59 protein-coding genes and 1 pseudogene (1 of these 60 cut by a window edge) are annotated in these 54,754 nt (G+C 74.3%); 23 read left to right on the forward strand and 37 right to left on the reverse strand.

Going from position 1 to position 54,754, the window contains the following annotated elements; translation table 11 throughout:
* The 3 genes and pseudogenes from MJ876_RS15920 to sigE all read right to left on the reverse strand — a co-directional run.
* A pseudogene (locus MJ876_RS15920) lies at positions 1-275 on the reverse strand (hypothetical protein); the annotation flags it as partial.
* Entirely contained in the window at positions 272-757 is a 486-nt protein-coding gene (locus MJ876_RS15925) for a hypothetical protein (RefSeq protein WP_240237766.1), read from the reverse strand. The pseudogene MJ876_RS15920 and the gene MJ876_RS15925, both read right to left, overlap by 4 nt.
* Positions 754-1,344, reverse strand: a complete 591-nt coding sequence (sigE, locus tag MJ876_RS15930; RefSeq protein ID WP_240237767.1) for an RNA polymerase sigma factor SigE — start codon at positions 1,342-1,344, stop codon at positions 754-756. The genes MJ876_RS15925 and sigE overlap by 4 nt, the downstream gene beginning before the upstream one ends.
* A gap of 112 nt (positions 1,345-1,456) precedes the next feature.
* Between sigE and MJ876_RS15935 the strand changes: the two genes are divergently transcribed.
* Positions 1,457-2,083, forward strand: coding sequence for an O-methyltransferase (locus MJ876_RS15935; protein WP_240237768.1), 627 nt, complete (start codon positions 1,457-1,459; stop codon positions 2,081-2,083).
* Positions 2,084-2,108: 25 nt separating this feature from the next.
* Here the strand turns inward: MJ876_RS15935 and MJ876_RS15940 are convergent, their stop codons facing one another.
* Positions 2,109-3,704: a M17 family metallopeptidase gene (locus MJ876_RS15940; protein ID WP_240237770.1), complete on the reverse strand. Its 1,596-nt coding sequence runs from the start codon at positions 3,702-3,704 to the stop codon at positions 2,109-2,111.
* A gap of 3 nt (positions 3,705-3,707) precedes the next feature.
* On the reverse strand, positions 3,708-3,875 hold the full coding sequence (locus MJ876_RS15945; RefSeq protein ID WP_240237771.1) for a DUF3117 domain-containing protein: 168 nt from the start codon (positions 3,873-3,875) through the stop codon (positions 3,708-3,710).
* 110 nt (positions 3,876-3,985) lie between these two features.
* Between MJ876_RS15945 and MJ876_RS15950 the strand changes: the two genes are divergently transcribed.
* On the forward strand, positions 3,986-4,780 hold the full coding sequence (locus MJ876_RS15950; protein ID WP_240237772.1) for an enoyl-CoA hydratase/isomerase family protein: 795 nt from the start codon (positions 3,986-3,988) through the stop codon (positions 4,778-4,780).
* Here MJ876_RS15950 and MJ876_RS15955 read toward each other — a convergent pair.
* The 4 genes from MJ876_RS15955 to MJ876_RS15970 are packed head-to-tail and all read right to left on the reverse strand — an operon-like array spanning position 4,767 to position 7,587.
* Positions 4,767-5,072, reverse strand: coding sequence for a DivIVA domain-containing protein (locus tag MJ876_RS15955; RefSeq protein ID WP_240237773.1), 306 nt, complete (start codon positions 5,070-5,072; stop codon positions 4,767-4,769). The genes MJ876_RS15950 and MJ876_RS15955 overlap by 14 nt on opposite strands.
* 7 nt (positions 5,073-5,079) lie before the next feature.
* Complete coding sequence (locus MJ876_RS15960; protein WP_240237774.1) at positions 5,080-5,847, reverse strand: TIGR00730 family Rossman fold protein; 768 nt, start codon at positions 5,845-5,847, stop codon at positions 5,080-5,082.
* On the reverse strand, positions 5,832-6,899 hold the full coding sequence (gene dapE / locus MJ876_RS15965; RefSeq protein ID WP_240237775.1) for a succinyl-diaminopimelate desuccinylase: 1,068 nt from the start codon (positions 6,897-6,899) through the stop codon (positions 5,832-5,834). Before dapE ends, MJ876_RS15960 begins: the two co-directional genes overlap by 16 nt.
* Positions 6,900-6,921: 22 nt before the next feature.
* Entirely contained in the window at positions 6,922-7,587 is a 666-nt protein-coding gene (locus tag MJ876_RS15970) for a VOC family protein (protein ID WP_240237776.1), read from the reverse strand.
* Positions 7,588-7,619: 32 nt separating this feature from the next.
* Here MJ876_RS15970 and MJ876_RS15975 point away from each other — a divergent pair, with 32 nt between their 5' ends.
* Both MJ876_RS15975 and MJ876_RS15980 read left to right on the forward strand, forming a co-directional pair.
* Positions 7,620-8,549, forward strand: a complete 930-nt coding sequence (locus MJ876_RS15975; RefSeq protein ID WP_240237778.1) for an oxidoreductase — start codon at positions 7,620-7,622, stop codon at positions 8,547-8,549.
* An 8-nt stretch (positions 8,550-8,557) separates the two neighbouring features.
* A complete protein-coding gene (locus MJ876_RS15980; RefSeq protein ID WP_240237779.1) occupies positions 8,558-9,388 on the forward strand; it encodes an alpha/beta fold hydrolase in 831 nt (276 codons plus the stop codon).
* Between the two features lie 40 nt (positions 9,389-9,428).
* Here the strand turns inward: MJ876_RS15980 and MJ876_RS15985 are convergent, their stop codons facing one another.
* From MJ876_RS15985 to MJ876_RS16035, 11 genes are all read right to left on the reverse strand, one after another.
* Positions 9,429-10,532, reverse strand: coding sequence for an adenylate/guanylate cyclase domain-containing protein (locus tag MJ876_RS15985; RefSeq protein WP_240237781.1), 1,104 nt, complete (start codon positions 10,530-10,532; stop codon positions 9,429-9,431).
* 11 nt (positions 10,533-10,543) lie between these two features.
* The gene (locus MJ876_RS15990) at positions 10,544-11,995 is read right to left on the reverse strand and encodes an aldehyde dehydrogenase (RefSeq protein ID WP_240237783.1); all 1,452 of its coding nucleotides are present in this window, start codon (positions 11,993-11,995) and stop codon (positions 10,544-10,546) included.
* Positions 11,992-12,597: an isopentenyl-diphosphate Delta-isomerase gene (gene idi, locus MJ876_RS15995; protein ID WP_240237784.1), complete on the reverse strand. Its 606-nt coding sequence runs from the start codon at positions 12,595-12,597 to the stop codon at positions 11,992-11,994. The genes MJ876_RS15990 and idi overlap by 4 nt, the downstream gene beginning before the upstream one ends.
* A 28-nt stretch (positions 12,598-12,625) precedes the next feature.
* Positions 12,626-13,651, reverse strand: a complete 1,026-nt coding sequence (locus tag MJ876_RS16000; RefSeq protein ID WP_240237785.1) for an NAD(P)/FAD-dependent oxidoreductase — start codon at positions 13,649-13,651, stop codon at positions 12,626-12,628.
* The gene (locus MJ876_RS16005; protein WP_240237786.1) at positions 13,644-14,159 is read right to left on the reverse strand and encodes an isoprenylcysteine carboxyl methyltransferase family protein; all 516 of its coding nucleotides are present in this window, start codon (positions 14,157-14,159) and stop codon (positions 13,644-13,646) included. The genes MJ876_RS16000 and MJ876_RS16005 overlap by 8 nt, the downstream gene beginning before the upstream one ends.
* Positions 14,156-15,256: a type III polyketide synthase gene (locus MJ876_RS16010; protein ID WP_240237788.1), complete on the reverse strand. Its 1,101-nt coding sequence runs from the start codon at positions 15,254-15,256 to the stop codon at positions 14,156-14,158. Before MJ876_RS16010 ends, MJ876_RS16005 begins: the two co-directional genes overlap by 4 nt.
* Positions 15,253-16,407 (reverse strand): NAD(P)/FAD-dependent oxidoreductase, encoded by a 1,155-nt coding sequence (locus MJ876_RS16015; protein WP_240237789.1) that lies wholly within the window; start codon positions 16,405-16,407, stop codon positions 15,253-15,255. The genes MJ876_RS16010 and MJ876_RS16015 overlap by 4 nt, the downstream gene beginning before the upstream one ends.
* On the reverse strand, positions 16,404-17,237 hold the full coding sequence (locus MJ876_RS16020; protein ID WP_240237790.1) for a UbiA family prenyltransferase: 834 nt from the start codon (positions 17,235-17,237) through the stop codon (positions 16,404-16,406). Before MJ876_RS16020 ends, MJ876_RS16015 begins: the two co-directional genes overlap by 4 nt.
* 34 nt (positions 17,238-17,271) lie before the next feature.
* Positions 17,272-20,556 (reverse strand): isoleucine--tRNA ligase, encoded by a 3,285-nt coding sequence (gene ileS, locus MJ876_RS16025; RefSeq protein ID WP_240237791.1) that lies wholly within the window; start codon positions 20,554-20,556, stop codon positions 17,272-17,274.
* A gap of 241 nt (positions 20,557-20,797) precedes the next feature.
* Complete coding sequence (locus MJ876_RS16030; protein WP_240237793.1) at positions 20,798-21,169, reverse strand: DNA polymerase ligase N-terminal domain-containing protein; 372 nt, start codon at positions 21,167-21,169, stop codon at positions 20,798-20,800.
* Positions 21,162-21,743 carry an AAA family ATPase gene (locus tag MJ876_RS16035; protein WP_240237795.1) on the reverse strand — a complete coding sequence of 194 codons (582 nt, stop codon included), beginning with the start codon at positions 21,741-21,743 and terminating at the stop codon, positions 21,162-21,164. The genes MJ876_RS16030 and MJ876_RS16035 overlap by 8 nt, the downstream gene beginning before the upstream one ends.
* A gap of 112 nt (positions 21,744-21,855) precedes the next feature.
* Here MJ876_RS16035 and MJ876_RS16040 point away from each other — a divergent pair, with 112 nt between their 5' ends.
* The 6 genes from MJ876_RS16040 to MJ876_RS16065 all read left to right on the forward strand — a co-directional run bounded on the left by MJ876_RS16040 (position 21,856) and on the right by MJ876_RS16065 (position 28,730).
* Positions 21,856-22,530: a PepSY domain-containing protein gene (locus tag MJ876_RS16040; RefSeq protein ID WP_240237797.1), complete on the forward strand. Its 675-nt coding sequence runs from the start codon at positions 21,856-21,858 to the stop codon at positions 22,528-22,530.
* Positions 22,531-22,858: 328 nt separating this feature from the next.
* Positions 22,859-24,244: an MFS transporter gene (locus MJ876_RS16045; RefSeq protein WP_240237799.1), complete on the forward strand. Its 1,386-nt coding sequence runs from the start codon at positions 22,859-22,861 to the stop codon at positions 24,242-24,244.
* Between the two features lie 3 nt (positions 24,245-24,247).
* Positions 24,248-26,011, forward strand: coding sequence for a carboxylesterase/lipase family protein (locus MJ876_RS16050; protein ID WP_240237801.1), 1,764 nt, complete (start codon positions 24,248-24,250; stop codon positions 26,009-26,011).
* A gap of 56 nt (positions 26,012-26,067) precedes the next feature.
* Positions 26,068-26,745, forward strand: coding sequence for a TetR family transcriptional regulator (locus MJ876_RS16055; protein ID WP_240237803.1), 678 nt, complete (start codon positions 26,068-26,070; stop codon positions 26,743-26,745).
* Between the two features lie 66 nt (positions 26,746-26,811).
* Positions 26,812-27,735, forward strand: a complete 924-nt coding sequence (gene dapD, locus MJ876_RS16060) for a 2,3,4,5-tetrahydropyridine-2,6-dicarboxylate N-succinyltransferase (protein WP_240237805.1) — start codon at positions 26,812-26,814, stop codon at positions 27,733-27,735.
* Complete coding sequence (locus MJ876_RS16065; protein ID WP_240237807.1) at positions 27,735-28,730, forward strand: hypothetical protein; 996 nt, start codon at positions 27,735-27,737, stop codon at positions 28,728-28,730. The genes dapD and MJ876_RS16065 overlap by 1 nt, the downstream gene beginning before the upstream one ends.
* Before the next feature lie 54 nt (positions 28,731-28,784).
* Here MJ876_RS16065 and MJ876_RS16070 read toward each other — a convergent pair whose 3' ends face one another.
* Together MJ876_RS16070 and MJ876_RS16075 are read right to left on the reverse strand one after the other, a co-directional pair.
* On the reverse strand, positions 28,785-29,504 hold the full coding sequence (locus MJ876_RS16070; protein ID WP_240237809.1) for a response regulator: 720 nt from the start codon (positions 29,502-29,504) through the stop codon (positions 28,785-28,787).
* Positions 29,501-31,105, reverse strand: a complete 1,605-nt coding sequence (locus tag MJ876_RS16075; protein WP_240237811.1) for an ATP-binding protein — start codon at positions 31,103-31,105, stop codon at positions 29,501-29,503. Before MJ876_RS16075 ends, MJ876_RS16070 begins: the two co-directional genes overlap by 4 nt.
* 117 nt (positions 31,106-31,222) lie before the next feature.
* Between MJ876_RS16075 and MJ876_RS16080 the strand changes: the two genes are divergently transcribed.
* Genes MJ876_RS16080 through MJ876_RS16095 form a run of 4 tightly spaced genes read left to right on the forward strand, consistent with a single transcriptional unit; the run spans position 31,223 to position 34,723 of the window.
* Positions 31,223-32,245 carry a tripartite tricarboxylate transporter substrate binding protein gene (locus MJ876_RS16080; protein WP_240237812.1) on the forward strand — a complete coding sequence of 341 codons (1,023 nt, stop codon included), beginning with the start codon at positions 31,223-31,225 and terminating at the stop codon, positions 32,243-32,245.
* Positions 32,242-32,787, forward strand: a complete 546-nt coding sequence (locus MJ876_RS16085) for a tripartite tricarboxylate transporter TctB family protein (protein WP_240237814.1) — start codon at positions 32,242-32,244, stop codon at positions 32,785-32,787. The genes MJ876_RS16080 and MJ876_RS16085 overlap by 4 nt, the downstream gene beginning before the upstream one ends.
* Entirely contained in the window at positions 32,787-34,337 is a 1,551-nt protein-coding gene (locus tag MJ876_RS16090) for a tripartite tricarboxylate transporter permease (protein WP_240237816.1), read from the forward strand. The genes MJ876_RS16085 and MJ876_RS16090 overlap by 1 nt, the downstream gene beginning before the upstream one ends.
* The gene (locus MJ876_RS16095) at positions 34,334-34,723 is read left to right on the forward strand and encodes a universal stress protein (protein ID WP_240237818.1); all 390 of its coding nucleotides are present in this window, start codon (positions 34,334-34,336) and stop codon (positions 34,721-34,723) included. Before MJ876_RS16090 ends, MJ876_RS16095 begins: the two co-directional genes overlap by 4 nt.
* 78 nt (positions 34,724-34,801) lie before the next feature.
* Here the strand turns inward: MJ876_RS16095 and dapC are convergent, their stop codons facing one another.
* Together dapC and fdxA are read right to left on the reverse strand one after the other, a co-directional pair.
* Positions 34,802-35,908, reverse strand: coding sequence for a succinyldiaminopimelate transaminase (dapC, locus tag MJ876_RS16100; protein WP_240237820.1), 1,107 nt, complete (start codon positions 35,906-35,908; stop codon positions 34,802-34,804).
* Positions 35,909-35,933: 25 nt separating this feature from the next.
* Positions 35,934-36,260 (reverse strand): ferredoxin, encoded by a 327-nt coding sequence (fdxA, locus tag MJ876_RS16105; RefSeq protein WP_240237822.1) that lies wholly within the window; start codon positions 36,258-36,260, stop codon positions 35,934-35,936.
* Between the two features lie 73 nt (positions 36,261-36,333).
* Between fdxA and MJ876_RS16110 the strand changes: the two genes are divergently transcribed.
* A complete protein-coding gene (locus MJ876_RS16110) occupies positions 36,334-37,212 on the forward strand; it encodes an N-acetyltransferase (protein ID WP_240237824.1) in 879 nt (292 codons plus the stop codon).
* A 285-nt stretch (positions 37,213-37,497) separates the two neighbouring features.
* The gene (gene aspS / locus MJ876_RS16115; RefSeq protein WP_240237826.1) at positions 37,498-38,799 is read left to right on the forward strand and encodes an aspartate--tRNA(Asn) ligase; all 1,302 of its coding nucleotides are present in this window, start codon (positions 37,498-37,500) and stop codon (positions 38,797-38,799) included.
* Positions 38,800-38,892: 93 nt separating this feature from the next.
* On the opposite strand, the gene MJ876_RS16120 is transcribed toward aspS, so the two are convergent.
* Genes MJ876_RS16120 through serA form a run of 9 tightly spaced genes read right to left on the reverse strand, consistent with a single transcriptional unit; the run spans position 38,893 to position 46,162 of the window.
* Positions 38,893-39,750, reverse strand: coding sequence for an alpha/beta fold hydrolase (locus tag MJ876_RS16120; protein ID WP_308192609.1), 858 nt, complete (start codon positions 39,748-39,750; stop codon positions 38,893-38,895).
* Between the two features lie 51 nt (positions 39,751-39,801).
* A complete protein-coding gene (locus MJ876_RS16125; protein WP_240237828.1) occupies positions 39,802-41,643 on the reverse strand; it encodes a VanW family protein in 1,842 nt (613 codons plus the stop codon).
* Positions 41,644-41,654: 11 nt separating this feature from the next.
* The gene (locus MJ876_RS16130) at positions 41,655-42,041 is read right to left on the reverse strand and encodes a hypothetical protein (RefSeq protein ID WP_240237830.1); all 387 of its coding nucleotides are present in this window, start codon (positions 42,039-42,041) and stop codon (positions 41,655-41,657) included.
* Positions 42,038-42,973: an N-acetyl-1-D-myo-inositol-2-amino-2-deoxy-alpha-D-glucopyranoside deacetylase gene (mshB, locus tag MJ876_RS16135; protein WP_240237832.1), complete on the reverse strand. Its 936-nt coding sequence runs from the start codon at positions 42,971-42,973 to the stop codon at positions 42,038-42,040. The genes MJ876_RS16130 and mshB overlap by 4 nt, the downstream gene beginning before the upstream one ends.
* Before the next feature lie 9 nt (positions 42,974-42,982).
* Positions 42,983-43,270 carry a hypothetical protein gene (locus MJ876_RS16140; protein WP_240237834.1) on the reverse strand — a complete coding sequence of 96 codons (288 nt, stop codon included), beginning with the start codon at positions 43,268-43,270 and terminating at the stop codon, positions 42,983-42,985.
* A 29-nt stretch (positions 43,271-43,299) separates the two neighbouring features.
* Positions 43,300-43,881 carry a sugar O-acetyltransferase gene (locus MJ876_RS16145; RefSeq protein ID WP_240237836.1) on the reverse strand — a complete coding sequence of 194 codons (582 nt, stop codon included), beginning with the start codon at positions 43,879-43,881 and terminating at the stop codon, positions 43,300-43,302.
* A 50-nt stretch (positions 43,882-43,931) separates the two neighbouring features.
* A complete protein-coding gene (locus tag MJ876_RS16150) occupies positions 43,932-44,549 on the reverse strand; it encodes an FMN-binding negative transcriptional regulator (protein ID WP_240237838.1) in 618 nt (205 codons plus the stop codon).
* Between the two features lie 9 nt (positions 44,550-44,558).
* Positions 44,559-44,966, reverse strand: a complete 408-nt coding sequence (locus tag MJ876_RS16155; RefSeq protein WP_308192610.1) for a (deoxy)nucleoside triphosphate pyrophosphohydrolase — start codon at positions 44,964-44,966, stop codon at positions 44,559-44,561.
* Positions 44,967-44,968: 2 nt separating this feature from the next.
* Positions 44,969-46,162 (reverse strand): phosphoglycerate dehydrogenase, encoded by a 1,194-nt coding sequence (gene serA, locus MJ876_RS16160; protein ID WP_240237840.1) that lies wholly within the window; start codon positions 46,160-46,162, stop codon positions 44,969-44,971.
* Positions 46,163-46,300: 138 nt separating this feature from the next.
* Between serA and MJ876_RS16165 the strand changes: the two genes are divergently transcribed.
* Positions 46,301-46,819, forward strand: a complete 519-nt coding sequence (locus MJ876_RS16165; protein ID WP_240237842.1) for a DUF2231 domain-containing protein — start codon at positions 46,301-46,303, stop codon at positions 46,817-46,819.
* On the opposite strand, the gene MJ876_RS16170 is transcribed toward MJ876_RS16165, so the two are convergent.
* Positions 46,708-47,280, reverse strand: coding sequence for a putative immunity protein (locus tag MJ876_RS16170; RefSeq protein WP_240237844.1), 573 nt, complete (start codon positions 47,278-47,280; stop codon positions 46,708-46,710). The genes MJ876_RS16165 and MJ876_RS16170 overlap by 112 nt on opposite strands.
* A gap of 37 nt (positions 47,281-47,317) precedes the next feature.
* Positions 47,318-47,872: a dihydrofolate reductase family protein gene (locus tag MJ876_RS16175; RefSeq protein ID WP_240237846.1), complete on the reverse strand. Its 555-nt coding sequence runs from the start codon at positions 47,870-47,872 to the stop codon at positions 47,318-47,320.
* A gap of 106 nt (positions 47,873-47,978) precedes the next feature.
* Here MJ876_RS16175 and MJ876_RS16180 point away from each other — a divergent pair, with 106 nt between their 5' ends.
* Together MJ876_RS16180 and MJ876_RS16185 are read left to right on the forward strand one after the other, a co-directional pair.
* Entirely contained in the window at positions 47,979-48,254 is a 276-nt protein-coding gene (locus MJ876_RS16180; RefSeq protein ID WP_240237848.1) for a GlsB/YeaQ/YmgE family stress response membrane protein, read from the forward strand.
* 329 nt (positions 48,255-48,583) lie between these two features.
* Positions 48,584-49,276 carry a hypothetical protein gene (locus MJ876_RS16185; protein WP_240237850.1) on the forward strand — a complete coding sequence of 231 codons (693 nt, stop codon included), beginning with the start codon at positions 48,584-48,586 and terminating at the stop codon, positions 49,274-49,276.
* A gap of 47 nt (positions 49,277-49,323) precedes the next feature.
* Here the strand turns inward: MJ876_RS16185 and MJ876_RS16190 are convergent, their stop codons facing one another.
* Positions 49,324-50,187 (reverse strand): DICT sensory domain-containing protein, encoded by an 864-nt coding sequence (locus MJ876_RS16190; protein WP_240237852.1) that lies wholly within the window; start codon positions 50,185-50,187, stop codon positions 49,324-49,326.
* 95 nt (positions 50,188-50,282) lie between these two features.
* Between MJ876_RS16190 and MJ876_RS16195 the strand changes: the two genes are divergently transcribed.
* The gene (locus MJ876_RS16195; RefSeq protein WP_240237854.1) at positions 50,283-50,486 is read left to right on the forward strand and encodes a DUF2945 domain-containing protein; all 204 of its coding nucleotides are present in this window, start codon (positions 50,283-50,285) and stop codon (positions 50,484-50,486) included.
* 4 nt (positions 50,487-50,490) lie between these two features.
* Positions 50,491-51,261 carry a sigma-70 family RNA polymerase sigma factor gene (locus tag MJ876_RS16200; protein ID WP_240237856.1) on the forward strand — a complete coding sequence of 257 codons (771 nt, stop codon included), beginning with the start codon at positions 50,491-50,493 and terminating at the stop codon, positions 51,259-51,261.
* 31 nt (positions 51,262-51,292) lie between these two features.
* On the opposite strand, the gene MJ876_RS16205 is transcribed toward MJ876_RS16200, so the two are convergent.
* Positions 51,293-52,444: an ROK family protein gene (locus MJ876_RS16205; RefSeq protein WP_240237857.1), complete on the reverse strand. Its 1,152-nt coding sequence runs from the start codon at positions 52,442-52,444 to the stop codon at positions 51,293-51,295.
* Between the two features lie 111 nt (positions 52,445-52,555).
* Here MJ876_RS16205 and edd point away from each other — a divergent pair, with 111 nt between their 5' ends.
* Both edd and eda read left to right on the forward strand, forming a co-directional pair.
* Positions 52,556-54,424: a phosphogluconate dehydratase gene (gene edd, locus MJ876_RS16210; protein WP_374202481.1), complete on the forward strand. Its 1,869-nt coding sequence runs from the start codon at positions 52,556-52,558 to the stop codon at positions 54,422-54,424.
* Positions 54,411-54,754: the 5' portion of a bifunctional 4-hydroxy-2-oxoglutarate aldolase/2-dehydro-3-deoxy-phosphogluconate aldolase gene (eda, locus tag MJ876_RS16215; RefSeq protein WP_240237859.1), read on the forward strand. Its footprint extends 304 nt past the window's final position; 344 of the gene's 648 nt are visible here — the first part of the coding sequence; the start codon lies at positions 54,411-54,413; the stop codon falls past the right edge of the window. The genes edd and eda overlap by 14 nt, the downstream gene beginning before the upstream one ends.

Consider the following 54,754-nt stretch of genomic DNA (forward strand, 5'->3'; position numbering starts at 1 on the left):
AGGGGGCCGGGCGGGCCGGCGGGACCGGGCGGACCCGGCACCGGCGCGGGGCCCGACCCGTCCACGGGGCCCCGTGCGGCGACCGGGCCCTGTGCGGTCAGCGGGCCCTGTGCGGCGACCGGGCCCTGGGGCGGCCCGTCGACGGGCGCCGGCCTGGCCGGGCCGGGCGGGTGCCAGGGCATGCGCAGCGTCTCGTCGACCGACTCGTCCCTGCGCTCGTTCCCGGGCTGGTGACCGGGCTCGCTGCCGGGCCTGTCGTCGGCGTACCCGCTCACCGCTCCACCCCGGTTCGGACCGGCGTCGTGCCGGTCGGTCGGGGTGACTCGAAGGGGCGGACGACGGGCTGGACGCGACGGTCGGGAGCGGGGGCGTCCGCGGCGGGCGCCATGACGGCGAGCATCCCCAGCGCCACGGCGCCGGCGGCGCCGGTGCCGAGCGCCGTGCCCAGGCCGAGGGCCAGTCCACTGCGGGCCTCGCCGCGACGACGGCGGGGCAGGTGGCCGACCCTGCCGGCGGCCAGCAGCTCCTCCCCGGTCGGCGGCGGCCCGGCGGCGAGGAGCGCCGACTTCAGGTCACCGATCTCGGGAGGGACGTCGGCGGACAGGCACGCCAGGCGGCTCTTCACCCAGCCCTGCCGCTGCACCTCGGCGGAGCAGGTCGGGCAGGCGGAGACGTGCGTCCAGGCCCGTTCTTCGGCGGCCGGGTCGAGCTGGCCGTCGAGGAGGGCGCTGACGTGGGGACCGAGGTGCCCGATCACGGGCGGCCCGCCCGGACGTCGGGGCGCGGCGCGACAGTCACGGGACCACCGTATCTCCGACGCCCAGCGCCGGGGTTCCGGTGCGCGAGCTCGCGGCGCAGCATGGCGCGCCCGCGGTGGATGCGGGACCGGACGGTGCCGAGCTTGGCGCCGAGCACGTCCGCGATCTCCTCGTAGCTCATGCCCTCCACGTCGCACAGCACGACGGCGGCGCGGAACTCGGGAGGCAGAGCGGCCAGGGCCTGCTCGACGTCCTCGTCGAACGTCCGGTCGGCGTACGCCGCGTCGGGCCCCGGGCCCGACTCCGCCAGCCGGTGCGCACGCTCGTCCGAGAGGGGGTCGAAGCGGATCCGCTGGCGGCGGCGCGCCTGGTCGAGGAAGACGTTGGTGGTGATGCGGTGCAGCCACCCCTCGATCGACCCGGGGGTGAAGGTCGACAGCGAGCGGCCGACCCTGACGAAGACCTCCTGGGTCAGGTCCTCGGCGTCCGCCCGGTTCCCGGTGAGCCGGTAGGCGAGGCGGAACACGCGGGCGGAGTGCCGCTCGACGACCTCCTCCCACGTGGGTGCGGTCGGGGCGTCGTCCATGACGCCACGCTAGGCACCCACGCTGAGAGGAGCCTGAGGCCGCCCGGGCCCGGAGGCCGCTAGGGTCGGTGACCTACCCGAGGAGGACGTCATCGCCGAGCCCGTGACCCCCGTGACCAGCGCCAGCTGGGTCTTCGCCGAGACCTTCGTCGGCGAGGACGAGGTCCTCGCCGACGCCCGTGTCCGCGCCCGGGAGGTCGGCGTCGTCCCCGTCCACACCGGCGTCGGCGCCGCGCTGCGCTTCCTCGCCGCGTCCATGGACGCGAAGGCCGTCGTGGAGATCGGCACCGGCACCGGGGTCTCCGGGATCTGGCTGCTGCGCGGCATGCGCGCGGACGGCGTCCTCACCACCGTCGACGTCGAGGCCGAGCACCAGCGCCTCGCCCGACAGGCGTTCACCGCGGCCGGGTTCCCGACCAACCGCGCCCGCGCCATCCCCGGGCCCGCCCTCGAGGTGCTCCCCCGGCTCACCGACGGCGCCTACGACCTCGTGCTGTGCGACGGCGACAAGCGGGAGTACGGCGCCTACCTCACCGAGGCCCTGCGGCTGCTGCGCCCCGGCGGCGTCGTGGCGTTCGACAACGCGCTGTGGCACGACCGGGTCGCCGACTCCTCGGTGCAGGACCCCGAGACCGTCGCCGTCCGCGAGCTCGTGTCGACCGTGCGCGAGCACGAGGACCTGCTGCCGGTCCTCCTGCCCGTCGGCGACGGGCTGCTGCTCGCGCAGAAGCGGGCCTGAGCCCCGGGGAGGAGTCCCCGGTCCGTCAGTCCCCGATCCCGGCCAGCGGGTCGGCCGAGGTCAGCCAGTCGAGCAGCAGGCGGACGCCGAACCCGCTCGGCCCGGCGGTCCACTCGTGCCAGTCGGACGGCGAGTCGCCGACGGACGCGATGTCGAGGTGCGCCCAGGGCACGTCGCCGGTGAAGTGGCGCAGGAAGAGCGCGGCGGTCGTCGCCCCGGGGCCGCCGGGGGCGTTGTCGGCGTCGGCGACCGGCGAGGCGAGCTTCGCCTCGTAGTCCGCCGTCAGCGGCAGGCGCCACAGCGGCTCCCCGACCCTCGTGCCGGAGGCCAGCAGGGTCTCGGCCAGCCCGTCGTCGTCCGCGAACAGGCCGCCGGTGCGTTGGCCCAGGGCGACCTTCGCGGCGCCGGTGAGGGTGGCGACGTCGACGAGCGCGGCCGGGGCGAGCTCCTCCACGGCGTACGCGAGGGCGTCGGCCATCACCAGACGCCCCTCGGCGTCGGTGTTGGTGACCTCGGTGGTGCGGCCGCCGCGGTGCCGGATGACGTCGCCGGGGCGCAGCGCGTCGCCGGAGACGGCGTTCTCCGCCAGCGGCACGAGACCGGTGACGCGCACGGGGCAGTCGAGGGCCGCCAGCGCGGACAGCACGGCGATGACGACACCGCCGCCGGTCATGTCGCGCTTCATCGTGACCATGCCCTCGGCGGGCTTGAGCGACAGGCCGCCGGTGTCGAAGGTGATGCCCTTGCCGACGAGCACGACCCGCGGCGCACGACGCGCGGCGCGGCGCGGCGCGTAGTCGAGACGCACGAAGCGGGGCTCGCTCGCGGAGGCGCGACCGACACCGAGGACGCCGCCGAAGCCCTCGCGCTCGAGGTCGGCGCGGTCCCAGGCGGTGAGGGTGAGCCGGTCCGCGGTGGCGGCGGCCTCCTCGGCCCGGCCGACCATCCAGGTCGGGTCCTTGACGTTGCTCGGCACGGTGGCCAGGGCGCGCGCCGTCCAGGAGGCGCCGGCCCGGGCGGCCGCACGGGCGAGGCGCTCGCGGTGGTCCTCGTCGTCGGGGACGCCGAGGAGCGAGACCCGCTCCACCGGGACCGACGACGGGCCCCCGCCGCGGACGTGCAGCCCGAAGGAGCCGAGGGTCATCCCGACGACCAGCGCCTCGAGCGCGCCGTCGTCGTCGAGCGCACCGAGCGTGGTCGCGACGCCGTCGCGGTCGCGGCAGCGCTTGGCGAGCGCCGCACCGGCCCTGCGGACGTCGCGGGTCGAGCCGTCACCGACCCCCACGAGGAGCAGATCGGTCACGCCCGTCGGCAGTCCGGGTCGGGTCCCCTCCGAGGCGACCGCCGGCACCGGGACCGCCACGACCTCCCCGGCGCGACCGGTGGCCCGCTCGACGATGCGCAACGACCAGGGGTCGAGGCCGAGGGCCGCGAAGGCCGCGTCGGCCCCGGGGCCCAGGGTCGGGGAGCCGTCGTCGTCCGCGGCCGCGAGGAGCGGCAGCGCGTAGACGTCGGCGTCGTCCTCGACGCCCGCCCCGAGGACGAAGCCCGGGGGCGGTGCCTGCTCGGGGAGACCCGGCAGGCCGAGGACGGGAGGGTGGAGCGGCGAGCGACGTGGCACGGGTCAGCCGACGACGCCGTCGAGGGCCTTCCCCAGCGCCCCTGCCTCCTCGGCGTTCAGCTCCACGACGAGGCGGCCACCGCCCTCGAGGGGCACGCGCATGACGATGCCGCGACCCTCCTTCGTGACCTCCAGCGGGCCGTCACCGGTCCGTGGCTTCATCGCGGCCATCGCGTACCTCTTCCTGTGCTCACCAAGGTGGTCGCCAACGTGCGGGGACCAGTATCCCTCATGCCCGGCGACGCGCGCGCCGTGGCCGGTGATCGGGCACACTGACGCCCGTGAGCGAGCCCCCCGTCGTCCTGACCACCGCCGACGGCGTCGCGACCGTGACGCTGAACCGCCCCGACGCGATGAACGGCCTGGACCTCGCGACGAAGGAGCTGCTGCGCGACACCCTCGCCGAGGTCGCCGCCGACGACGCCGTGCGCTGCGTCGTCCTCACCGGCACCGGGCGGGCGTTCTGCGTCGGCCAGGACCTCAAGGAGCACGTGCGGCACCTGCAGGAGGGGCGCGACGACGTCCTGGGCAGCACGGTGGCGGAGCACTACAACCCGACGGTCACCTCGCTGCTGACCATGCCGAAGCCGGTGGTCGCGGCGGTGAACGGGGTCGCCGCCGGCGCCGGCGCCAGCCTCGCGCTCGCCTGCGACCTGCGCATCCTGTCGGACGCCGCGGGCATGAACTTCGCCTTCTCCGGCATCGCGCTCTCCTGCGACACCGGCTCGTCCCTCACGCTGCCGCGCCTGGTGGGCCACGCGAGGGCGATGGAGCTGCTCCTCCTGCCCCGCACGATCGCCGCCGACGAGTGCCTCGAGCTCGGCCTCGCCTCCCGGGTCGTGCCGGCCGACGATCTGGCGTCGGCCGCCGCCGAGCTCGCGGGGCGCCTCGCCGCGGGCCCGACCGTCGCCTACGGCGCGATCAAGGCCTCCCTCGCCTACTCGGCGACCCACGAGCTGGCCGACGTCCTGGCGTTCGAGGGCGAGCAGATGGCGCGCACCGGCGCGACGCAGGACCACACGGCGGCCGTCGGCTCGTTCCTGGCGAAGGAGAAGCCGACCTTCAGGGGCCGGTGACCTCGTCGTCGTCCGGCTCGCCGCCGCGGTAGCGGCGTGCCCGCTCCTCGACCTCCCGCTCGGCCTCCCGCTGGGCGAGGCGGTCGAGCAGCGCGTCGACGTCCGCCATGCGGTAGCCGCGCAGCGCCAGCGGGAAGCGCACGGCGCGCAGGCCGGCGGCGTCCAACGGGCCGTCGGCCGGGGACGGCGGGGCCGGCTCGTCGTCCTGGGCGAGGCCGCTGCCCCGCCCCGAGGCCACGGCGGCCACCCCGCCCATGGCGAGCACCAGGAGGATGGCGAAGACCCAGGTCATCGTCGCCTCAGGCCTGCCGGCTGGCCACCATCAGCGAGACGGCCTCCTCGACGTCGTCGGTGAGGGTCATCATCGCGAGGTCCTTCGCGGCGATCTTGCCGTCGTCCAGCATGGTGGTGCGCAGCCAGTCGATGAGGCCGCCCCAGTAGTCCACGCCGAGCAGGGCGATGGGGAACGAGGTCACCTTGCGGGTCTGCACGAGGGTCAGCGCCTCGAAGAGCTCGTCGAGGGTCCCGAAGCCGCCGGGGAGGACGACGAAGCCCTGGGAGTACTTCACGAACATCGTCTTGCGGACGAAGAAGTAACGGAAGTCGATCCCGATGTCGACGTAGGTGTTGAGGCCCTGCTCGAAGGGCAGCTCGATGCCGAGGCCGACCGAGGTGCCGCCGGCCTCGTTGGCCCCCCGGTTGGCGGCCTCCATGGCGCCGGGCCCGCCGCCGGTGATGACCGCGAAGCCCTCCTCGGCGAGCCGGCGCCCGACCTGGACGCCGAGTTCGTACTGCGGGTGGCCGGCGGGCGTGCGCGCCGAGCCGAACACCGCGATCGCGGAGCCCAGGTCGGCCAGGGTGCCGAAGCCCTCGACGAACTCGGACTGGATGCGCAGCACACGCCACGGGTCGGTGTGGACCCAGTCCGTGGGGCCGCGGGAGTCGAGGAGCCGCTGGTCGGTCGTCGAGCTGCCGACGTGGCCACCGCGCAGGCGGGTGGCGCCGCGCTGGCGCTCGGGTCGCGGGGTCGTGGCCCGTCCGTCGTCGCCGCTCACGTGGTCAGCCATGCGGTCAGGACCTCCTCGCACCGTCGGATCTCGGCGACCGGCACGTGCTCGGCCTGGGTGTGGGCGTACATCGGGTCGCCCGGTCCGTAGTTCACCGCGGGCACCCCGAGGGCGCTGAAACGGGCGACGTCGGTCCAGCCGAACTTCGGCCCGACCCTCCCGCCGGTGGCCTCGACGAACGCCGCGGCCGCGGGCCGGGAGAGCCCCGGCAGGGCGGCCGGGGCCAGGTCGGTGAGCTCGACCTCGTGGCCCGCGAAGAAGTCACGGACGAACGCCTCGGCCTCCTCGGTGCTGCGGTCCGGGGCGAAGCGGAAGTTGACCTCGACGACGCACTCGTCGGGGATCACGTTGCCGGCCACGCCGCCGCGGATGCGGACGGCGTTCAGCCCCTCGACGTAGGTCAGCCCGTCGATCTCCGGCCGCCGGGGCTCGTACGCCGCCAGCCGGGCCAGCACGTCGGCGGCGCCGTGGATCGCGTTGACCCCGCGCCAGGCGCGGGCGGAGTGCGCCCGCTCCCCGCGGGTGGTGACGTCGACCCGGAGGGTGCCCTGGCAGCCGGCCTCGACGCCGGCGTTGCTGGGCTCCATGAGGATCGCGAAGTCCGCGGCGAGCAGGTCGGGGTCGCTGGCGGCGAGCTTGCCGAGGCCGTTGTGGACGTCCTCGACCTCCTCGGCCTCGTACAGCACGTAGGTGACGTCGCGGACCGGCTCGGTCAGGGCGTGCGCGAGCTTGAGGATGACCGCGTCGCCACCCTTCATGTCGCAGGTGCCGAGGCCGTGGAGGATCCCGGTCTCCTCGTCGAGGCGCGAGGGCAGGTTGTGGTTGAGCGGCACGGTGTCGAGGTGGCCCGCGAGCACGACCCGCTCGGGGCGGCCGAGGTCGGTGCGGGCGACGACGGTGTTGCCGCGCCGGACGACGCTCAGGTGGGGCAGCGCGGAGAGCGCCGCCTCGACGGCGTCCGCGATGGCGGCCTCGTCGTGGCTGACCGACTCGATGTCGACCAGGTGGCGGGTGAGGGTCACGACGTCGGTGGTCAGGTCGAGCGTGGGCACGCGGGTAGTCAACCAGCCCGCCTCAGGCGTCCGCGAAGACGCAGAACTCGTTGCCCTCCGGGTCGGCCAGGACGCGCCAGCGCTCGGTGTCCCACAGGTGCGTCGCGCCCGCGGCGAGCAGGGCCTCGGCGTCGCCCACGACGTCCCAGTGGACGCGGTTCGGGCCATCGCGGGGCTCCGGCACGGCGACGAAGACCAACGGCGGGGCGGGGGTCGGCTGCGCCACGCTCCACGCCTCCGGGGCGGCCGAGGCGTCGACCTCCTCACCCAGGACGCCGGCCCACCAGCGCGCCTGGGACTCCGGGTCGACGCAGTCCACGACGACGGCGTACAGCCCGCGGCGGGGGTCGCGGCGGCTCACGAAGGCGCAGAGCTCGTCGCCCTCCGGGCCGGCCATGACGGTCCAGTCGAACCCGGTGTCGTCGGCGTCGGCGAGGACGACCGCCCCGAGGCCCTCGAGCTCGGCGACGGAGACCGCGTGGACGTCGAGGTGCACGCGGTTCTTCACCCGCTTCGGGCGGTCGACGAGGTTGACCCAGACCGTGTCGGCGGGCGTCGCCCCGACCAGGGAGTGGGTGCCGGTCGAGGTCTCGCCCCCCAGCCCGAGGACGGCGGCCCAGAAGGGGCCCACCGTCGCCGGGTCCTCGGCGTCCAGGCAGAGGTCCTTCCAACGGGCGACGGCGTTCATGGCGCCAGTCAAGCAGTCTCTACCGTGGTCGCATGCCTGCCTTCACCGCCGAGCCCTGGACCGCCCGCGACATCCCGAGCCAGCAGGGGAAGGTCGCTGTCGTCACGGGCGCGAACACCGGGCTGGGGCGCGAGACCGCCCGCGAGCTCGCCCGCGCGGGAGCGACCGTCGAGCTGGCCTGCCGCGACCACGCCAAGGGCACGGAGGCCATGGCCGACATCCACGCGGAGGTCCCCGGCGCCGACCTCCGCGTCCAGGAGCTCGACCTGTCGTCGCTCGACTCGGTGCGGACCGCCGCCGCCGACCTCTCCGAGCGCTACGACCGCATCGACCTGCTGATCAACAACGCGGGCGTCATGTACGTCAACCCGCGCCGGGAGACCGCCGACGGGTTCGAGCTGCAGATGGGTACCAACCACCTCGGCCACTTCGCCCTGACCGGCCTGCTGCTCGACCGCGTCCTGGCCGCGCCGGCCGGCCGGGTGGTGTCGGTGAGCAGCGTCGCCCACAAGATCCGCTCGCGCATCGACTTCGACGACCTGCAGTTCACACGGCGCTACGACCGCGTCGCGGCGTACGGCCGGTCGAAGCTGGCGAACCTGCTCTTCACCTACCGCCTCGACCGCCGGCTCCGCGACGCCGGCGCCCCGGCGATCGCGACCGCCGCGCACCCGGGCGTCGCCGCGACCGAGCTGGTCCGCAACCTGCCCGGTCCCCTGCGCCTCGGCGCCACCCTCGCCTCGCGCCTGCAGAACTCCGCCGCCGTCGGGGCGCTCGGCACCCTGCGCGCCGCGACCGACCCGGCCGCCGCGGGCGGCGACTACTTCGGACCCGCCGGGCCCGGCGAGGCCGTCGGCCTCCCCGTCTGGGTCGCCTCGACCGGCCGCTCCCACGACCCCGAGGCGCAGGACCGTCTCTGGGCGGCGTCGGAGGAGCTCACCGGGGTCACCTTCGAGGTCTGAGGCCCGCCGTGCTGACGCCCGCTCCCCTGCGCAGGACGACGTCCTGGCGCGGCCGCATCGTGGCCTGGGACCGCCTCGGCTCCGGGCCGCCGCTGGTGATGCTGCACGGGACCCCGTGGTCCTCGGCGCTCTGGCGGCCGGTGGCCGACGTCCTGTCGGAGCGGTTCACGGTGCACCTGTGGGACATGCCCGGGTACGGCGCGTCCTCCAAGCACGTCGACCACCCCGTCGACCTGGCCACCCAGGGCGAGCTGTTCAGGCACCTGCTCGGCGAGTGGGGCCTCGAGCGGCCCCACGTCGTCGCCCACGACATCGGCGGCGCCGTGGCGCTGCGGGCACGCTTGCTGCACGGGGCGTCGTACGCCTCGCTGTGCCTGGTCGACGTCGTCGCGCTGCGGCCGTGGGGCTCGGAGTTCTTCACGCTGGTGAAGGAGCACGCCCCCGTGCTCCAGCAGCTGCCGCCGGCGATCCACCGCGGCGCGGTCGAGGCGTACGTGCGCGGCGCGAGCCACCGGGGTCTGCGGAACGAGGACCTCGCGGTGCTGGTCGACCCGTGGACCGGTGAGGAGGGCCAGGCCGCCTTCTACCGCCAGGTCGCCCAGGCCGACGAGGCCCACACCGACGAGGTGGAGCCGTCGTACGGCGACCTCACCGAGCCGTTCCACGTGGTGTGGGGCGCCGAGGACACCTGGATCCCGGTCGACCGCGCCCATCGCTTGGCGTCCCTCGTCCCGCGCGCAACGGTCACGGTCGTGCCGGGCGCGGGCCATCTCATTCACCTCGACGCCCCCGAGGCGCTGACCGCGGAGCTGGTGCGGTGGACGGAGAGCGTCCGCTGAGACCGCCGGGCCCCCGGCGTACCCGGCGTCCCCGGGCCCCTCACGGACGGTGGGTGACCGTCCACCACTGCTGGGGCTGCTCGATGCCGCGGAGCCCGGCCGACCCACCGGGGGCAAGGTCCCACCCGTCGTCCACGAGCCCGTCACGCGCCGCGGCGTCGCAGACGAGCGCGCCGGGCTCGGCGTGCGGCGTGAGGCGGGCGGCCAGGTTGACCGGCCGCCCGAGCACGTCGCCGGCACTCTGGAGGACCTCGCCGTGCGCCATCGCCGCCCGGACCGGAGGCAGACCCTCGCGCTCCGCGGCCTCGTGGAGCCCGAGCAGCACCGACGCGACCTCGGACGGCGTGGGTCCGACGACCATGACGGCGTCGCCGATGCTCTTGACGACGCGCACCCGGCCCCCCGCGACGTCCAGGGCGGTCGCGGTGAGGCGCTCGCTGAGCAGACCGATCTCGTCCGGCTGCGACGCCTCGGAGAAACGGGTGAAGCCGACGAGGTCGGCGAACCCGACACTCAACGGCCGCCCCTGACCGAGCCTGCCCTCCCGCTGGAGGTGGGTCTCGACGAAGTCGCCGGTGACCTGTTGGAGCAGGTGCACGCGGAGGGAGTACTCGAGCACCGGCACGAGCAGCGGGACGAGGTCGTCGACGGCGAACGCCAGGAGCGCCGCGAGCTCGGACTCCGGCGTCCCGGGTGAGGCGTACGCCGTCCCCGCGATCAGGCGCATCGTCGCGGCGAGGTCGGACATGCCGCGGGCGAGGACCCGGTTGATCTCCAGGACGGCGTCACCGGCGATGCCCCCGTCGACGGCCTGGGCGGCGTGGCGCAGGGCGTCGAGGTCGGTCTCGGCGAGCGCGACCTCGTCGGGGTCGACGGCGGGCAGTCCGATGGTCTCCCGCATGCGGACCAGGAGGTCGACGGGCAACCCCGTCTCGCGGGACGCGTCGCGCAGGGTGTGCCGGGCCGCGCCCGGCGACAGGGCGCGTGTCAGGGGCAGCAGGACGAGGCGCTCCTGCCGGTGCGCCTCGCGGATCTCCTCCTCGGTCGCCCCGTCCTCCCGGAGGCGGCCGACGAGGGCTCGGCGGGCGTCCCGCTCGGCGCCCTCCAGGCCCTCGAGCAGGTCCGCGTCGCCCTCGTCGACCATCGGATCGCCCCTCAGAACGGGTAGTGCCGCTCCCCGGTCTGGACCGTGATCCAGCGCAGGTCGGTGAACTCGTGGACGCCGGCGAGCCCGCCGAAGCGGCCCCAGCCGGACGCCTTGACGCCCCCGAACGGCATCTGGGCCTCGTCGTGGACGGTCGGGCCGTTGACGTGGCAGATGCCGGAGTCGATGCGGTGGGCGACGTCGAGGGCGCGGGCGGCGTCGCGGCCGAAGACGGCGGCGGAGAGGCCGTACTCGGTGTCGTTCGCGGCCTCGACGGCCTCGTCGACGCCACGGACGCGGCGCACGGACTTCACGGGCCCGAAGGACTCCTCCGACCAGATCTTCATCTCGGGGGTGACGTCGACGACGAGGGTCGGCTCCATCAGCGTGCTCTCCGCCTTGCCGCCCGTGGCCAGCGTGGCGCCCTTGGCGAGCGCGTCGTCGATGAGGGCGTTGCAGCGCTCGACGGTGGAGGCGTCGACGACGGACCCGAGGACGACGTGGCCGGTGGGGTCGCCGGTGGGCAGCGACGAGGCCTTGGCGGCGAGCTTCTCGACGAACTCGTCGGCGATCGCCTCGTCGACGATGATCCGCTCCGTCGACATGCAGATCTGTCCCGAGTTCGCGAAGGCGCCGAACGCCGCTCCGTTGACCGCGGCGTCGACGTCCGCGTCGTCGAGGACGACGAGCGGGGCCTTGCCGCCCAGCTCGAGCACGCTCGGGGTGAGGTGCTCGCCGCAGAGGCGGCCGATGATGCGGCCGACGGGGGTGGAGCCGGTGAAGTTCACACGGCGGACGGCGGGGTGGGCGATCATGGCCTCGACCACTGCGGCGGCGTCCTCGGGCGCGTGGCTGACGAAGTTGACGACACCGTCCGGCAGGCCGGCGGCGAGCAGCGCGTCGACGATGAGGCGGTGGATGCGGGGGCACTTCTCGCTGGCCTTGAAGACCACGGTGTTGCCGACCGCGAGGGGCGTGGCCAGGGCGCGGACGCCGAGGATCACCGGCGCGTTCCACGGCGCCATGCCGAGGACGACGCCCGCGGGCTGCCGGACGGCCATGGCGAGGCTGCCGGGCACGTTCGACGGCACGGTCTCGCCGCGCACCTGGGTGGTCAGCGCGGCGGCCTCCCGGAGCATCCCGGCGGCGAGGCCGACGTTGAACTGGCCCCAGTGGCCGGGCGAGCCGGTCTCGGCGACGGTCGCGGCGACGACGTCGTCGGTCATCGCCTCGAGGCGGTCGGCGGCGGCCGACAGCAGGGCCCGACGCTCGCCGGGGCTCGTCGCGGCCCACGCGGGGAACGCCGCGGCGGCGGCCTCGACGGCGGCGACGGCGTCGTCGACGGTCGCCGCGGCGGCCACGCTGGCGACCTCGCCGGTGACGGGGTTGATCCGGTCGACGGTGGCGCCGCCGGTGGCGTCGCGGTCCTGGCCGCCGATGGACAGCTGGACGGTGGTGCTCATGCGGGCTCCTCGATGAAGGGACGGCGTGCTGCGGGGGGCAGCACGGACGGGTCTGCGGCGGGGGCGTCTCGGGGGTCCTCGGGCAGCTGCGCGACCTGGTCGCGGCACCACGGACTGATGGGTCGGGTGCCGTCCAGCACGGCGCGGCGGAACTCCGCCCAAGGCTCCCAGACCGCCTCCTCGACCTCGGCGGGGTCGGCGACGACGGGACCCGTCGCGACCGCCGTGTAGACGGGGCACATCTCGTTCTCGACGACCCCGTTGGCCATCACCGCGCGGTAGCGGAACGCCGGCAGCGCGAGCCGCACGTCGGCGACCTCCACCCCGATCTCCTGCGGTGCCCGGCGGCGGACGGCGTCCTCGGGCGTCTCGCCGGGCCCGGGGTGGCCGCAGAAGCTGTTGGTCCACTCCCCCGGCCAGGTCGGCTTGTGGAGCGCCCGCTGGGTGACCAGCACCCGTCCCTCCTCGTCGAAGACGTAGCAGGAGAACGCGAGGTGCAGCGGGGTCGCGGCGTGGTGCACGCCGGCCTTGGCGGTGGTGCCGAGCGCCTCGCCGGCCTCGTCGAGCAGGACGACGAGCTCCTGGGTCACGGCCGCGGTCATGGGGTCCTCGTCTCTGTCGCGGTCTCGGTCACGCCGGCCTCGCCAGCTGGTCGACGGCCCAGTCGAACGCCCAGGGCAGGCGGCGGGCCGCGGGCACGATCCGGGTGCGCACCGGGGCGGGGCGGGTCGCGGTCAGCAGGCCCGCGGTGAGCAGGTCGTGGCGTCGGGTCAGCCGGCGCCAGGTCCGTTCGTACGACGCCGGACGGTCGGCGGCGACCGCCGCCACGGCCGCCTCGGCCTGCGCGAGGCCGAGGGCGAGGCCCTCGCCCGTGAGGGCGTCGACGTACCCCGCGGCGTCCCCGACCAGCAGGACCCGGCCGGCGACGCGGGCCCGGGTGCGCTGCCGCAGGGGGCCCGCTCCGCGCACCGGCCCGGCCTCGGCGGTGGCCACGCGCTCGGCGAGCTCGCCGAAGAACGGCAGCAGGGCGGCCAGCGGGCGGCGGTCGGTGGTCAGCACCGCCACGCCGACCAGGTCGGGCGCCACCGGCGTCACGTACGCCTCGCCGACGGCGCTCCAGTGCACCTCGACGTGGCTGCTCCAGGGCGGGGCGACGAGGTGGAGTCGCTGTCCGTAGCGCCGGGGCGTCCGCCCGCGGGGCGCCTCCAGCCCGGTCAGGCGCCGGACGGCGGAGTGCAGGCCGTCGGCGGCGACGAGGTGGCGCACCGGCTCGGAGTCCACGAGCACGTGGTCGGCGGCGTTCTCCACCGTCCGCACCCGCCGCTCGACGACCGGGATGCCCGCCGCCGCGACGGCGTCGCGCAGGGCCGCGTGGAGCGTCGTGCGACGGACGCCGCGGCCTGGCCCGGCGCGGAAGTCGGCCCGGGCCTCGGTGCCGCCACCGCGGTAGCGGATGCCGAGCAGGTCGACGCCGGGCGGGTCCACGCCGAGGTCCGCCAGGGCCGCGACGGCGCCGGGCATGAGGCCCTCGCCGCAGGCCTTGTCGACGACCCCGGCGCGGGGCTCGCGGACCTCCACGTCGAGCCCGGCGCGGGCGGCGTGGAGCGCGGTGGCCAGGCCGACGGGCCCGCCGCCGGCGACGACGAGGTCACGCACGGGCCAGCGCCCTGGTCTCGACCCGCAGCCGCACCGTCAGCAGCGCGGCGTTGAGGACGGTGAAGACGAGCGCCGTGATCCAGGCGCCGCCCACCAGGGGCAGCGCGACGCCCTCCACGACGACCGCGACGTAGTTGGGGTGGGAGAAGAAGCGGTAGGGCCCACCGGTCACCAGTCCGCCGCCGGGGACCACGATCACGCGGGTGTTCCACTGCCTGCCCAGCGTGGTGATGCACCACCAGCGCAGCCCCTGGGCCGCGACCACGAGGGCGAGCATGGTCCACACCAGTGGTCCCGGCGGCTCCGGGCGGCGCACCCAGACCTCGACGAGCGCACCGAGGAGGAAGCCGGTGTGGAGCACGACCATCACCGGGTAGTGCCCCTGCCCGGACTCGACGCCGCCGCGGGCGAAGGCCCAGGCCGCGTTGCGCTTGCTGACCACGAGCTCCGCCACCCGCTCGAGACCGACGAGCAGGACGAGCACGGTGAAGCCGACCGCCAGGGTCACGCGGCCTCACCCGCCCCGGGAACCCGCAGCAGCACCAGCTCGGAGCAGAACCCCGGGCCCATCGCCATGAGGATCCCCCAGGAGCCGGGCGCCGGCGGGCGGGTCCGCAGCGTGTCGGCCAGCACGTGGAGCACCGACGCGGACGACAGGTTGCCGATGTCGGCGAGCGAGTCGCGGGTGAGCTGCACGTCCCACGGCTCCAGGCCGAGCGCGTGCTGCAGCGCGTCGATGACCTTGGGGCCACCGGGGTGGCAGACCCACCAGGACACGTCGTCCCGCGTGAGGTCGTGGTCGGCGAGGAAGGCGTCGACGTCGCCGCCGACGTACGCCTCGACGAGGTCGGGCACGTCGGCGCCGAGCACGATCCGCAGGCCGGTGGCGGCGACGTCGAAGCCCATGGTCCGCTCGGAGTCCGGGTAGAGCCGGCTGCGGGAGTCGACCACCTGCGGCGCGTCGGGGGTGCCGCGGTTCGCCCCGCCCATGACGACGGCGGCGGCGCCGTCACCGAACAGCCCGCTGGCGACGAGGTTCGGCACCGACGCGTCGTCCCGCTGCACCGTCAGCGAGCACAGCTCGACCGAGACGAGGACGGCGACGTGGTCGGGGTGGCCGACGAGGTGGTCGGCGACCCGCGCGGTCCCGGCCGCGCCGGCCACGCAGCCGAGGCCGACGAGCGGGACGCGGCGCACGTCGGGGCGCAGCCCGACCGCGGCGGCGATCCGCGCGTCGAGCGACGGGATCGCGAGCCCGGTGACGGTGGTGGTGACGACCAGGTCGACGTCGGACGGCGTCAGGTCGGCCGCCTTCAGCGCGTCCTGCAGCGCCTGCGCGCCGAGCTTCACCGCGTTCTCGATGAAGAGGTCGTTGGCGTGCCCGAAGTCGCGGAGCCCGGCGTACGTCTCGAGGGGGACGGCGAGGTGCCGGTGCGCGACCCCGGCGTTGGCGTGGAAGCGGCGCAGCAACCGCGCGTCGACGTTCGCCTCGGGCGCGACGATGACGTCGGCGAACGCGTCGGTGATCGTCGCCTGGTCGTAGCGGTGCTCCGGGAGGGCGCCTCGCACGGCGAGCACCCGCGGGCCGGCTGCTGCTGCGGTCATCGCCTGCTCCTGTTCGCGAGGCCCGTGAGCAGTCCGCCCGCGAGCCGTGGGGTGATGCGTCCGCGACCCAGACCGAGCTCGACGAGGTCGTCGAACGCGAGGGGGTCGCGCCGGGCCGCCTGGATCCCGGCGACCACGACCCGCGGTACCCCGGACAGCCGGGCCGCGGTGGCCGTGTGCTTGAGGTGGGTCCCGAGCAGCCGTCGCACGTCGCGACGGTACGCGGCCCCGGCACCGGGCGCGTCACGCTCACGTAACGCCGTCACGGCGGCCCGGCCGGCGGCCAGGCCGGTGGCGACGGCGTAGTAGATGCCCTCGCCGGTCATGGGGTTGATCAGGCCGGACGCGTCGCCCGCCAGGAGCACGGGGCCGTCGGGCTGGTGCCAGCGCCACCCCGACAGCGGCAGGTGGTGCGCCTTCCACGAGCCGGGCACGCCGTCCTCGGAGGCGCCGGGAAGCAGCCGCTCGAGCTCCTCCGTCATCACGGCGCGGGTCGGCGGGCCGCCGCGCTCGTTGCCGAGCAGCTCGCCGTACCCGACGTTGGTCAGGCCGTCGCCGCGGTCGAAGGCCCAGGCGTACGACGGCTGGCGGCGCTCGCCGTACCGGATCACCTGGGCGTTCGCCCACTCCGGCCGGGTCGGGACGTACCCGCGCAGAGCCAGCGCCCGGCGCTGGGGCCGGCCCCCGACGACGCTCCGGCGCACCGCCGAGTGGGCGCCGTCCGCGCCCACCACGACCGCGGCGTGCTCGCCCGCGAGCGAGACGCCGTCCGCGGAGACCGTCACGGCGTCCACCTTCGCCCGGCGCAGCTCCGCGCCGGCGTCGACGGCCCGCTCGACGAGGCGCGCGTCGAACACCTCCCGGGGGATCACCCACACCGGGCGCGACAGCGGGCGGGCGACGCTCGCGCCACCGAGGGCGAGCTCGAGGCGGCGCATCGGCCGCCAGCCGTCCGCGACCCCGGTGACGCCCGCCCCGGCGAGGGCCTCGAAGACGTGCGGGGCGATGCCGTCGCCGCACACCTTGTCGCGCGGGAAGTCGGCGCGGTCGAGGAGCAGCACCCGCAGGCCGGGCTCCGCGGAGAGCGCGCCGAGCGCCGCGGCGCTGCCGGCCGGTCCGGCGCCGACGACGACGAGGTCCCAGCTGGTCATGCCCCCACCCTGCCCTGTGCCACCACGAGCAGGACGACGTCGACCAGCGCGATGGCCATGGCCGCCCGGAAGGCGGTCCGCCCGCCGGCCACGACGGCGGTCGCCGCGAGGGCGCCGACGACGACCACCAGGCCGACGAGGAGCGCCCCGGTCACCGGTGCGCCGAGCGCCAGGACGACGGTCGCGAGGACGAGCAGGAGGGCCCCGGCGGGCGCCACCGCGCGGACGCCGTGGGCCTCGGCGAGGCGGTGGGGCAGGCCGCGGACGCCGGTGGCGGCGTCGTCGGCGACGTCGGGCACGACGTTGAGCACGTGCGCGCCGACGCCGAGCAGGGCTCCCGCGGCCACCACCCAGACCGGCACCGCCAGCTCCCCCGTCAGCAGGACGAAGGCCGGCAGCGCCCCGAACGCGAGCGCGTACGGCGCCCAGGACCACACCGTCGCCTTCGCCCCCAGGTCGTAGGCCAGCCCGCCGACGAGGACGAGGTTCGCGGCGACAGCGGCGCCGACCCCGGCCACCCCGGCGACGGCGACCCCGACGGCGAGGGAGAGTCCGACCGCGACCACGAGGGCCAGCCCCGCGGCCGCCCGCACCGTGCCGAGCGACACCGCGCCGGACACCAGCGGCTTGTCGGTGCGGCCGACCTGACGGTCGCGCGCGGCGTCGATCGCGTCGTTCGCCCACCCGATCGCCAGCTGGCCGGCCAGCACCGTCACGACGACCAGCAGGACCCGCAGGCCCCCGAGCCCGGCCCCGACGGCGAGGACCCCGGACAGCAGGGTGACCGCGAGCGTCGGGGCGGGGTGGCACGCGCGCAGCAGGGCCGTCACGCGCGCCACCCCCTCCGGACCCGTCGCTGAGCCGTCAGCGCCTGCGCACGGACACGGTGGCGGTCTCGCCGTCGGCGAGCGCCACCTCGGTGGCCCCCGTGCCCGGCTCCTCCACCACGATCACCCCCACCGCGAGGGTCTCCTCGGTGATCAGGGCCTCGTGCGCCGCCACCGCGCCGACCACGCCGGGGGACCCGGAGACGGTCAGCTCGATGCGGTCGGACACCTCCAGACCCGCGTCGCGGCGGGCCTGCTGGACGGCGCGGACGAGGTCACGCGCCAGACCCTCGGTGGCCAGGTCGGGCGTGACCCGCGTGTCGAGGGCGACGAAGCCGCCGCTGGCCAGGACGCCGGTGGCGGTGTCCTCCCCCGCGCCGTCGGCGACGGTGTCGAGGGTGTACTCGCCCTCGACCAGCGCCAGGCCGCCGGAGGTGACCGTGCCGTCCTCGGCGACCGCCCAGTCGCCGGACTTGGACCCCTTGATGGCGGCCTGCACGTCCTTCCCGAGCCGCGGGCCGGCGGCGCGCGCGTTGACCGTCAGCCGCTGCGCCACGCCGTACGACGCCGCCTCGGGCTCGTCGATCGCCAGCAGCCGCACCTCGCGCAGGTTCAGCTCGTCGGCCACGACGGAGGTGAACGGCTCGAGCGCCTTCGGGTCCGGCACGACGACCGTGAGCGAGTGCAGGGGCAGACGGGTGCGCAGACCGGCGGCCTTGCGCAGCGCGGAGCCAGCGGAGCAGACCTCGCGGACGGCGTCCATCGCCGCCACCAGGTCGTCCTCGGCGGGCAGCTCCCCGGCGTCCGGCCAGTCGGTCAGGTGCACCGACCGGCCGCCCGTCAGGCCGCGCCAGATCTCCTCCGCCGTCAGCGGCAGCAGCGGCGCCACCACCCGGCAGACCGTCTCGAGCACCGTGTGCAGCGTGTCGAACGGCTCGGTCGCGGTCGGATCGGACGTCGAGAAGTCCGTCGCCCAGAAGCGCGAGCGGGAGCGCCGGATGTACCAGTTGGTCAGCACGTCGACGAAGCCGCGCGTGGTCTCGCAGGCGCCGGCGACGTCGTAGGCGTCCATCTGCTCGGTGGTCCGCTCGACGTACTCGCGGGTCTTCGCGAGCAGGTAGCGGTCCATCGGGTGCGTGGAGTCCGTGCGCGTGCGCCCGGCGTACCCGGTCGGGCCGGCGGCGCCGGCGTAGAGCGCGAGGAAGTACCAGGCGTTCCACAGCGGGATCATCGTGTGGCGCACGGCGTCGCGGATGCCCTGCTCGGTGACGATCAGGTTGCCGCCGCGCAGGATCGGGCTCGACATGAGGAACCAGCGCATCGCGTCGGCGCCGTCGCGGTCGAAGACCTCGCTGACGTCGGGGTAGTTGCGCAGCGACTTGCTCATCTTGGCGCCGTCCGAGCCGAGGACGATGCCGTGGCTCAGGCAGGTCTCGAACGCCGGACGGTCGAAGACCCCGGTGGCGAGGATGTGCAGGGTGTAGAACCAGCCGCGGGTCTGGCCGATGTACTCGACGATGAAGTCGGCCGGGAAGTGGTTCTGGAACCACTCCTCCGCCTCGAACGGGTAGTGGACCTGGGCGAAGCTCATCGAGCCCGAGTCGAACCACACGTCGAGCACGTCGGTGACGCGCCGCATCGTGGAACGACCCTCCTCCTCCGACCGGGGGTCGTCGGGGTTCGGGCGGGTCAGCTCGTCGACGAACGGGCGATGCAGGTCGGGGTTGCCGTCGCGGTCGCGCGGCAGGTCGCCGAAGTCGCGCTCGAGCTCGGCGAACGAGCCGTACACGTCGACGCGGGGGTACGCCGGGTCGTCGCTCTTCCACACCGGCACCGGGCTGCCCCAGAACCGGTTGCGGGTGATCGACCAGTCGCGGGCGTTCTCGATCCAGCGGCCGAACTGGCCGTCGCGGATGTGGCCCGGCACCCAGGTGATCTGCTGGTTCAGCTCGGCCATGCGCTCCTTGAACGCGGTGACCTCGACGAACCACGACGAGACGCCCTTGTAGATCAGGGGCTCGCGGCAGCGCCAGCAGTGCGGGTAGGAGTGGTCGTAGGTCTCGCGGCGCAGCAGCACGGTGCCGGCGCCGACGGACGCCACCGGCTCGGCCGCCCCTGTCGCGGCCTTCAGGTCGTCGATGATGTGCGGGTTGGCGTCGAAGACCTGCATCCCGGCGTAGTCGTCGACGGGCGCGGTGAAGCGGCCGTCCTTGCCGACCGGCATGACGGCCTCGATGCCCTCGCGGTCCGTGACCACCTTGTCGTCCTCACCGAAGGCGCCGGCCGTGTGGACCAGCCCGGTGCCGTCGGTGGTGGTGACGAACTCCGCGGTCACGAGGCGGAACGCCCGCTCGTGGCCGGCGTAGTAGGTGAACGGCGGGTCGTACGTCGTGTCGACGAGGTCGGCGCCTCTCACCCGCGCCACGACCTCGGCGTCGCCCAGCTCGCGGGCGTACGCGCCGAGACGGGCCTCGGCGAACAGGTAGCGCTCGCCCCGCCCCGAGTCAGATGGAGTCTCGACGACGACGTACTCGATGTCCTCGCCGACCATGATCGCCAGGTTGGACGGCAGGGTCCACGGGGTCGTCGTCCACACCAGCGCCTTGACGCCGGCGTGCTCGCCGGAGGTGAGCGGCACGCCGACGGTGACGGCCGGGTCCTGGCGGGTGCGGTAGGTGTCCTCGTCCATCCGCAGCTCGTGGTTCGAGAGCGGGGTCTCGTCCTTCCAGCAGTACGGCAGGACGCGGAAGCCCTCGTAGACCCAGCCCTTGTCGAAGAGCTGCTTGAAGGCCCAGATGACCGACTCCATGTAGTCGGCGTTCATGGTCCGGTAGTCGTGGTCGAAGTCGACCCAGCGCGCCTGGCGGGTCACGTAGTCGCGCCACTCGCCGGTGTACTTCATCACCGAGGCGCGGCAGGCCTCGTTGAACTTCTCGACGCCCAGCTCGAGGATCTCGTCGGTCGTCTTGATGCCGTTGAGGCGCATGGCCTCGAGCTCGGCGGGCAGGCCGTGGGTGTCCCAGCCGAAGCGCCGCTCGACGCGGCGTCCGCGCATGGTCTGGTAGCGCGGGACCAGGTCCTTGACGTAGCCGGTGAGCAGGTGGCCGTAGTGCGGCAGGCCGTTCGCGAAGGGCGGGCCGTCGTAGAACACGTACTCGTTGTCGCCGTCGGTCCCGGCGTCGCGCTGCTCGACGCTGGCGCGGAACGTGTCGTCGGCGTCCCAGTACTCGAGGACCCGCTTCTCGATGTCGGGGAAGCGCGGGCTCGGCGGCACGGAGCCGGACGGGTCGGTGGTGACCTTGGGGTAGGTCTCGCCTGCCATGGGTGGGGTCTCTCCTCGCGGGTCGTCGTCGCACGAGGACGACAGCCATCACGGGGAGCCGCGGTACCACCTCGTTTGCCCCTCGCGGGACCACTCGTCGACGGCTGTGACGGGCCAACCCGTCCGGTTCTACTGGAGTCCGCCGTGGCTTCGCCGGGCTCGTTCTTCCGGAGGCTCGCCGCTGATGACGGCTCGAACGCCTGTGGAGCGATCGTACGGCGGGCCGCCGGGGCCCCGCGAATCAGTTCCCCTGGTCCTTCGTGCGGTGCAGCAGCCACTGCGTGCCCCCGGTCCGGATCAGGGCGTACCGCGTCGCCCCGTCGCGTCCGTGCAGCCGGAAGACGAACCTCCGCTCGTCGCGCCGCTCCAGCTCCCACCAGCCCTCGTCGGCGATGGACTTGTGCTCGTCGGTGTACGTCGCGTGGTCGAGGTCGTGGTCCTCGACGGCGATCGCGAGGCGGTCGTGGGCGGCGTCGACGGGCGGCCCCTTCGGCAGCGCCCACGACCGCAGGACGCCGTCCTCCTCGAGCCGCAGGTCGTGGTGCGGCTGCGGCTTCCGGTGGTCGTGCAGCACGAAGCGGGGCCGCGTCGGGGTGGCGGGGTCCTCAGGCACCCACCCAGTGGAGCACCTCGCCGGCGACGTCGTCCGCCGTGCGGCCCCCCGTGTCGACGCGGAGGTGCGGGTGGCGGCGCAGCAGGTCGCCGGCGGGCGACGGCCGGTCGGGGTCGGTGTTCATCCGCTTCTGCGCGGCGAGCTCGCGGACGTGCGCGTCGGACCACGCCAGGTCCGCCTTCGACGGCTTCGCCGCGAGGCGGTCGGCGCCGACGTTGCGGGCGAGCCGCGTCGGCAGGTCGGCGTACAGCTCGACGAAGCGGACCGGCAGACCCGCGTCGACGTACGGCGCGAGGTAGCTCTCCACGACCTCCACGTCGTCGCGGTCGTCGACCCACCAGGCGAAGCTGAAGACCAGCCGGAGCCCGTCGGCGGCGGCCTCCTGGAGCACCCTGCGCCGGAACTCGTCGTTCAGGACGGTGAACGCCCGGGTCCCGTGCCCGAACACCTCGAGCAGCGGCTCGATCGTGTGGTGGTTGTGGAACAAGCGGTAGTCGCTGCGCGCGGCGACCGCCCGGCCGACCGTCATCTTGCCGACGGCCGGCGGCCCGGTGATCAGCAGCAGGTCGCCCACGTGACGAACGTTAAGGCGACCTTGAGGTGCGTTTCGCGTCCTTTTAGCGGGCCCGCCGCCAGGCTGGAGCCACGATCACCGCCCGACCGACCTTCCCCGAGGAGATTCCCCGATGTCGACCCGTCCGTTCCGTCACCGCCTCGCCGCCCTCGCCGTCGCGCCGCTCGCCCTCGGGCTCGTCGCCTGCGGCTCCGACGACACCGACGCCGACGACCAGCCGAACGAGGTCGTGACCGAGACCGTGACCCAGTCGCCCGACGGCTCGTCGTCGCCGGACGCCGGGTCCGAGCAGTCGCAGGGCTCCGGCGGCACCGGCGGGTCCGGCGGGAACGGCGCCTCGGTCGGCGACATCGAGGCCGCCGCCGAGACGGCCGTCGAAGCCGCCGACGGCGCCACGCTCGTCTCGATCGACATCGACGACACGGGTGACTGGGACGTCACCCTGCTCAGCCAGGACGCCCAGGAGAGCGAGGTCGACGTCTCCGCCGACGGCAGCACCGTCACCCGCGGCCCCGTCGCGGACGGCGACGACAACGACGCGGACGACCAGGCCGAGCGCCAGCGTCTGCTGCAGGCCCAGGTCAGCTACGTCGACGCCATCGGGACCGCCCGTGGCGAGTACCCCGACCTCGAGGTCACCGGCGCGAGCCTGGACGACGACAACGGCACCCTGACCTGGGACGTCGACTTCGGCGACGGCACCAACGACGACGCGCAGACCGTCCTCGTCGACGCGCAGACCGGTGACGTCGTTGGCACCGAGACCGACGACTCCGACGACGACTGAGGGTCGTCCCCGACGACTCGACCGCACGGGCCCCGGGGCCGGCTCACCGAGCCGGCTCCGGGGCCCGTCGTCGTCGGCGGACACCCGGCGGGACCGCGGATCCACTCTGCGTGTCGTCCGTGACCCACCCGGTGCGTCAGGGACGACACACACAGTGCCCCAGCGGGCCGCACGACGCCCGACCTGCCCCCGACGGACGGCGCTCGTCAGCCGCCGGACCGCCCGGGGCTGGGCCTTGCCGACCCGGTGTGGTGTGTGACACAGTCCTGGCACTCAGTGACACCAGAAGGTCACTCAGTGACACACCACCTGACGACCGGAGCTCGACATGGCCCACGCCGCATCCCCCACCGAGGCCGACGACCGGCTGCACGCCGTCGCCACGCGCAAGGTCTCGCTGCACCTCCTGCCGATCCTGTGCCTGGCCTACTTCATGGCCTTCGTCGACCGCACGAACGTCGGCCTCGCCAAGACCGCGCTCGAGGCGGACGTCGGGATCGGCGCCGCGGCGTTCGGCCTGGGCGCCGGCGTGTTCTTCCTCAGCTACGCGCTGCTGGAGGTGCCGAGCAACCTCGTCATGCACCGCGTCGGCCCGCGGGTCTGGATCACGCGCATCGCCATCACCTGGGGCGCGCTGACCGCGGCCATGATGTTCGTGCAGGGACCGACGTCGTTCTACGTCATCCGGTTCCTGCTCGGGGCGGCCGAGGCCGGCCTGTTCCCGGCGCTGATGTACATCGTCACCGTCTGGTACGCCCAGCACCAACGGGTCACCGCCGTCGGCACGCTGTACGTCGCGGTGTGCGTCGGCATCATCCTCGGCGGCCCGATCGGCGGCGCGCTGATGGAGCTCGGCGGCACCGGCGGCCTGCGCGGCTGGCAGTGGCTGTTCCTCGCCGAGGGCCTGTTCACCATCGTCGTCGGCGGTCTCGTGTGGAAGCTGCTGCCCGACACCCCGCGCGACGCCCGGTGGCTGAGCGAGGAGGAGGCCCGCGTCATCGAGGAGCGCGCCGTCGTCGTCGGCGCCCCCGCCCACACCACGCTGAAGGGCAACGCCAAGGTCGCCTTCGGTCGCCCGTTCATCCTCGCCCTGGCCGCCATCTACTTCGCGAACCAGGTCACGAGCGTCTCCATCCAGTACAACTTCCCCTCGATCGTCGAGTCGCTGAACGTCCGGGGCTCGTTCCTCATCGGCCTGGTCAGCGGCGCCACCGGCGTCGGCGCCCTGCTCGGGGTGCTCGTCATCCCCTGGCTGCAGCGCCGCCTGCGCAACGAGGTCCTCGTGATCACGATCTGCACGATCGCCACCGCCCTCAGCGCCCTCGCGTACGCCGTCGCCGACGGGCCCGTCGCGAAGGTCCTGCTCATCTCGACCTCGATGTTCTTCCTCATCGGGATCCTGCCGCTGTACTGGTCCGTGGCCACCGCCCGCATGTCGGGCCTCATGGCCGCCGCCGGCCTGGCGTTCATCAACACCGTCGGCCTGCTCGGCGGGTTCGTCGGCCCCTACCTCTACGGGTACGCCGAGGGCGCGACCGGCAGCGCCTCGGCCGGGTTCGCCGTCCTCGTCGCCGCGTCGGTGGTCGGGGTGTTCTTGATCCCGCTGCTGCACCGCACGGTCCGCACCGAGGACCGTCGTACGGCGGCCGCCCAGGACGCCCCGCCCGGACCGGGCGCGCCGACCGACCTCCTCCGCACCACCGAGAAGGCCTGAGCCGTGGGGCGCCCGGGGCCCGCGACCGGCCTCCTGACGACCCTCGCCCTCGTCGGCGCCACCCTGCTCGGGGTGGCGCCGGCCTTGGCGGCCGACCCGGACCGTGAGCAGGTCCGCGACACCGCCGCACCCGCACGGGGGACCGCCTGGCAGCCCTCCACGACGCGACCCACCACCCTGGGTCGCGTGCGGGGCCGCGAGCCGTCGGCCGGCTCCTACTCCTGGCTCGGCGTCCCGTACGCCGAGCCGCCCGTCGGCGACCTGCGCTGGCGCCCGCCCGTCACCCACCGGCGCTGGGACGGCGTCCGCCGCACCACGGCGTACGGCGACGGCTGCACGCAGCCCGGCCGCATGTTCAGCCCCTCCCCCGACGGCCCGCACTACGACCTGCAGATCCGCGACGGCCTGGGCACCCCCGTCGGCTCGGAGGACTGCCTCACGCTCAACGTGTTCCGCCCCGCCACCGCCGAGCGGGACCTGCCGGTCATCCTCTTCGTGCACGGCGGCAGCAACACGGTCGGCTACAGCGCCGACCCGCTGTACGACGGCCGCCACCTCGCCCGCCGCGCCAACGCCGTCGTCGTGACCGTCAACTACCGCCTGGGGCTGTTCGGGTGGCTCAACCACGAGGGGTTGAAGACCGGCGAGCCCGTCGCGGACTCCGGCAACTTCGGCACCCTGGACATCATCGAGTCGCTGCGCTTCGTGCACCGCAACGCGCGGACCTTCGGCGGCGACGCCGGCAACGTGACGGTGATGGGAGAGTCCGCGGGCGCGGTCAACGTCTGGTCGCTGCTCGTGTCGCCGCTGACGAAGGGCCTGGTCCACAAGGCGGTCCCGATGAGCGGCGGGCTGTCGTTCGCCCCCGAGGCGCAGGGCCGGACCTACGCCGACCAGCTCGCGACGTACGCCGTCGACGAGGAGGGCACACCCGAGGACGCCGAGGACCCGATCCCCCTGATGCGGTCGCTGTCCGCCGAGGAGCTCCAGGCGCTCGCGCTGCGCCACCCGGAGCTCGGCGCCAACCCGCCCGCCGTGTTCCCCGACGGAGCCGTCGTCCCCGAGGACCCGTACGGCGCCATCGCCGCCGGCGACTACCGGAAGGGTCCGCTGCTCGCGGGCAACACCCTCGAGGAGGGCAAGCTGTTCGGGGCGCTGGTCGGCGCGTACGCGGTCGACGACAGGCGCCGCTTCACCCTCATGCACCGGTCGCGTCCCGACCGCCCCAGCGGCCTCGAGACCTCCGACCTGATCGCGGAGCAGTACCTGCCCGTCGACCGGCCCGGCGGGTGGGACGACGCCGCCGAGGCCCTGACCCGGGGCGTCTTCACCCAGCTGACCGCGCAGTCGATGGGCCAGCTGCAGGCCGCGGGCCACCGCAAGCTCTTCTACTACCAGTTCGCGTGGGACTCCGAGCCGCAGCCGTGGGACGAGGTCTACGGGTCGGTCCACGCGATGGACCTGCCGTTCGCCTTCGGCACCTTCGGCCGGAGCCTGTTCAGCTTCGCCTACGGCCCGGCGAACCGCCCGGGCCGGCTCGAGCTGTCGGCGCTGATGACGCGCAGCCTGTCGCGGTTCGTGCGCACGGGCGACCCCGGCCACGCGGGGCTCGACGACCCCTGGCAGCAGTGGCCGGCGAGCACGGTCTTCGACGCCACGAAGCGGCGGGCCTCCGGCACCGCGGGCACCTTCGTCCCGCCGGACGCCGCTCCCACCGGCTACCGCCTGCCGGCGGACCTCGTCGGTCCCTTCGGACCGGTCGGATGACCCCGCGGACCGTCGGGCTCCTAGGCTCGGACCGTGGCACGTGGGGGACGCCGGTGATGGCCGCGGACCGGACGAAGTACCGGATCGCGGAGACGGCCATGCGGCTGTTCCTCGAGCAGGGCTACGAGAACGTCACCGTCGAGGCGGTCGCCAGCGCCTCGGAGGTGTCCCGCCGGACGGTGTTCCGCTACTTCGGGGGCAAGGACGAGCTGCCTTTCCCCGACCACTCCGGCCGGCTCGAGCTGCTGCGCAGCGCCCTCGATGGCGCCGCCCCCGGGACGGACCCGGTCGAGGCGGTCATCGCCGCGACCCGGGTCTCCCTGCGGGACTTCCTGTCGCACCCGGAGCTCGTCCTCCGCCGCTACCAGCTGACCCGGCTGGTGCCGGAGCTGCGGACCCGGGAGGTCGTGGAGCACGAGCGGTACGTCGTCGTCACCCGCGCCTACCTGCGGGCGAACCTCCCCGACGGCAGCCCGCCGTACCTGCACATGGCGTGGGCGCAGCTCATCGACGCGATGCACCGCGCCGCCCTGGGCGACTGGGTCCGCAGCGGCGGCGCGACGGACGCCGAGGCCGACCTGGAGGCCGGGTTCGCCTGGATCCGCCGGCTTGTGCGCACCGAGGCGGGCGGCGCGGGCGCCGGCGGGCCGGCGTCGCTGCTCGCCGTCCTGCCCGACTCCCCGGAGGCGCGCGCGGCGCTGGCGAGCCTCCGGGACGCCTCCCACCCGCTCTGAAGGGCGCCGACGTCCGCGGCGGGCGGCCTCAGGTCCCCTTCAGCGGGCCCTCCTAGACTTCGGACCATGACTTCCGCCTGGGGCCACGGACTGACCACCCGCGACACCGACGGGAACGTGCTGGACTGCTGGTTCCCCTCCCCCGCGCTCGGCGCGACCGAGGAGCACGCCTCGCCCGGCACGCTCGCGAACCTCGTCGGCACCGACGCCGTCCGCGGCGTCTCGACCGAGGTCGAGCTCGTCGAGATCGCCGACCTCGACGCGCCGCCGTCGTCCACGCAGGACGTGTGGCTGCGCCTGCACCTGCTCTCGCACCGCCTCGTGAAGCCCCACGGGATGTCGATGGAGGGCGTGTTCGGGCTGCTCACCAACGTCGTGTGGACCTCCGCCGGCCCCTGCGCCGTCGAGGGCTTCGAGGTCACCCGCGCCCGCCTGCGCGGGCAGGGCGCCGTCGCGGTGTACGGCGTCGACAAGTTCCCGCGGATGGTCGACTACGTGCTGCCGAGCGGCGTCCGCATCGCCGACGCCGACCGTGTCCGCCTCGGCGCCCACCTCGCGCCGGGCACCACCGTCATGCACGAGGGTTTCGTCAACTTCAACGCCGGCACCCTGGGCTCGTCGATGGTCGAGGGCCGCATCTCGGCCGGCGTGGTCGTGGGCGACGGCTCCGACGTCGGCGGCGGCGCCTCCATCATGGGGACCCTCTCGGGCGGTGGCACGACGGTGATCAGCGTCGGCGAGCGGTGCCTGCTCGGCGCCAACGCCGGCATCGGGATCTCGCTCGGTGACGACTGCGTCGTCGAGGCGGGTTGCTACGTGACCGCGGGCACCAAGGTGACCCTCCCCGCCGAGGACAAGGTCGTGAAGGCCGCCGAGCTGTCCGGGTCGGACGGCATCCTCTTCCGCCGCAACTCCGTCTCCGGCGCCGTCGAGGCGGTCGCCAGGACCGGGCAGGGCATCGCGCTCAACGCCGCCCTGCACGCCAACTAGTGGAGGGCGCCCGCGCCGGGCGCGCCGGGGTGCTCGTCCTGGTCCTGCTCCTGCTGAGCGGGATCGCGGTCGGCACGTGGTTCGCCGTCGGACGTCTCCTGGGCCCGATCATCCCCGGCCTGCCGACCGCCGAGGGCTGCTCGGTGGAGGTGGACGGGCACTACGTCGAGGTGTCGGCGGAGCAGGCGGAGAACGCGGCGCTGATCTCGGCGATCGCCGTCCGCCGCGGCCTGCCCGCCCGGGCCGCGTCGATCGCCCTGGCCACGGCGTACCAGGAGTCGAAGATCATCAACATCGACTACGGCGACCGGGACTCCCTCGGCCTGTTCCAGCAGCGGCCCTCGCAGGGCTGGGGCACCGAGGAGCAGGTGCAGGACCCCGTCTACGCCACGAACGCCTTCTACGACGCGCTGGTCGAGGTCGACGGCTACGAGGACATGCGCGTCACCGTCGCCGCGCAGGAGGTGCAGCGCTCCGGCTTCCCCGAGGCGTACGCCGACCACGAGGCCGACGCCCGGGCCCTCGCCTCCGCGCTGACCGGCAACTCCCCCGGCACCTTCACCTGCACCGTCGACGGCGAGGCCGAGGCGTCGTCGACCGACCTCAACGACGTGGGGCTGACCGAGCGCGCCGACGCGGTGCGCCGCGACGTCCTCGAGGCGTACGGCGAGGTGCAGACCGGCGGGTTCGCCCCCGAGGGCGTCGACTCCGGCCACATGGAGGGTTCCGCCCACTACGACGGCCGCGCCGTCGACTTCTTCTTCCGGCCCGTCAACGACACCAACCAGGTGCGGGGCTGGTCGGTGGCGCAGTACCTGGTCGCCCAGGCCGAGCGTCTCGACGTCGCCACCGTCATCTACGACGGGCGGATCTGGACGGCGCGCCGCTCCGCCCAGGGCTGGCGCGAGTACGACGTCGACACCGACGGCCGCGACCCCGCCACCGCCGCCATCCTGGAGCACCGCGACCACGTCCACGTGGACGTCTTCGAGTAGGCGGTCGAGGCGGGGGCCGCGCTCGCGCCTCGACCGGCGGTGGGGGCGCAGCGGCTACCGCGTGCGGGCGTAGATGCGCTGGGGGCGGCCGGCGCGGCCGTAGCGCAGGCGGACCTCGAAGCGGCCGGTGTCGACGAAGTGCTCGAGGTAGCGGCGGGCGCTGACGCGCGACATGCCGACGGCGTCGGCGCACTCGGCGGCGGAGACCTCCTCGCCGACGGCGACCGACTCGAGCACCGTCTGCGCCGACTCGGCCGACAGACCCTTGGGCAGCGGTGGGTCGCGTCGCACCGGGGCGCCCCGGCCGAACACCGCGTCGATGTCGGCCTGCCCGCCCACCTGTCCGCCGCCCTCGGCGAGCACCCGGTGGGTGTCGGCGAACTCCGTCAGGCGCTCGACCAGGTCGGCGGCCTCGAACGGCTTCACGAGGTACGCCGCCGCGCCCTGGTGCAGCGCCGCGCGCACGGTGTCGGCCTCCCGGGCGGCCGTGATCATGATGACGTCGACCCCCGAGACGGCCGGGTCGTCGTGCGCGCGCAGCCGGCGCAGCACCTCGACCCCGGACAGGTCCGGGAGGTGGACGTCGAGCAGCACGAGGTCCGGGTGCAGCTGCTCCACGGCCTCCAGCGCCTCGGCGCCCGAGCGCACCGTCGCGAGCACGAGGAAACCGGGCGCACGCTCCACGAACCGCGCGTGGATCGCGGCGACACGGAAGTCGTCGTCCACGACGAGGACCCCGACCTCGTCGGGACCACCCGCGTCACCGCTGGTCACGCCCCTGCCTCCTCACGGTGCGGCAGCGTCGCGGTGAACACCGCCCCGCCGAGCTCTCCGCCGTTCTCGACGGTGACGCTACCGCCGCGCGACGCGCACAGCACCCGCACCAGCGACAGGCCGACACCGCGGCCGGTGCCGGAGTCGGGCTTGGTGCTGAAGCCGCGCTCGAAGACCCGGTCGGCGTCGGGCTCGGGCACCCCGGCGCCGTCGTCGTTGACCTCGACGACGACCTCGTCGCCGTCGTCGGCGAGGTGGACGTCGACGTGGCGGCCGCCGGAGTCCGCCGAGGCGTGCAGCGCGTTGTCCACCAGGTTGCCGACGACCGTCGTGACGGCCGCCGAGACGGCGGAGGAGAGCCGTCCGAGGTGAGAGCCCGGCACGAGGGCGAGCTCCTGGCCGGACTCCAGGGCCGAGCTGGTCTTCGCGACGAGCAGGGCGGCCACGGCGGGGTCGTCGACCATCGACGTGACCGCCTCGCTGATCTCGGCGCGGCGGCGGGTGAGGTCCCCGACCAACCGGCGCAGCTCGTCGTACTCCTCCAGCTGCACCAGCCCCGAGAGGGTGTGCAGCTGGTTGGCGTGCTCGTGGGTCTGCGCACGGAGGGTGTCGGTGACGCTCCGGCTGACGTCGAGCTGGCTCTGGAGGGTGACCAGCTCGGTGCGGTCGCGGACGGTCGTGACCGTGCCGATCGCGCGGCCCTCGCTGGCGGCGGTCTCCCGGCTGACGACCAGCGCCTTGCCGTCGGCGACGACCACGGCGTCCCGCGCCGGCTCCGCCGACAGCAGCAGGGACCGGAGCGCGGGGTGCAGGGCCAGGTCGTCCACGTGTCGCCCCACGGCGTCGGCGGGCAGTCCCAGCAGGTCCCGCGCGCCGTCGTTCAGCACCGTCACCCGGCCGTCGGTGCCGACCCCGACGACGCCCTCGCGGATGCTGTGCAGCAGCGCCTCGCGGTGGTCGGCGAGCGTGGCGATCTGCGCGGGCTCGAGGCCGCGGGTGCGACGGCGCACGAGCCGCGACAGCAGGTAGGACCCGGCGACGCCGAGCCCCGCCGCGATGCCCAGGTAGAGCAGGGTGTTGCGGGCGACGCCGGGCAGGCGCTCGCCGAGCGTCGGGGCGAGGACGGCGGCGCCGGCGACGCCGACCTGCACGAACTCGCCCCCGGCGACGCGGAACACCGGCCGGTACGACACCAGCACCCGGCGCCCCCCGACGTCCTGCTCCCCCGTCCACGGGCGCCCGTCGAGCGCCGGCGCCGCGTCACCGTCGCCGACACGGGCGCCGACGATCGTGGGGTCGGACGACGCGACGACGACCCCGTCGGCGTCCGCCACCAGGGTCAGGTCGACGAGGTTGGACTCCTGCAGGTCGACGACCCTCGGCGACACCGCCCGCTGGGCCCCGACCTGGTCGACCTCCGTTTGCACGACCTTCAGGTTGCCGATCTGGTTCGCCACCTGACGGGTGACGTCGGACTGGTCGTTGCGGAGCTCGACGTCCGCCTGCCTGACCGAGATCACGGTCACGGCGACGAGCACCAGGGCGATGACCCCCATCTGGAAGACGAGGAACTGGCCGGCCAGCGTCAGGCGTGACCACAACGACCGCAACTACCTCTACCTCCCTAACCGTGACGACCGCCACACGGAGTTCGCAGACTCCTCGTGAGCCGGGTGTGGCCCGGCTCACTCTCCCCCCGGAACACCGAAGAGGACAGCATGCGACATCGAGCACGGCTGGTGCGACGCACCGCGGGCGCGGTCGCGACCACCCTGGCCCTGACCCTGGCCGTCACCTCCTGCGGGGTGACCCGGTCCCAGACCGGCGTGGACGACGACCTGCTCATGATCATCCCCAACAGCCCCGGCGGCGGCTACGACCTCACCGGCCGCGCCGCGGTCCGCGTGATGGAGGACCACGACCTCACCGGCGGCGGCTTCCAGGTCGAGAACTCTATCGGTGCCGGCGGCAGCCTCGCCTTCGCCCAGCTGATGAACCTCGAGGGCGACGAGGAGGCGATGATGACCGTCGGCCTCGGCGTCGTCGGCTCCCTCTACTCCTTCGGCGCCGAGGAGTCGCTGCAGGACGCGACCCCGGTCGCCCAGCTCATCGAGGAGCAGGAGGGGATCCTGGTCCCCGGCGACTCGCCCTGGCGCACCGTGGACGACTTCGTGCAGGCCTGGAGGGCCGACCCGGCGTCCATCACCGTCGGCGGCGGCTCCTCGCCCGGCGGCCCGGACCACCTCTTCCCCCACCAGCTCGCCGAGGCCGTCGACGTCCCGCCGACCGAGGTCAACTACATCTCCTACGACGGCGGCGGCCCGCTGACCAGCGCGCTGCTCGGCAACAAGATCCAGGTCGGCTTCTCCGGCCTCGGCGAGTTCGCCGGCTCCATCGAGAACGGCGACCTGCGGGTCCTCGCCGTCTCGGGCGAGGAACGGATCTCCCAGCCGATGCTCAACCGGATCCCGACCCTGGTCGAGTCCGGCATCGACTTCACGTTCCTCAACTGGCGCGGCATCCTCGCGCCGCCCGGCATCTCCGAGGAGCGCGAGCAGCAGTACATCGACTACTTCACCGAGATGCGGGCGACCGACGAGTGGCAGGAGCAGCTCGAGCTCAACGGCTGGCAGGACGCGTTCCTGACCGGCGAGGAGTTCGACGAGTTCCTCGTCGAGCAGGACGCGCGCGTCGCCGACACCCTGACCGAGCTCCAGCTCATCGACGAGGAGGACGCATGAGCACCAGCAGTCCCGAGGCGCCCACACCGGCGCCCGAGACCACCGCGGCCCCCGCGGCGTCCCGCGGCGTCGACGTCGGCCAGATCGTCTTCGCCGTCGTGCTCGGCGTCGCCGGGGCGTACGTCGTCCTCGACGCCACCACGCTCAACATCGGCTTCGCGGACCCCGTCGGCCCCCGCCTGTTCCCCTACGTCATCGGCGGCGTGCTCATCGTGCTGTCGGTGGTCTGGATCGTCGCCACCCTGCGCGGCGACCGGGCCGAGCCCGAGGAGGGCGAGGACGTCGACCTCGACCAGCGGCCCGACTTCGCACTGGTCGGCAAGCTCGCCGCCGTCCTCGTGGCCAACGTGCTGCTCGTCGACGTCCTCGGCTGGGCCGTCACCGGCGGCCTGCTGTTCGCCGGGGCCGCCTGGGCCCTCGGGAGCCGGACCCTGGTCCGTGACCTCCTCGTCGGCGTCGCCCTGGCGGTGCTGAGCTGGTACTTCTTCTACGTCGCGCTGGGGGTCCCCCTCTCGCCCGGCATCCTGGACGGGATCCTCTGATGGAGACGTTGTCACTGCTCGGGGGCGGGCTGCTCGACGCCCTCACCCCGATGAACCTCGCGTGGGCGATCATCGGCGTCCTGCTCGGCACCTTCGTCGGGGTCCTGCCCGGCGTCGGCCCCGCCATGGCGGTCGCGCTGCTGCTGCCCGTCACCTACGGCCTCGACGTCACCTCGGCGCTGATCATGTTCGCCGGCATCTACTACGGGGGCATGTACGGCGGGTCGACGACGTCGATCCTGCTGAACACCCCGGGCGAGTCCGCGTCGGTGATGACGGCGCTCGAGGGCAACAAGATGGCCAAGGCCGGGCGCGCCGCCCAGGCGCTCGCCACCGCCGCCATCGGCTCGTTCGTCGCCGGCACGCTCGGCACCCTCGGCGTCATCTTCTTCGCGCCGCCGCTCGCCGAGTTCGCCGTCCAGATCGGCGCCCCGTCGTACTTCGCGATCATGCTGCTGTCGATGGTGCTGGTCAGCGCCGTCCTGGGCGCCTCGAAGCTCCGCGGCTTCCTCGGCCTGTTCATCGGCCTCGCGATCGGCCTGGTCGGCCTGGACGGCTCCACCGCCCAGCCCCGCGCCATGCTCGGCCTCAACCAGCTCGCCGAGGGCATCGACATCGTCGTCGTCGCCGTGGGCCTGTTCGCCGTCGGCGAGGCCCTGTGGACCGCCGCGCACCTGCGTCGTCGTCCGCTGCAGGTCATCCCCGTCGGTCGCCCGTGGATGGGCAAGGAGGACTGGCGGCGCTCCTGGAAGCCGTGGCTGCGCGGCACCGCGCTGGGCTTCCCGTTCGGCGCCGTCCCCGCCGGTGGCGCCGAGACCCCGACGTTCCTGTCCTACGTCACCGAGCGGAAGCTCGCGAAGGGCGGCGCGGGGCGCGAGAAGTTCGGCGACGGCGCCATCGAGGGCGTCGCCGGCCCCGAGGCCGCGAACAACGCCTCCGCTGCGGGCACGCTGGTGCCGCTGCTGGCCCTCGGCCTGCCCGTCACCGCGACGTCCGCCGTCATGCTGGCCGCGATCCAGGGCTACGGCATCACCCCCGGCCCGACCCTGATGACCGACCAGCCCGACCTGATCTGGGCGCTGCTCGCCAGCCTCCTGATCGGCAACGCGCTGCTCCTGGTGCTGAACCTGCCGCTGGCGCCGCTGTGGGCCAAGCTGCTCCGCATCCCCCGCCCGCAGCTGTACGCCGGCATCCTGTTCTTCGCCTCGCTCGGGGCGTACGCGTTCCGCCAGCAGCCGTTCGACGTGGCGCTGCTCGTCGTCTTCGGCGCGCTGGGCTACGCGATCCGCCGCTTCGGGATCCCGGTGCTGCCGCTGATCCTCGGCGTCATCCTCGGGCCCCTGATGGAGAGCAAGCTGCGCGAGGCGCTCGACCTCAGCTCCGGCGACCTGGGCGGGCTGTTCAACGAGCCCATCGCCCTGATCGTCTACGCGATCATCGTGGTCGTCGTCGTCGCCCCGCTCGTCTGGTCGCGGGTCGCCCCGCGCACCGCCACCCCGTCGGCCGTCGTCGAGGACGCCGCGAAGGACCGCCAGGAGGTCGGATCATGATCGTCGTCGCCTACACCCCGGACGTGTACGGCGAGGCCGCCCTCGCCCACGCCGTCACCGAGGCCCGGCTGCGCCGGCTCGGCGTCGTCGTCGTCAACGCCACCCGCGGCGACGCGTTCGTCGACGAGCGGTTCGCCTCCACCGAGCGGCTCGCCGAGCTCGACCGCGGGCTCGCGGAGCACGGCCTCACCCACGAGGTGCGACAGCCGGTCGGCGTCGAACCCTCCGAGGCCGTCATCGACGTGGTGAAGGAGGTCGGGGGCACGCTCGTGGTCGTCGGCCTCCGCCACCGCAGCCCGGTCGGCAAGGTGCTCATGGGCAGCGTCGCCCAGCGCATCCTGCTCGACGCCCCCTGCCCCGTGCTGGCGGTGAAGCCTGCGGGCTGAGCCGACCCGGTGCCCGCGTGACCACGGATCGCGTGGGATCGGCGCTCAGATCGAGCACCGATCCCATGCGATCGTGCGTCAGGCCAGGCGGTGGGCCGCGGCGGCGATGCGCTCGTCGGTCGCGGTGACCGCGATGCGCACGTGCTGGGCGCCAGCGTCACCGTAGAAGGCGCCGGGGGCCGCGAGGATGCCGCGCTCGGAGAGCCACGTCATCGTGTCCCAGCAGGACTCGTCGCGGGTGCTCCACAGGTAGAGCGCAGCCTCGGAGTGGTCGATGCGGAAGCCCGCGCCCTCGAGCGCGCGCCACATCGTGGCGCGGCGGGCGGCGTACCGCTTGCGCTGCTCCTCCACGTGGGCGTCGTCGTCCAGGGCCGCGACCATCGCGGTCTGCTGAGGGCCGGGCATCATCAGCCCGAGGTTCTTGCGGACCTCGAGCACCTCACCGACGACGGCCGGGTCGCCGGCGTAGAACGCGCAGCGGTAGCCCGCGAGGTTCGACCGCTTCGACAGCGAGTGGACCGCGAGCAGGCCGTCGTGGCTGTCGCCGCAGACGTCGGGGTGCAGGACCGAGAACGGGCCCTGCTCCGCCGCCGGGTCGTGCCACGAGCACTCGACGTAGCACTCGTCGGAGACGAGCAGGACGCCGGAGTCACGGGCCCAGGTGACGAGCTCGCGCAGCCTCGCCGGGCTCGTGACGCGGCCCGACGGGTTGGACGGCGAGTTGATCCACACCAGGGCCGGCGTGCGGTCGAGCGTCTCCGGCTCGTCGCTGGCGACGATGTCGGCGCCGACGAGCCTCGCCCCCACCTCGTACGACGGGTAGGCCAGCGACGGCTGGACGACCAGGTCGCCCGGCCCGAGACCGAGGTGGACGCCGAGCGCGCTGATGGCCTCCTTCGACCCGAGCAGCGGCAGCACGGAGGCGTCGGTGGCCCCGACGACGCCGCAGCGCCGCGACAGCCAGTCGAGGATCGCGCGCCGCGTCTCCGGGCGGCCCGCCGTGGCGGGGTAGCCCGGCGAGTCCGCGCCGTGCGCCAGCGCGTCCATGACGACGGTGGGCGTCGGGTCGACCGGCGTGCCGATCGAGAGGTCGACGATCCCGTCGGGGTGCGCGCGGGCGCGCTCGCCGTACCCGGCGATCCGGTCCCAGGGGAACTCGGGCAGCCGGGACGAGACGGTCAGCACGGGGCTGCCACCGGTGACCCGCAGGTCACTCGTCGTGCTCCTGCGGGGGCAGCGCGGCGACGAGCGGGTGGTCGTGGTCGATCTCGCCCATCTTGGCGGCACCGCCCGGCGAGCCCAGGTCGTCGAAGAACTTCACGTTCGCGTCGTAGAAGTCCTTCCACTGCTCCGGGGTGTCGTCCTCGTAGAAGATCGCCTCCACGGGGCACACCGGCTCGCAGGCGCCGCAGTCGACGCACTCGTCCGGGTGGATGTAGAGCATCCGCTTGCCCTCGTAGATGCAGTCCACGGGGCACTCGTCGACGCACGCGCGGTCCTTGAGGTCGACGCACGGCTGCGCGATGACGTAGGTCACCAGATCCTCCTGAGGCGTTGTGGGCGGTCGACCCGTGAGCGGTCGACGGCAGGTCCCAGCCTAGTATCCCGACGTGCTGGGACCACACGTGGTGGGTTCGCGGATCGTGGTCCGCCACCTCCTGCCCGGTCGCACCGGCCCGTCGGGCGGTCCCGCGATGAGCGACGTCCTCGGCACCTGCGAGGAGTGGACCGACGACGACCTGGCCGTGCGCCGCGAGGACGGCACCCTCACCCGGGTCCCCCACGACCTGGTCGTGACCGGCAAGCCGGTGCCGCCGCGGTCCTCGGTGCTGGTGCGGGTGCCCGCCGCCCGGCTGCACCGCGCGGGTCTGGCGATGTGGGCCGGGCTCGAGACCGAGCCGCTGGGCGACTGGCTGCTGCGGTCGGCGCCGGACGAGCCGGCGCGTCGTGCGAACTCGACGCTCGCGATCGGCGACCCGGGGCTGCCGGACGCCGAGGCGCACGCCGCCGTCGTCGACTTCCACCGCGCCCGCGGCGGCGTCCCGCTCGTCGCCGTCGAGGTCGGGTCGCCCGCGCACGCCGGGTTCGAGGCCGCCGGCTGGGTGCGCCACCGCGACGGCGAGGACGACAGCATCGTCATGGTGGCCTCGATCGCCCTCGCCCGGCGCTCCCTGCCGGCCGAGCCCGACGACGCCGAGGAGACCGACGACGACCCCCGGGTCGCGGTGTCGGTGCCCGGGGCCCGCGGCCGCGCGGCGTACGACGGGGACTGGCTGGGGCTCTACAGCATCGAGACCGACCCCGAGCACCGTCGGCAGGGCCTCGCCCAGCGGGTGATCTCCGGGTTGCTGGGCTGGGGCGCCGAGCACGGCGCGCGGTCGGCGTACCTGCAGACCCACGCCTCCAACGAGCCTGCGGTGGCGCTCTACGAGCGGCTCGGCTTCGTCGTCCACCACGCCTACCGCTACCTGGTGCCCCCCACCCCCTGAGGTGGTCGAGCCCTCGCCGCTGGTCGAGGTGCGAGCGCAGCGCGCCTCGAGACCCGGGGAGAGGAAAACCCGTTGCACCTCCGCCTCCGCCGGCCGCACCCTCGTCTCGGCGGCACGGGGCGTGACGCACCCCCTGCGACCCGGCAGAGCCGTGCCGCCCGCGCGTCCGGCGTACCGACGAGAGGCCGGCGCGTCACGACTGGATGCCGGCGAAGGTGTGGTGGCACCGCGACCTGGCCCCCGCCCACACCTCCAGGGCTCCCCCACGAGCCGGAGGTGATCCGCATGTCCACCCAGTCCCCACCCGTCCTGACCAGGACCCTGTGCGCCGCGCTCCCCGGGACCCCACCGGGGTCCGAGGTGCTGCTGCGCGGCTGGGTCCACCGACGCCGCGAGCTGGCGAGCGTCGCGTTCCTCGTCGTCCGTGACCGCAGCGGGCTGGCGCAGGTCGTCGTCCACGAGGACAGGGAGCGCCTCGCCGCCCTGCCGGAGGAGACGACCGTCGAGGTCCGCGGGACCCTCGTCGAGAACACCTCGGCCCCCGGCGGGGTCGAGGTCGTCGAGCCGAGGCTGACGCCGCTGACCGAGCCGGCGGCCACCCCGCCGGTCGAGCTGTGGCGTCCGTCGCTGGACGCCGGTCTCGCCACGGTGCTCGACCACGCCGCGGTGACCTGGCGCCACCCGGCGCGTCGCCGAGGCTGGGACGTCGCGGCGGCGTCGCTGCGCGGCTTCCGCTCCGCGCTGGCCCTGCTCGGCTTCACCGAGGTCTGCACGCCCAAGCTCGTCGGCGGGGCCACCGAGACCGGCGCGACCGTCTTCGAGGTCGACTACTTCGGCCGGACGGCCTACCTCGCGCAGAGCCCGCAGCTGCACAAGCAGCAGCTCGTCGGGGTCTTCGAGCGGGTCTACGAGGTCGGGCCGGTGTTCCGCGCCGAGCCGCACGACACCGCGCGTCACCTGGCGCAGTACACCTCGCTCGACGTCGAGCTGGGGTTCATCGAGGACCACCACGACGTCCTCGCCGTGCTGCGGGAGGCCCTCGCGGGGATGGTGGCGGCGGTGGCCGAGGCGGTCCCGGACCTCGCCCTGCCGGAGGTGCCCGCCGAGGTCCCCGTCGTCGGGTTCGCCGAGGCGCTCGAGATCGCGGGGGCGCCCGCCGACGAGCCGGACCTCTCCCCCGCCCACGAGCGGGCGGTCGGCGCGTGGGCGCTGGCGGAGCACGGCTCCGACCTGGTCGCCGTGGAGGGCTACCCCCTCGCCGCGCGGCCGTTCTACACGCACCCCTGGACCGGCCCGGAGCGCCCGGGCGCGCCGGGCACGAACGGGTTCGACGTGTTGTTCCGCGGCGTCGAGCTCGTCACGGGCGGGCAGCGTCTGCACACCCCCTCGGCGTACGCCGCGGCGATGGCCGAGCGCGGCATCGACCCCGCGCCGTACGCCGACCACCTGGCGGTGTTCGACCACGGCATGCCGCCGCACGGTGGCTTCGCGATCGGGCTCGAGCGGTGGGTGTCACGACTGGTGGGGGCGACGAACGTCCGGGAGGTCACGCTCTTCCCGCGCGACCTCCACCGCCTGTCGCCGTAGGCACCTCACCGCAGTCTCGACGACGCGCGCTCGCTCACGGGCTGCTCGACCACCGTCCTGGCCCAGCGGCTCCGCGTCGTCGAGACCGGAGGGTCAGGGCAGGCAGACCGTCGGGCTGTAGCCCGACGCGCGGGCGGGGCCGGGGCGCGAGAGCGCGTCGAGGGTGATGGCGATCGCCGTGCGGTTGGCCGGGATGAAGACGTGGTCGGCGAGGTTGCCCGGGCAGACGTCCTGGAGGCGGACGTTGGTGACGTTGTCGGCCGGGGTCAGGTAGCCGTTCGTGTGGGGCACGACCACCGTGTCGTAGCGGGTCACGACGTTGGTGTAGCTGACGTCGCCCGGGGAGTCGTCGGGGGTGTTGAGGTCGCGCAGGAACGCCGAGCCCGCCCCCTGCTGGGCGCAGGCCGGGCAGCCGATCGCGCCGGCCGGGGCCAGCAGCTCGGCGCGGAAGGTGCCGTAGTTGCTGGGCGCCAGACCGACGAGGTCGTCGACCTTGCCGAGCCCGCCGAGGTTCTTCAGGTAGTAGCGGGGCATCATCCCGCCCTGCGAGTGCCCGACGAGCGACACCTGCGCCGCCCCGGTCGAGGCGAGCACACGGTCGACGAAGGCCGCGAGGGTCCGGGCCGAGTCCTCGATCCGCTGGGTCCCGCGCAGGCCGTAGTCGACGGAGTAGACGCAGTAGCCGGCCGCCTTGACGCGTGCCGAGATCCGGTCGAGCGGCGTCCGGGAGTCCGCGAACGTGCCGTGCACCAGCACGACGGGCGTCGGCCGCGCCTCCGTCGGGCGGCACGACCAGTCGTTGGCGCCGACCGGGCTGCCGAACGGGTGCGAGAGCTCCTCGACGGTCGACGCCCGCGCCGTCCCGGCGGACGACGGGCTCACCAGGGCGAGCAGCAGCCCGCCCAGGAGAGCGACGAGCAGGGCGGCGCGACGGATCCCGAGAGTGACCACCGCCACAGGGTAACCGGCTGTGACACCAGGTGTCACGACTCGGCCGCCGACTCAGTTGCCGCCGTTGCCGCCGCCGTTGCCGCCGCCGTTGCCGCCGCCGTTGCCGCCGCCGTTGCCGCCGCCGCCGGGCGGCGGGGGCTCCTCGCAGATCACCGTGTCGGACGGGATGTACGTCGTCGTCTGCGTCTCCCGCTCGACGACCTGCGACTCACCGGGACGCTTGAAGATGCGCGTCACGTCGACGTCGAAGCCGCCGTACCCGGAGTTGGGGTAGCAGTCCGGGGTGGTGAGGGTGCGCGTCCCGGGCTCCGTGAAGTTGTAGCGCCCGGAGGTCTCCGACTCGATGTCCCACACCTTGGTCGAGTACATGCTCACCGTCACCGAGCCCGAGGAGGACGGGGTGCTGTCGACGGTGTCGGCCGAGATGAGGATCCCGTAGTCGGTGTTGTTGCGGAACCGCAGGTCGACCGAGCCGAACACCACGGTCGCCTCACGGCCCTCGGGGTAGCGGTCGATGTAGAACGAGTGCGCCTTGTGCTCGACGTCCTCGAGACCGGCGAAGAACGCGGCGTTGTACGTCGTGGTCGCCATCTGCGAGACGCCCCCGCCGAGGTCGGAGGCGAAGATGCCGTCGGAGATGACGAAGCCGGTGGTGAAGCCGTTCGCCTCGGTCCGCTCGCCCACGACGTCGTTGAACGAGAACGTCTCGCCGGGCTTCAGCAGGGTGCCGTCGACGTTGTCCGCCGCCTGCCCGATGTTGATGTTGCGGTACTCGGCGTACGGGAACTCGGTGGTGAAGGTCGACACCTGACGCCGGATCCCGAGGGCGCGGGCGTCCTTCGCGGTGAAGTCGGGGGCGATCTGGCGGGTCTCGACCTCGACGGTGCGGCTGCTGCCGCGGCCGACGGCGGCCCGCTCGAAGGCGTCGGCGGCCCGGCCGGGACCGAACCCGACACCCGGCTGGCCCGGGACGACCTGCGGCGATCCGTCGACGAGCTCGACCGTCGCGTCGACCGGGCGGTCCGCGTCCGGGACCGCCTCGTCGAGACGGTCGACGAGCGCCTCGCCGTCCACCTGCGGGACCAGCTCGCCGCCGCGGGCGACCATCGTGAGGAAGTCGTACTCCCCCGGCTCGACCACGACGTCCGTGCCACCGACCTGCAGGGTGACCGGGCCGGAGACGGCCGGGTCGGCGAACTCCCGGCGGGCCTCGGCGACGTCGTCGGCGTCGACGTCCGGCACCACGGGGGCCAGGGCGAGCTCGGCGACCGGGTCGGTGTCGAGGTACGCCGCCATCAGCGCCTCGCGGGTCACGTCCGCCTCGAGCGCGCGCCCCTCCTCGGGCTCGGTGACCTGCACCTCGCCGTCCACGAAGTCGATGCCGCCCTCGGTGGCGGGCCGGCCGAACCGCTGGTCGAGCGCACCGACCTGCTCGTCGAGCGCGGCGTCGTCCACGTCGAGCACGGCGTCGACGTCCTCGCCGCCGGTGTAGTAGTCCCACAGCCGAGCCGGTGACAGGCTGCGCGAGCCACCGACCTCCGCGACGGACGCCCCGTAGTCGACGGCCAGGCCGAGCCGCTCGGGCGAGAGGTCCTCCTCGCCGCCGCCGGGGCCGTTGACCGCGGCGGTCACGGGCGCGGTCTCCCGGTCGGCGAGCTCGCTGCGCAGCGTGTCCTCGGCCTCGCCGGAGGTCATGCCCCCGACCTCGACACCCTCGACGGAGGCCCCGCGCGGCACGTTGTCGCCGGCCACCGCCCACAGGACGAGGTAGACGACGGCGAGGAGCAGCAGGGTGCCCAGGACCCCGAGCACGACGAGGCGGCGCCGGCGGCCCCCCTGGTCGCTGGACTCGGGCGGCACCGCGGGACGCTCAGCGGTGTCGGTGGTGCTCATCGCCCCCGATCCTATGCAGAGGCCGGCCGCTCACAGGATTCCTCGGACGGGGCCGGGGCGGCCGTCCGACGACGTGCGGGCAGGGTCAGCATCGCGGCGAGCGCGACCACCAGCGCGAGGACGAGGAGCGCGTACCCGGCCAAGTCGCCGGACACCACGACGTCGCCGCCGGGGCCCGTGGCCAGCCCCGCCCGGAGCACGGGGACCTCCCAGCCGAGGGCGAACGCGACACGGGTCGACCAGCCCGCCGGCAGCGCCAGCAGCGTCGCGAGACTGGCCACGACGACGAGGGCGAAGCCCCACCCGCGGGTGTGCAGGGCGACCGCGGCGATGCCCGTGGCGGCGCCGGCGAGGAGCAGCCCGAGGGCGGCGACGACGAGGAGGAGCGTCCGGGTCAATCCGGGACGATCCCGGCGAAGAGGTCGGTCTCGTGGCCGTGCTCGTCCAGGTCGCCTCGCACGCCCTTGACGATCCGGTAGGCCTCCGCGCCCCAGACCCGGTTGCCCGCGTTGTTGGAGAGGGCGAAGAAGCCGCCGTCGGTGGCCACCTGGGTCCGGTGCCGCCGCAGCGCCTCCAGCTTGGTCTCGGTCCACTCCTCGGCGTCCACGATCGCGCTGATCGCCTCGTCGGGCTGCACGAAGAACGGCAGCGGCCCGTCGGGGTCCATCCCCTCGAACGAGGTCGTGTCGCCGGACTCGCGCAGGGCGCGCAGGCTCTCCCGCATCCGGCTCTCCGGCATGGCGCCCCAGTAGATCTTCGCGATCTCCCACGGCTCGCCCAGCGCCGGCTTGTACGACGGCACCGCGGCGAGCTGGGCGCCGTACATGGCGACCCGGTGGGCCTGGATGTGGTCGGGGTGGCCGTAGCCGCCGAACTCGTCGTACGTGACGAGCACCTGGGGTCGCACCTCCCGGACGACCTTCACGAGCTCGTCGGCGGCCTCGACGAGGTCGGCGAACCAGAACGAGTCGGGGGTGACCTCGTCGGCGACGACCGCGTGGCCGTCGTCGTGCCACTTCATGCCGGAGTCCTTCCACCGGCCGAAGCCGCCGAGCCAGCGGTGGTCGGTGACGCCGAGGACGCCCATCGCGTCGGCGATCTCCCTGCGGCGGTGCTCGCCGAGGCCGCCGTCGCGGTCGACCGCCAGGTGCTCCAGCTCCGGGACGAGGATCTCGCCGAGCTCACCGGCGGTGCAGGTGACGAGCGTGACGCCGCGGCCCTCCGCGACGTACTTCGCCATCGTGGCGCCCTGCCCGATGGTCTCGTCGTCCGGGTGGGCGTGCACCAGGAGCAGCCGGTGACCCGGCCTGTCCGCCTGCGTCTGGCTCATGCCAGGAGCCTACGGCGAGCGCTTGATCCGCCGCGGCGCGGTGGGCAGGTCGAGGGGGACGGTCCCGCCGGTCCGCGGCGGCTCGTCACCCGGCTCGGGGTCGAGCCACCCGTCGTGGGAGTCGACGAGGACGTCGAGCACGAACGCCGGCGCGTCGGTCGTGACGGCCCAGGGGTGGTCCTCGTCGTCGTCCTCGCCGGCCAGCCGCTCGCGTCGTACGTCGGCCGTCCATCCGCCGTGCTCGAGCCGGGCGGCCACCGCCCGGGCGTCGTCGGCGTCGAAGAAGATCCCGCGCACGGCTCCGCTTCCCCTCGTCTCCGTCGGGCTCAGTCGGTGACGCGCTTGACCACGCGCGCCGGGTTGCCGACGGCCACCACGCCGGCGGGCAGGTCCTTCACGACGACGGACCCCGCGCCGACGACCGTGTCGTCGCCGATGGTGACGCCGGGACACACGATGGCGCCGCCGCCGAGCCAGACGTTGTCGCCGATCGTGATCGGCTGTGCGCCCTCCCACTTGTCGCGTCGCGGACCGGGCTCGACCGGGTGCGTCGGCGTCAGCAGCTGGACGTTCGGGCCGATCTGCACGTGCTCACCGATGGTGATGGGCGCGCAGTCGAGGGCGACGAGCCCGAAGTTCACGAAGCCGTGGTCGCCGATCGTCAGGTAGGTGCCGTAGTCGACCCGCAGCGGTGGGCGCACGACCGTCCCCTCCCCCAGTCCCCCGAGCAGCTCGGTGAGGATCTCCGTGCGCCGCCGCCCCTCGTCGAGGGTGGTCGCGTTGAACGCGTCGGTGAGTCCGAGCGCCCGACGGCTCATCGCCCCCAGCTCGTCGTCGGGCATGTACGGGTCGCCGGCGAGCATCCGCTCGCGCATCGACCGGCCGTCCTGGCTCGTCGCGCCGCTCATGGCGCCGACGCTAGCGGGCGCCCACGCGAGGTCCTCGGCGGTCGACCACCTCAGTCCGTCGTCATGCGGGCGGCGACGGCGGCCGCCTCGCCGGTCCGCTCGCCGAGCAGCCCGGCGACCACACCCGCCCGGTCCGCCTCGGAGCGGTTCTGGCTGAGCTTGTCCTTGCCCTCCACCCGCTCCACCGTGACCTCGACGCCGACGATGCCGCGCAGCTGACCGGTGACGTACGCCGCGGGGGCGTCGTCGACCGTCCAGGGCGCGGGCCGCCGGTCCTCGTGGAGACGGGTCAGGGACTCGACGTGGGCGCGCAGCCAGGCGGCGTCCTCGACGACCCGGGCGCGACCGGTGAGGTGGACGGCGGAGTAGTTCCAGGTCGGGACGACCCGGCCGTGGTCGGTCTTGGTGGCGTACCAGGAGGGCGACACGTAGGCCTGCGGGCCGCGGACGACGAGCAGCGCCGGCTGGCCGTCGGCGATCGCCCGCCAGTGGGGGTTCGCGCGGGCGAGGTGGGCGGTCACGGTCCCGCCGGACCAGACGACCGGGAGGAGCGTCGCCAGCGGGTGGCCGTCCTGGCCCCCGGTCACGAGCTCGGCGGCACCGACCGCGCGGACCAGCTCCCGGGCCGCGTCGTCGTCGGTCATCGCGTTGGACGGCGGGACGTACACGGCCTGAACCTATCCGCCCAGGTGCGCCCGCAGCGCCGGCAGGAACGGGCGGTCGGGCTCGAGCCAGTCGACGTCGTCCAGCCCCTCGGGCCCGAGCCAGGCGAGGCGGTCGTGCTCCACGGGGTCCGGCTCGCCGGCGACGAGGTCGCAGACGGCGACCCGGAGCACCAGCCCGGGGCCGGCCGCCGCGGCGATCGGCACCTCCTCGTCGAGCCAGCGGCGCACGGCGACGGTGCATCCGAGCTCCTCCGCGACCTCGCGGACGAGCGCGGCGTCGGGCGTCTCGCCGGCCTCGACCTTGCCGCCCGGCAGCTCCCAGCGGCCGGCGGCCGCCGGCGGGTGGGTACGCCGGGCCGCGAGCACCCGCCCGTGTCGCAGGACCGCTGCCCCGACGACCAGGCCGGGCGGCGCCGCCACGCTCAGACCGTCCGGAGCCGGACCGTCTCCTCCATCGCGGCCAGCTTGGCCAGCGCCTCCTCGCTCATGGGGGCGCCGACGTCGGTGACGACGTACCCGCACTCACCCCGGGTGCCGAGGACCTGCCGCTCGATGTTGACCTCGGCGTCGGCCAGCACCTGGTTGGCGCGGGCGAGCACCCCGGGGGTGTTCACGTGCAGGTGCGAGATGCGCTGCGCGTGGTCGCCGCGCTCGGGGGTGAGCGCCGGGAGGTTCACGCTCAGCGAGGTCACGCCGTGGCGGACGTAGTCGCGGAGCTTCGCGCCGACGAAGCGGCCGATGTCCTCCTGCGCCTCCTCCGTCGAGCCGCCGACGTGCGGGGTGAGGATGACGTTGTCGAGGCCGCGCAGGGGCGAGTCGAAGTGGTCGCCGCGGTTGCGGGGCTCGTCGGGGAAGACGTCCACTGCGGCGCCGGCGACGTGGCCCGAGGCGATGGCCTCGGCCAGGGCGTCGTAGTCGACGAGGAAGCCGCGGGAGAGGTTGAGGAAGATCGAGCGGGGCTTCATGCGGGCGATCTGCTCGCGGCCGAAGATGCCGGCGTTGCCCTGCCGGCCGTCGACGTGGAGGGTCACGGTCTCGACGTTGTCGAGCAGCTCCTCCAGCGAGCCGCAGCGGGTCGCGTTGCCGAGCGCCAGCTTGTCGTCGGTGTCGTAGAAGAACACCTTCATGCCGAGCATCTCGGCGACGACGGACAGCTGCGACCCGATGTTGCCGTAGCCGACGATGCCCAGGGTGCGGCCGCGGACCTCGTGGCTGCCGGCCGCCGACTTGTCCCAGACGCCGTCGTGCAGCGCCTTGTCGCGGACGGTCAGGCGCCGGGCGAGGGCGATGATGTCCGCGATCGCGAGCTCGACGACCGAGCGGGTGTTGGAGAAGGGCGCGTTGAACACGGCGATGCCGCGCCGCGTGGCGGCCGGCAGGTCGATCTGGTTCACGCCGATGCAGAAGGCCCCGATGGCGGTCAGCTCGGGGCGGGCGGCCAGCACGCGCTCGGTGACGTCGGTCTTCGAGCGGATGCCGAGCAGGTCGACGCCGTCGAGGGCGTCGATCAGGTCGTCCTCGCTGAGCGCGCCGGAGCGCGTCTCGATCTCGAACCCGGCGTCACCGAGGATCGTCGAGGCCAGCGGGTGGAGGTTCTCCAGGAGCAGTGCGCGCACGTTCCACTACTCTGCCGCACCGCGCGCGCGAGGCCGAAACGGCGCCGGATCACGGGACGCCGACCGACCCCGCGGACTCACAGGTCGGGGACAGCGAGGTCAGGGCCGCGTCAGAGGGTCGCCGCGGACCCTGTGCCCATGTTCGACCTCATCGACGGCCTGCCCGTCCACCCGCTCGTCGTCCACGCGGTCGTGGTGCTGCTGCCTCTCGCGATCCTGGGCACCCTCGCCCTCGTGGTCCGACCGGCCTGGCGGGTGACGAACGGACCCCTCGTCACCGCGGTCGCGCTGGTCGCGACGGTCCTGGTCCCGGTGGCGACCTCCAGCGGCGAGGCCCTCGAGAAGCGGGTCGGCGACCCGGGCATCCACGCCGAGCTGGGTGACCAGCTGCTGTGGTTCGCCATCCCCGTGCTGGTGCTGGCGGCGGCGCTGACGTTCCTGGAGCGGCGGGCGGCCGCCGGCAAGCCGCTGCCCGGCCCCGACGCCCTGCGCACGGGGGTCGCCGTCCTCGCCGTCGTCGCCGCCCTCGCCTGCGCCGTGCAGGTCTATCGGGTCGGCGACTCCGGGGCCCGCGCCGTCTGGGGCGACCAGGTCGCGTCGTCCACGCCCTCGTCCGGGGTCGGGTCAGGGCCCGGCGGCGGCTCCCAGGCGGGATAGCCCAGGAGCTCCGCGAGCCGGTCGCGCTGGACGACGCGCTCCGCCGCGGCCGCCGCGACGTCGGGCGGCTGCAGCGGGGCGGCGACGTCCCGCGCCGCCATCGCGCCGTACATGGCGACCCCCGGCGCGTGCTCGGGCGTCCGCAGGGTCGCGACCATGGCCCCCACCGCGCGGGCCGACGCCCGGACGCCGGTGCGGTCGGGCAGCGCGCGTGCCGCGTTGTGGGCGCCCACGACCACGGACTGGTGGCTCACCTCGTCGAGGACGCCGGTGTCCAGGAAGGCCCGGACGTGGGTCAGCGCCCGGGCCAGCCGCGGGTCCTCCTGCCCCGGCGGGGCGAACCGGGCGACCGCGCGGGACGCGACCTCCCACGACCACCGGACCACCGTCCGGTGGTCGGCGACCGTCAGCAGCCGCTCGACGTCGGCCCACGCGCCGGGGTGATCGGGGGCGTGGGCCATGAGGCAGCGTAGAGCCTGCGCCGGGCCCGCCGGTCGGCTACGCGGGACGGTGCCGCAGCAGGGTGATGCCGCTGCGGAACGTCGTCGAGCCCAGGCACTCCAGGCGCGGGACCTCGAAGCCGTCCGGGAACAGCCGCCGCCCGCGGCCCTGGACGACGGGGTACACGAACTGCCGGTACTCGTCGACCAGCCCCGCGGCGATCAGGGCGTGGGCCAGACGGATGGACCCGGTCAGCACGATGTCGCGGCCCTCGGTCTCCTTCAGGGCGGCCACCTCGCCCACGGGGTCGCCGCGCAGGACCGTCGTGCGGTCCCACTCCGGGTCGCCGAGCGTGCTCGACACGACGTACTTCGACACCCCGTTCAGGTAGTCGGACACCCCGGTCGTGTCGTCCGGGAGGTCGCGCCAGTAGCCGCGGAGGTCGAGGAAGGTGCGCCGGCCGCACAGGAAGGCGTCGGCCGCGGAGTCCTGGCGCTCCATCTCCTCGGTGAGGTCCGACTGATCGCCCTGTCCCTGGGCGTCGAACCAGTCACCGAGCATCTCGACCGAACCGTCGAGGGTGACGTTCTGGGTGACGACGAGCGTGCGCATGCGGGTCCTCTCCTGGGTCCTCGGCCCACGACGGGCCCACCACGGACGACCCGGCGGGGCGGGCGGACTCATCGCGACCGGCCCGGGAGCGTGGGAGGGTGGGCAGATGCTCGGTCTTCTCGGCTTCCTCGTCCTCGGCCTGGTCGCGGGCGCGATCGCACGGCTCCTGGTGCCCGGCAAGGACAGCATGGGTCTCCTCGCGACGATGCTCCTCGGCATCGTGGGCTCCTTCGTCGGGGGCACCCTCGCCTCGCTGGTCTTCGGCGGCGCCGGGAGGGTCTTCGACATCCGGACCTCCGGGCTCATCGGCTCCGTCCTGGGCGCGGTGGTCGTGCTGCTCGTCTTCAACGCCGTCACCGACCGCAAGCGGGTGACGTCCTGACCCTCGCGCTGCGGCGGGCCGAGGACCTCGGCACCCTCTGGGAGCGCCTCGCCGCGGACCTCGCCCCCGCCGCCGACCGTGGCCTCGACGCGCTGCTCGGTCGGCTGGACGGCGACGGCCGGCGCGCTCGCCGGGCGTTCGGCGCGCTGGGACTCGGCGTACGCCGGGCGCTGACGTGGGAGGCCGAGGACCGGCGTACGCCGCGCTGGTGGCCGCAGGGCGTCAGCGACCCCCACGGCCCGCACGCGTCGGGTCGTGAGCTGCTGCTCACCACCTGGTACGCCAAGACGCTCGGCGACGAGCGCAACCAGGGCTCCCGGCTCAGCCTCGTGGACGTCGGGGCGGGCCGCTACGAGCACGTCCTGCTCGTCGAGCCGAGACCCGGGAAGGACGGCGGCGCCCCGACCTGGCGGCCCCTGAAGGTGCACGCCGGCGGGCTGGTGTGGTGGGGCGACTGGGTCCACGTCGCCGCCACGCGGAACGGGTTCGCCACCTGCCACCTCGACGACCTCACCCCGGTGCCGCCCGAGCGGCGCGACGAGTTCTTCGGGCACTCCTGGGTGCTGCCGATGCGGATCGCCCACCGGGCGGTGACCCCGGCCGGGACCGAGCCGCTGCGCTACTCCTTCCTCTCCCTGGACCTCGGCGACCCGGCCGCGCCGATGCTCGTGGTCGGCGAGTACGGACGCGGGAGGCAGACCACCCGGCTGACCCGGTGGCCGATGGACCCGGCGACCCGGCTGCCCGCGCTCGGCGACGACGACCGCTGCCGCTGCGCCGAGGTGGTCGACGGGGTCCGCGGCATGCAGGGCGCCGTCCGCCGGGGCGGGCGCTGGGAGCTCAGCACCTCGCACGGCCCCACCACCCCGGGCTCGCTGTGGGTCGGGGAGCCCGGCGGGTGGCGCCGTCGCCGCTGGGCCACCCCGATGGGCCCGGAGGACCTCACCGTCACCGGCGACAGCCTCTGGACCGTGACCGAGCACCCCCGCCGCCGCTGGATCGTCGAGCTCCGCGGCGCCTGACCCGTCGACCCGGCGGGTTCTCCCGCCCTACGACGCCCGACTCGGCGTCAGCGGGCGGAGTCGGCGTACGAGACGATGCGGTTGAACAGGGTGACCATGGGGGCGCTGGCCGCCGAGACGGGACGCTCCTGGAGGGTCTTGAGCATCTGACCGCCGTCGTCGTAGCCGCAGTCGCCGGCCACGCGCACGCAGGTCAGCGCGGCGTCCCGCACGACCCACGGGTCGACGGTCCACATGCCCTCCATGACGCGGTCCTGGTTCGGCTTGTGGTCCTGACCGGGGATCTCCCAGGCGGACAGCGCCGCGCAGAACTCGGCGGAGTCGACGACGACGCTCCACTCGTGGCGCATCGGGGCGTCCGCGGGCAGGGCGACCCGGACCGGGGAGGCGTCGACGCGCATCTCGTCGAAGGCGGAGAAGACGACGGCGACGTCGGCGACCCGGGCGAGCTCCTCCCACCGGGGCCGGGCCACCTCGAAGTGCTTGACCCTCTGGAAGTTGCCGAAGATCACCGGACGGGCGGCGGTGGCGAGAGCCTCGTCCTCGAGGGCCCACGACAGCGACTTCATCATCGACTTGCGCAGGTGGAGGGCCTCGAGCTGCGGGTGCCGGGCGCGGAGCGAGGCGAACACGGACGGCGCGGCGGGGCCCTGGTGCGACGACGCCATCATCACGTCGGCGATCGCGACCTCGAGGCGGACGCCGCCGTCACGACGACGCACGACCTCCTTGACCTGCTCGCACTGGTCCTGGCGGTAGCGGCGGTGCCCGCCGGGGAGCCGCTCGGGGCGAGGGAAGTCGTGCCGCCGCTCCCAGGCCCGGAGGGTCGCGGCGCTGACGCCGGTGCGGGCGGCGACGTCCCCGATGGTCAGGTGTGCCTCGTCCGACACCGCGTTCTCTTCCGCACCCATCTGGATCATGCTAGACCTGTACATGGTGTAGAAGTCATGATTGAGAATCTCGACAGAGCGTCGGGAATCCTGCAGAGGTCTCGGGGGTTCTGACAGTGAGCATCAGCAAGGGCGACACCGTGCACTGGAACACCCCCCAGGGGAAGACCACGGGCAAGGCTGTCGAGAAGAAGACGAAGCCGTTCCAGCACGACAACCAGAAGTTCCAGGCCAGCTCGGACGAGCCGTACTGGATCGTCGAGTCGGAGAAGTCCGGTTCGAAGGCCGCTCACAAGGAATCAACCCTCGAGAAGGGGTGACCCCGTGTCCACGGAGACACCGCGCCGCACCCGTCGTCGCGAGGAGACCACGCGTCTCTTCGCTGAGATCGAGCAGGCGACGTCCGACGAGGAGCGTGACCGCCTCCGCGACGAGGTCGTCGTCGTCAACCTCGAGCTCGCCCGCACCCTGGCCGGCCGCTACCGCAACCGCGGCGTGGCGGTCGAGGACCTCGAGCAGGTCGCCAGCCTCGCCCTCGTGCAGGCGGTGCGCCGCTTCCTGCCCGAGCCCGGCCGCGACTTCCTCTCGTACGCCGTCCCCACGATCCGGGGCGAGCTGCGCAAGCACTTCCGCGACCTCGGGTGGATCGTGCGCCCGCCGCGCCGCATCCAGGAGAACCAGTCGCGGGTCGTCGCGGCCTTCGAGCACCGCACGCCCGAGGGCGAGCAGCGCACCGCGAAGGACGTCGCCGACCTGCTCGGCATCTCCGTGGAGGACGTCGAGGAGGCCATGCAGGCGCAGGGCTGCTTCCACGCCTCGTCGCTGGACCTCCCGGTCGGGCCCGACTCGACCACGACCGTCGCCGAGAGCCTCGTGCGCTCTGACGACGAGACCGAGGCGGCCGAGAACCGCGCCACGCTCGAGCCGATGATCGCCTGCCTGCGCGAGCGGGACCGGTTGATCCTCCGCATGCGGTACGTCGAGGACTGGACCCAGCAGGAGATCGCCGACGCCATCGGCGTGACCCAGATGCAGGTCTCCCGGCTGCTGCGCCGGATCCTCAAGGACCTCCGGGAGCTCGCCGCGGCGTCCTGACGCCGTCGCCGTCAGACGGCCCGCAGGCCGCTCAGAGCGTCGACAGCCAGCCGTCGACGGCGTCCGGCGCCAGCGCGCCCTCGAGCGCCATGGCGCCGCAGCCGACGACGCCGGCCCGGTCGCCGTACGTCGAGGGCAGGAAGACGAGGTCCCGCGTGGCCAGCGCGGTGGAGCGCGCGTAGACGCTCTCGCGCAGCCCGGCGAGGTAGGTGTCGTAGGCGCCCGCCATGTCCCCGCCGACGACGACCGCGGACGGGTTCAGCAGCGTGATCGCGACCGCGAGGGTCTCCCCCAGCCGTCGCCCGCTCTCGCGGAGCATGCCGCGGGCCTCCGCCTCGCCCGCGACGGCCAGGGCGACCAGCTCGCGCACGTGCTCCACCCCGCGACCGGCGGCCGCCCGCTCGGCCACGAGGGCCCAGCCGGCCGCCACCGTCTCGAGGCAGCCCGTCCGGCCGCAGCGGCACGGGAGGTCACCGCCCGCGGGGGTGTGCCCGATCTCGCCGGCGCCCCCGAGTGCGCCCCGGACCACCTCGCCGCCGACCACGATCCCCAGCCCCAGACCGGTGGACGCCTTGACGACCAGCAGGTCGTCGTACGTGCGGGCGTGGCCCAGCAGCTCCGACAGCGCGAGCACGTCGGCGTCGTTGCCCACCCACAGCGGGGCGCGCGTCAGCGTCTCGAGGTACGGCGCCAGCTCGACGCCGTCCCAGCCGGCCACGACCGGCGAGTCCACGCTGACGCCGTGCACCGGGTCGATGCTGCCCGGCAGGCTGAGGCCCACGCCGAGGACCGGCGCGTCCTGCGGCGCGGCCGCCAGGAGGGCCCGGAGCCGCTCGACGACGTCCGGCATGACGGTCTCGGGCCCGGCGCCGATCTCGTGCTCGGCCTCGTCACAGGCGAGCTCCGTGCCGGTCAGGTCGAGGACGGCGAGCTGGGTGCGTGAGCGCCCGACGGCGGCCGCGACGACGACGCCCGCCGTGCGGTTGAAGACGAGCGACCCGGGCGGGCGTCCCCCGGTGGAGGCCTCCTCCTGGCCGGGCAGCAGGAGCCCCGCCCGCAGCAGGGTGTCGACGCGGGTGACGACCGCGGTGCGGGACATGCCCGTGAGGCGGCGCAGGTCGGAGCGCGTCGAGGCCCGACCTGCCCGCACCAGGCGCAGGAGCTCGCCGGCCGACTCGGTCATGCCTCCAGGTTAACGGCGGACCCGGGGCGTAGTGCCGGACCTTTTGACTTCAAAGTGTCGAAGTATGCTTGCTATGGGTTGGAAGTCGGCCCTAGCGTGGTCGCCATGAGCATCCACCCGGTCCTGGCGGCCGTGACCGAACGCGTCGTCGAGCGCAGCGCCGACACCCGTGCGGCCTACCTGCGCCGCATCCGCGCCGCCGGCGGTCCGGCCCCCAGCCGGACGTCGCTGGGCTGCGCGAACCTGGCCCACGGGTTCGCCGCCGAGGCGGCCCCCGCCAAGGCCGCGCTGCGGGGCCGGGTGAAGCCGAACCTCGCGATCGTCACCAGCTACAACGACATGCTCTCGGCCCACCAGCCGTTCGTGGACTACCCGCCGGCCCTCAAGCGCTCCGCGGCCCGCGCGGGCGGGCTCGCGCAGGTGGCGGGCGGCGTGCCCGCCATGTGCGACGGCATCACCCAGGGCCGCGCCGGCATGCAGCTCTCGCTGTACAGCCGCGACGTGATCGCGATGTCGACGGCCGTCGCTCTCTCCCACGACATGTTCGACGGCGCCCTGATGCTCGGCGTCTGCGACAAGATCGTGCCGGGCCTGCTCATCGGCGCCCTCTCGTTCGGCCACCTGCCGACCGTCTTCGTCCCCGCCGGGCCGATGACCTCGGGCCTGCCGAACGCCGAGAAGGCCGCCGTGCGGCAGCGGTACGCCGAGGGCAGGGCGTCCCGCGCCGAGCTCCTGGACGCCGAGGCGGCGTCGTACCACTCGGCGGGCACGTGCACCTTCTACGGCACCGCGAACTCGAACCAGCTGATCATGGAGGTCCTCGGCCTCCACCTGCCCGGCTCGAGCTTCGTGAACCCCGGCACCCCGCTGCGCGAGGCCCTCACGGACGCCGCCGCGCGGCGCGCCGTCGCCATCACCCGCCAGGGCGGCGAGCCCACCCCGATCGGTGAGGTCGTCGACGAGAAGGCGGTCGTCAACGCCTGCGTCGCGCTGCTCGCCTCCGGCGGCTCCACCAACCACACCATCCACCTGGTCGCGATCGCCCGCGCCGCCGGCATCGAGCTGACCTGGCAGGACCTCTCCGAGCTGTCGGCCGTCGTGCCGCTGCTCGCACGGGTCTACCCGAACGGCACCGCCGACGTGAACCACTTCCACGCCGCCGGCGGCGTCGCGTTCCTCGTCCACACCCTGCTCCGCGCGGGGCTGCTGCACGAGGACGTCACCACGGTCGCCGGACGCGGCCTGCGCCACTACACCACCGAGCCGCGCCTGACCGGCGCGACCGGTGAGCTGACGTGGGAGGAGGGCCCGAAGACCTCGGGCGACCTCGACGTGCTGCGCCCGGCGACCGACCCCTTCCAGACCGACGGCGGGCTCAAGGTCCTCGCCGGTCCGCTGGGCACCGGCGTCATCAAGACCTCCGCCGTGGCCCCGGCGCACCGCACGATCAGCGCCCCCGCGCTCGTCGTGGACGACCAGGACACGCTGCTCGCGATGTACGAGGCCGGCGAGCTCGGCGGTCGCGACTTCGTGGCCGTCGTCCGCTACCAGGGCCCCGCCGCCAACGGCATGCCCGAGCTGCACAAGCTGACCCCGGTCCTCGGTGTCCTGCAGGACCGCGGGCAGCGGGTCGCGATCGTCACCGACGGCCGCATGTCGGGCGCGTCCGGCAAGGTCCCGGCCGCCATCCACCTCACGCCCGAGGCCGCCCTGGGCGGGCCGCTGAGCCGGGTCGCGGACGGCGACCTGATCACCTTCGACGCGGAGCGCGGCGTCCTCGACGTCGCCGCCGCCGACGACCTGCAGCGGCGCGAGCCCACCGGCCGTGCCCCCGAGGGCGAGGAGTTCGCCGGCACCGGTCGCGAGCTGTTCGCCGCCTTCCGCGCCACCGTCGGCCCCGCCGACCGCGGCGCCAGCGTCTTCCCCGGCGCCGTCCCGACGTTCACCCCCGGCCAGGAGGTCTCCCTTGAGTCTGCGTGAGGACCTGATGGCGACCCGCGGGTCGCTCCTCGACGTCGTCCCCGTCATGCCGGTGGTCGTCGTCGACCGCGTGGCGGACGCCGTCCCGCTCGCCCGCGCGCTCGTCGCCGGCGGGCTGCCCGCCATCGAGCTGACGCTGCGCACCCCCGCCGCGCTCGACGCGATCCGCGCGATCGTGGCCGAGGTCCCCGGCATCCTCGTCGGCGCGGGCACGGTGACCACCCCCGCGCAGGCGGACGCCGCCGCACGGGCCGGGGCGCGGTTCCTCGTCTCCCCCGGCGCGACGCCGTCCCTGCTCTCGGCGCTGACCGGCACCGGGCTGCCCTTCCT

This window comes from Nocardioides sp. CFH 31398 (assembly GCF_022436705.1).
GTDB lineage: Bacteria > Actinomycetota > Actinomycetes > Propionibacteriales > Nocardioidaceae > Nocardioides.

Excerpts from the sequence above, each read along its gene's own strand:
- mshB (WP_240237832.1), bottom strand. The coding sequence starts at position 42,973 with ATGAGCCAGACGCAGGCGGACAGGCCGGGTCACCGGCTGCTCCTGGTG.
- MJ876_RS16175 (WP_240237846.1), bottom strand. The coding sequence starts at position 47,872 with ATGCGCACGCTCGTCGTCACCCAGAACGTCACCCTCGACGGTTCGGTC.
- MJ876_RS16205 (WP_240237857.1), bottom strand. The coding sequence starts at position 52,444 with ATGACCGAGTCGGCCGGCGAGCTCCTGCGCCTGGTGCGGGCAGGTCGG.
- MJ876_RS15990 (WP_240237783.1), bottom strand. The coding sequence starts at position 11,995 with ATGAGCACCACCGTCCAGCTGTCCATCGGCGGCCAGGACCGCGACGCC.
- MJ876_RS15960 (WP_240237774.1), bottom strand. The coding sequence starts at position 5,847 with ATGGCTGACCACGTGAGCGGCGACGACGGACGGGCCACGACCCCGCGA.
- ileS (WP_240237791.1), bottom strand. The coding sequence starts at position 20,556 with ATGGCAGGCGAGACCTACCCCAAGGTCACCACCGACCCGTCCGGCTCC.
- MJ876_RS16145 (WP_240237836.1), bottom strand. The coding sequence starts at position 43,881 with ATGAGCGGCGCGACGAGCCAGGACGGCCGGTCGATGCGCGAGCGGATG.
- MJ876_RS16055 (WP_240237803.1), top strand. The coding sequence starts at position 26,068 with ATGGCCGCGGACCGGACGAAGTACCGGATCGCGGAGACGGCCATGCGG.
- MJ876_RS16045 (WP_240237799.1), top strand. The coding sequence starts at position 22,859 with ATGGCCCACGCCGCATCCCCCACCGAGGCCGACGACCGGCTGCACGCC.
- MJ876_RS16095 (WP_240237818.1), top strand. The coding sequence starts at position 34,334 with ATGATCGTCGTCGCCTACACCCCGGACGTGTACGGCGAGGCCGCCCTC.
- MJ876_RS16165 (WP_240237842.1), top strand. The coding sequence starts at position 46,301 with ATGTTCGACCTCATCGACGGCCTGCCCGTCCACCCGCTCGTCGTCCAC.
- MJ876_RS15985 (WP_240237781.1), bottom strand. The coding sequence starts at position 10,532 with ATGGTCGACGAGGGCGACGCGGACCTGCTCGAGGGCCTGGAGGGCGCC.
- MJ876_RS16080 (WP_240237812.1), top strand. The coding sequence starts at position 31,223 with ATGCGACATCGAGCACGGCTGGTGCGACGCACCGCGGGCGCGGTCGCG.
- sigE (WP_240237767.1), bottom strand. The coding sequence starts at position 1,344 with ATGGACGACGCCCCGACCGCACCCACGTGGGAGGAGGTCGTCGAGCGG.
- MJ876_RS16180 (WP_240237848.1), top strand. The coding sequence starts at position 47,979 with ATGCTCGGTCTTCTCGGCTTCCTCGTCCTCGGCCTGGTCGCGGGCGCG.
- MJ876_RS16085 (WP_240237814.1), top strand. The coding sequence starts at position 32,242 with ATGAGCACCAGCAGTCCCGAGGCGCCCACACCGGCGCCCGAGACCACC.
- MJ876_RS16015 (WP_240237789.1), bottom strand. The coding sequence starts at position 16,407 with ATGACCAGCTGGGACCTCGTCGTCGTCGGCGCCGGACCGGCCGGCAGC.
- MJ876_RS16010 (WP_240237788.1), bottom strand. The coding sequence starts at position 15,256 with ATGACCGCAGCAGCAGCCGGCCCGCGGGTGCTCGCCGTGCGAGGCGCC.
- idi (WP_240237784.1), bottom strand. The coding sequence starts at position 12,597 with ATGACCGCGGCCGTGACCCAGGAGCTCGTCGTCCTGCTCGACGAGGCC.
- MJ876_RS16125 (WP_240237828.1), bottom strand. The coding sequence starts at position 41,643 with ATGAGCACCACCGACACCGCTGAGCGTCCCGCGGTGCCGCCCGAGTCC.
- aspS (WP_240237826.1), top strand. The coding sequence starts at position 37,498 with ATGTCCACCCAGTCCCCACCCGTCCTGACCAGGACCCTGTGCGCCGCG.
- MJ876_RS16090 (WP_240237816.1), top strand. The coding sequence starts at position 32,787 with ATGGAGACGTTGTCACTGCTCGGGGGCGGGCTGCTCGACGCCCTCACC.
- MJ876_RS15970 (WP_240237776.1), bottom strand. The coding sequence starts at position 7,587 with ATGAACGCCGTCGCCCGTTGGAAGGACCTCTGCCTGGACGCCGAGGAC.
- MJ876_RS15945 (WP_240237771.1), bottom strand. The coding sequence starts at position 3,875 with ATGGCCGCGATGAAGCCACGGACCGGTGACGGCCCGCTGGAGGTCACG.
- dapD (WP_240237805.1), top strand. The coding sequence starts at position 26,812 with ATGACTTCCGCCTGGGGCCACGGACTGACCACCCGCGACACCGACGGG.
- MJ876_RS15975 (WP_240237778.1), top strand. The coding sequence starts at position 7,620 with ATGCCTGCCTTCACCGCCGAGCCCTGGACCGCCCGCGACATCCCGAGC.
- MJ876_RS16170 (WP_240237844.1), bottom strand. The coding sequence starts at position 47,280 with ATGGCCCACGCCCCCGATCACCCCGGCGCGTGGGCCGACGTCGAGCGG.
- MJ876_RS16040 (WP_240237797.1), top strand. The coding sequence starts at position 21,856 with ATGTCGACCCGTCCGTTCCGTCACCGCCTCGCCGCCCTCGCCGTCGCG.
- MJ876_RS16190 (WP_240237852.1), bottom strand. The coding sequence starts at position 50,187 with ATGGGTGCGGAAGAGAACGCGGTGTCGGACGAGGCACACCTGACCATC.
- MJ876_RS15955 (WP_240237773.1), bottom strand. The coding sequence starts at position 5,072 with ATGACCTGGGTCTTCGCCATCCTCCTGGTGCTCGCCATGGGCGGGGTG.